Source organism: Allobosea eneae, assembly GCF_042657265.1.
GTDB classification, from domain to species: domain Bacteria; phylum Pseudomonadota; class Alphaproteobacteria; order Rhizobiales; family Beijerinckiaceae; genus Allobosea; species Allobosea eneae.
The window spans coordinates 1-56,934 of record NZ_JBHSLW010000001.1 but is presented as its reverse complement, the minus strand read 5'-3'; the positions used below and the strand labels follow the sequence as shown (position 1 = coordinate 56,934).

The window sequence follows — 56,934 nt, the reverse complement described above, 5'->3', positions numbered from 1 at the left end:
ACGGTCCGCCATTATGCGGAGCGGCACGGCGACAAAACCCCGCAAAACCGCGGCTGCCAGCCAACGACTCCGCATAATCCCGCGCTACGCATAATCGGCGCGGCCGACGAAGACGCGGTGGCTGGGGGCGTTCTCGCCGGTGTTGCGCGGCTCGGGGACGATGCGGACGCCCTTTGCCTGAACGCCGAGGGTGACGATGTCGCCGGTGAACTCGTTGTTGCCGGTCTTCTTGAAGGTGCCGATGGTGGCCATGGTGTTTCTCCTCGATCTTTGCTTCGAGCCGCACCGTTGCGGCCTCGATGGCGATCGGTTGGCCGTAAGGCGAACGCCGGCGCACCCCGCAGGGGCGAAGACAGCCAAGGAGGTGTTTGTTGTCTCGCGAGGAATGGGCGCGTAGCGCCCAGGGGAAGAAACTCCGACGCCGCTGTTGCGCCTGAGGCGATCGAGGCGTCAGCCGTCCTTCGGCCAGATCAGCCCATTGAGGAGGCCGCCTCGGAGCGCTCGACGGCGGGATCGGGGAGATGAGGCCCAAGTCTCGGCATGCGTTGGAGACCCGGCTTCGATGTGCACTGGCCGCGCCGTTCGCGCCCCTGGCTCAGGCAAGAGGAACCCGCCCTCTTCGGACATGCGCCTCGCCACGACAACGCCATGGCAATCGACATTCGCCAGACCGACCGAACGGCCATCCCGCTGTTACTGCGCTACACGGGCCTCGGCCGGGTCGGGCAGCGTTTGATCCAGGGCTCGCTGCCCCCACCCAACCCTTCGGTGAACGATGGATGCGATGGGTGCCCTCTCCTGCCTACCTCGCTGCGGAAACGTGATGAAGCCTCTCTGACAGCCCCGCCCGGACGCTTCGCGCGGGGCATCGCCCCCAATTGCGTGCGCGATGCGAGTTGGCCGGCGCATAGGCCGGCCCGGAGGGAGCTCACGCTCCCTCCTCTTCACGGCGTCGCCGCTCGACTTCGGCGAGGAGATCTTCGAGGCGCCGGAGCGCCTCGGTGAGTTCCTCGCGGGTGAGGAGGCAGTCGGCGATCTCGGCGCGCAACTCGGCGATTTCGGCATGGATGTCGAATGAATCGGTCATGGTTCTCTCCGTCGTCTCGATGACGGAAATGGGCGACCGGCAGCGGAGGGCCGGGTCAGGGATCGCGCAGCGACCGGCGAGGCCGGCGGGCACCAGCCCGTCCTTGACGCGGACCGACTGCCGGTAAGATCGATGTCCAGAGAGAAGGCTCTTGGCTCGACGCCGGGGCCGGGCTCCCATCGGCGAGTGCGAGGTGCGGCAGCGACAGGAGGCCGCGCGGAACACCAGCCTATCGGATGCGTCGGCGAGTGGCGCTGTCCTGCTCAGGCACCGCCGAAGCGCCAGACCGGGATGCCGAGCCTTTTGGCCTTGTCGGTGAGATTGTCCTGGATGCCGGTGCCGGGGAAGGCCATGACGCCCACCGGCAGAATCTCCAGCATCGCGTCGTTGCGCCGAAACGGCGCGGCGCGACCGTGCCGGGTCCAGTCGGGCGCGAAGCCGATCTGCGGCACGTTGCGATGGTCGGCCCAGCAGGCGGCGATCCTCTCGGCGCCCTTCGGCGATTTGCCGTGCAGCAGCACCATGTCGGGATATTTGGCATGGACGCGGTCGAGCGCATCCCAGATCAGCCGGTGATCGTTGCAGTCGAGCCCGCCGGTGAAGGCGATCTTCGGCCCAGGCGGCAGAAGCACCTCCTGCGTCGCGCGCCTGCGGGCCGCCATGAACTCCCGGCTGTCGATCAGCGCCGAGGTCAAGGCCCGATGGTTGAGCATCGAGCCGGTTCGCGGACGCCAGGGCAAGCCGGCGTGGCGCTCGTAGCGGGCGGCGGCCTCGTCGCGCAAGGTCTCGAAGGCATTGCGGCGTTCGATCAGGCTTTGCCCGGCTGCGACGAGACGTTCGAGCAAGCTGGCCTGCACCTCGCTGCCGTCCTGCTCTGTGCCGAGGTGGCGCTGGGCCTGCTCGTTGCGGTCGAGCTCGCGCTCGATCCTGGCAGCGGCGCGGTGGAAGAGCTGGACGGTCGACCAGAGCAGGTCGCCGAGATCCGGTTCGAGGCGGGTGTCGCCGAGCGTGCCGGCGAGCGCATCGAAGATTTCGGTGACGGCCCCGGCGAGGTCGGCCTCGTCCGGCAGCGGGCGCGGGTCGGGCTCATCGGGATGCGGGTGATAGCCGTAGAGCTGAAGCCCGGTCAGGACGTGTTCCGTCGGGGACGAGGCGTGCGGTTCGTGATGATCGTCGGGATCGAGGGGCATCGGATGGTCTCCTTCGTCGGGTTGGCCGCGCCCACGCGGCCTTCGCGGCGACGGACAGCCCATGGGCCGGACGGACTGGCAGCCCTCGCTTCGCGAGGGCCTCGATGGCCAAGGCCGGCGATTTTGTGTCGCGATGGAAAGCGCGGGCTCGCCCGCGCGCCGGAAAATCGCCGGCCGCGGCCATTGCCCGGCCGGCCGGTTCGTGGGCCCGATCGCCCTCCCGAAGGCCGGGCGCGGCCCTCGCCGACGACAGGGGGAGGCTGCCGAGCGCGCCGGGACGGCGACGTGAACGCCTCAGGCTCGATCCCGGCCAGAATCTATGGCCGTCAGGCGAGGAAGCGGACGACATCCTCGGCAGAGAGTTGCGACCGGAGCCGCGCCCAGAGGGCCTCGGCACCGAGACGACGCAGATCGTCGTTGAAGTCCCTGAGCCGCGGGGAAAGGACGATCGTCTCGATGCCGGAACTCGCCGCCCGTTCGCTCAGCCGTTCGCAAGCCGCGCTGCCGGCCGGATCGCGGTCGCGCAATACATAGAGACGGCGCAATCCCGGCGGGACAGCGATGGCGGCGAGATGGCCGGCAGAGCCCGCCGCCAGCATCGGCATGCGCGGCAGAACCGAGCGGAGCGAGAGCACCGTCTCGATGCCTTCGCCGGCGGCGAGCACGTCGGCGACGACGCCGAAGCGGACGCCGTGGCCGAGCAACTCGCCCATGGCGCGTCGCGGCGTATCGACCGGCGCCTTACTGGTGCCGTCGCGCGCGAGCCAGGTGCGTTGCACGCCGGTGATCCGACCGTCGAGATCGGTCACGGCGGCGATCAGCGCCGGCCAGGTCTCAGTCGGTGCCATGCCGTCCGGACAATAATAGCAGCGCGGATGGAAGCGCAGGCTCGACAAGCCGGGCTGATCGGCGATCCCGCGCCGGCGCAGATAAGTCTGCGCCAACGTGCCGGCGATCGGCTTCGAGATCGCGAAGAGCCGCCGGGCGGCTTCGGGCGAGCCCGGCCGGGCGGGACCCTCAGCTTGCCGCTGCGGCTCTGGATGCGGCTGCGAGAGAAAGCGCCGTGCTTCCTCGGCGACGTCGCGGAAGTCGATGAGCCCGAGCGTCTCGCGGATCAGGTCGAGCAGATCTCCGTGTTCACCGGTCGCGGCATCGCTCCATCGGCCGGCCGCACCGCGACCGGTTTCGGGGCCGACGAGGCGGACGAACAGCGAGCGACCGGGAGCATTGCGGACATCGCCGACGAGCCAGTAGCGGCCGGATCGGCGGCCGTTCGAGAGATAGTGGCGGCAGACGGCCTCGGCACGCTGGCCGAGGCCGCGCGCCAGATCATGCGCCATTCCTGCCATGGTGACCTCGACAAGGAAAAGGCCCGCCGTCGCCGGCGGGCCGATCAGGACAGACGGCAGGATCATCCGGCCGCGATGACCGCCGACAGCTCTTCGGAGTCATCGACAGCAGCCTTGCGGCTATCGATAATCGGCGTGCGCAGCGGCTCGGGCAGCCAGCCGGTTCCCGCCAGAAGGGTTTCTGCCTCGCCGGCCATGTCGCCCTTCTTCAGATGGCCGATCCGGTTGGCCGTAGGCTCGCCCCTCGCCTCGGCGACGGCCTGCAGAATGCGGGCCTTGGTGACGCGGCCAAGGAAATTGTCCACGGTCGGCGTCCAGCCGGCCGCGGCCATGTCGAGCGCGACCGCCTGGGCCAACCGGTCTGCATGGGCGAGAGCTCGCGGACGGCGGTTCCACGGCTCATGCACGGCGTTGACCGAGAGGCTGACGATATGGGCGAACAGCCCGGCCCGGCTGTCGCCGTCCCACGCCTGCAAGGCGTCCCAGACTTCGATCGCATCCTTCGGGAGCGCGTTCGTCCAACTCTCATGTCGCGACTGAACGGCCTGGGCCGAGGCGCTGTCGTTCAGCCCCGGTGTCTGCGCGTTGAACGCGACGCTTTTCAAATCGAGCTCCAGGCAGCTCTCCGAAGCGTAGCGGTAGAAAGCCTTCAAGGTCAGTGCGTGCAGGGCTGCGATGAAAGCGACCTCCGGGCGTTCGCAGAGCGCCTGGCGCAAAGCGAGCGTGCGATGCGACGTCAGCTCGGTTATCAGCCGATCGGAGATCGGCGAAAGGCCTTCGTCCTCTTCCGTCTCCGCTTCGTCGACGTCTCCAGCGACCATGGCATCGCCGCCGCGCTGAGCGGCGGCAGCCCGGACGCTGTCTGCCTCGGAGGCGTCGGCCTCGGGCTCGATCGGCATTTCGTCCTCGGGGCGGACGTAGCCGCGCTCGACTGAAAGCCGCCCGTCATGCGCGATGCTGACGAAGACGCCGGCGCGGGCGATCTCGGCCGGATCGAAGACGACCGGGCGTGCTTCAATGGCCTCCAGCGCCGTTTCCAGCTCGCCCAATCGTTCGTCAACCTCGCCGGGCAGTTCGTCAGCGCCCGCATGCGCATCGGATAGCTGGTCATACTCGGTCTGGAAGGCGTCGCGGGCCGCTTCCTCCTCGGGAGTAAGCGCGATGGTCTCGCCGCGCAGCCGGCGCAGGCCGAAAGTGTGCCCGTAAGCGAAGTCGGACGCGACCTCGATCCATTTCCAGCCCTCGGCAGCGACCGCCTGCGCCTCTGCTTCCAGCTTCTCGGAGACCATGCGATCGACCAGCGCGACATCCTGCAGCCAGCCGCCATCGTCGCCCTGGAACAGGTCGCGCAGGATCGTGCCGCCGGCCGCCTCGTAGGCATCGATACCGACGAACTGCGCCCGCTTGTCGGACGCACGGACGGCGCCTTCGGTCAACATGCGACGGATGACATAAGGCTGCTTGTCGTGAGATGTCTTCAGCCGCTCGAACGCCTGCTCCTGGCGCTCATGGTCGCCGGAGACCGTGAAAGCCATGAGCTGGTCGAGCGTCATGCCGTCTTCGGCGTAAGTTTCGAGCAGCCTTGGCGAGACCGAAGCGAGCTTCAGCCGCTGCTTCACGACATTGACCGAGACGAAGAAGGCGGCCGCGATCTCCTCCTCGGACTGGCCCTTCTCGCGCAGCGCCAGGAAGGCCCGGAACTGATCGAGGGGATGCAGGGGGGCACGCTGGATGTTTTCCGCGAGAGAATCCTCTTCGGCGATGCCGCCCTCGCGGACGATGCAGGGTATGGGCGCGGTCTTGGCGAGGCGCTTCTGCTTGACCAGCAGTTCCAACGCCCGGTAGCGCCGACCCCCGGCTGGAATCTCGAACATGCCGGTCTCGAAGCCGGCTGCGTCGACGACGGCACGGACGCTCAGGCCCTGCAGCAGGCCGCGCCGCGCGACGTCCTCGGCCAGTTCCTCGACCGAGACGCCGGCCTTGACGCGCCGGACGTTCGACTGGCTCAATACCAGCTTGTCGAAGGGAATGTCGCGCGAGGGCGACAGGGTGATCTTCTTCGCAGCAGCCATCTGGGTGATCTCCGCGACGGACGACCGGAAACCTCTCTCGGCCTCAAAATCCGTCACGAAGCGCAGCGCCGCCCTCTCACTCCGAAGGGCAGCACCGCAAAGAAAAGACCTACAGTCACGATGTAGGACACTTTGCGAGCCGGGTTCGGATCGCCGGCCACCTCACCTGGCTCGTCGATTGCCGCCCCTAAGCGTGGCCAACCGTTCCGAGGCGTCTCACTCTGCGCTGATCGATTGGCTCAGCCCGGACAGGCGCACGGTCTCGTCCCATGATTGCAGATCGGCGGCGATCAGATCGGCGTATTCCTTGGGAGTCGAGCCGGCGGCATCAAGCTGCAGCTTGGAGAGCGCGGCTTTGACCGCCGGGCTCGACAGCGCGCGGCGGACCGAATTGTTGAGTGCATCGACCGCCGCCCGAGGAACGGCTTGCGGCAGGAGCAGGCCGAAGGTTTCGAGCGCCTCCAGGGCGGCGTAACCTGCTTCTCTCGCGGTCGGGACGTGCGGCAGCAGCCCGCTGCGAAGACGCGCCGTCGTCGCGAGCGCGCGCAGCTTGCCCTCGGCGATATGCGGCAGCGGGTTCGAGATGACGGAGATGTTCGCCGCAATCTGCCCGGCGAGCACATCCTGCAAGGCGGGCGCGGCTCCCTTGTAGGGAACATGCGTGAACTCGAATCCCGCTGCCTGAGCGAGCGCGACGCCGAGAAGATGTTGCCGCGTGCCGACGCCGGACGTGCCGTAGGTCGCCAGCGTGGGGTTGTCGCGGCCCCAGGCGATGAAGGCCTTGAGCGTGGTGACGCTCGCGGGCACCGCCGGTCCGATGGTCAGCAGGAACTGCACGGTGCAGACCGTGCTCACGGCCGTGAAATGCTTGCGCGGATCGTAGGGCAGGTTCCGGTAGAGATGCGGGAACAGGCTGAGCTGGTCTCCGGGGGTCAAAACCATGACCGACCCGTCGGCCGGCGCGTTCACCAGCGATTGCAGCACGATGCGTCCACCGGCACCGGCGATGTTCTCGACGACGATCGTCTCGGCATAGTCCTTGAGATGCTCGGCCAGCAGGCGGGCGACATAGTCGACGGAACCTCCAGCCGCGAAGCCGAGCTGCAGCCTCGCGGTCTTGAACGGCACGGCTGCGCGGGCCTTCCTCGGCGCTGTCGATGCGACTGCGGTCAGACCGGCCATCGCGATCAACTGTCGGCGATCAATCACGGCATCCTCCCTTGCGTCATGGGATACGATGACCAAGCTTTGATCTTGCTTAATCGTAGCATAAAGCTCGAAATCACGACATCCTCGTACCCAAACGTCTACGGGGGGACTTCATGGACTGGTCTGACAGGATCGGCCGCCGCTTGAAGCCGCGCGACCTTCATATTTTCCTCGCCGTCGCCGAGGCCGGCACCATGGCGAAAGCCGCGGACACGCTCGGTTGCTCGCGGCCGGTGGTCTCGAAGACGATCGCCGATCTCGAAGCGACGCTGCGCGTCAAGCTGCTCGATCGCACGGTGCAGGGCGTCGAGCCGACGCGTTACGGACGCGCGCTGCTCTCGCGCAGCCTCGCGATCTTCGATGAGCTGCGCAAAGGCGTTCAGGAGATCGAATTCCTTTCCGCGCCAGGGACCGGGGAGGTTCGCATCGGTTGCCTCGAGCCGCTCATGACCGGCATCGCCTCCGCCGCCATCACGGAGCTGGCCGAGCTTCATCCGCGGCTCGTCTTCCGCACCGAGCTCGGCAACCGTCACATGCAGCCGCAGTTCCTGCGCGGCCGCCAGTGCGAGGTCAGCCTCACCCGCAGAGTCTCGGATCTGTGCGAACCGGATATGGAGGAGCAGCCGCTTTTCCACGAGCGGTTGCTGGTTGTCGCCGGGGCAGACAATCCGCTGGCGCGGCGGCGCAAATCGGTTCTGCGCGACCTCGCGGATGCCTCGTGGGTTCTCGCCCCCCACGAGGCCGAGGCCGGAGGTCCGGTCTTCGAAGGGTTCCGTGATGCCGGGTTCGCCATGCCGCAGGTCAGCATCCTGAGCTACTCGCTCAGCCTGCGCTACAGCCTTCTGCTGAAAGGCCCTTATGTTACCTGCATTCCCGCCTCGGTGATGCGGTTCGGCCCAAAGCTCGGCTTCATCAAGGTGCTTCCAATCGAGCTTCCGCCCTGGCAGCAACCGACCGTCATGATGACGCTGAAGGATCGTTCGCGCAGCCCGGCGGCGGAAGCCTTCATGGATCGGATCCGCAGCCTGAGCGTGCAAATGAACTCGGGCTGAAACGGCACAGCGGCTACCAGGCAAGGGGTCGAGAAGCCATTGCGTTCGGCCGGAACGAGCTGGCCGCTCGGGTTGGTTTCGGCGCAAGGCCCGCTGGCGCTGATCAAAGCCCGATCGCGGCCGCCTTGGCGGAGACCGCCGAGAGTGGCAATGCGATCGAGACGAGGACGCCTTCGCGGCGCCAATCATATGTCAGCGTGCCGCCGAACTGGCGCACGATCGTGCTGTCGAGCAACCGGCTTCCGAAGCCGATCCGCTCCGGCGGAGCCTCGACCGCCGCGCCGCCACGCTCTTCCCAGCGCATCAGAAGCCGGTTCTCGTCAGTTGTCCACGAAATCACGACCGTGCCCTCGTCTGAGGCGAGCGCACCGTATTTGAGGGCGTTGGTGACGAGCTCGTTGACGACCAGTGCCACGCCGCTGATCGATTGCGGCCTGATCGACACGGCCGATCCGTTCAGCGCGAAGCGAAGCCCGCCTTCGGATTGGTGGGCCTCGATCACTGAACCGATGATGTGGGCGAGCTCGGCGGGAGATGCGGTCGCCTCCCCCGACAGGACCAATTGATGCGCGCTGGCGAGGGCCAGCAGCCTGCCGGAAAGGCTTTGCGCGAAGTCGTCCTTGCTGGTTGCGCTCCTGGCTCCAAACCGGATCATCGTATTGACGAGCGCGAAGAGGTTCTTGACGCGGTGGCTCATCTCATGCGCCAGCGTCTCCGACCTTTCGAGCGCGGCCTGCAGTTGCTGCTCGGTCCTCTGCACCCGAAGAGCCGTCGCCACGAAGGAGGCGAGATCGGTCGCGATCCGGGCGTGTCCGCCATGGAAGTGGCCTTTCGTCCGCGCGACGATCCAGAGCGTGCCGATGGGCTCGTTTGCTCCGACGAAGAGCGGAACCAGCAGGACTTCCGGCACCGTGATGCCGGCCTTCGCAACCCAGTCGTAGACGCGCTCGACATGTTGCATCAGCACAGGACGTGCCCGGTCCAGGGTCACGCCGCAGGGGCTGTCGAGCCTGGGTGTCGTCGCGTCGTCGAATCGCGCCAGCTCGCCGATCAGATGACGCCAGCGGAATACGCCCGGCGCCGGATCGGGCTCGAAAATGCTGAGTCCTGCTGAGACACCGCCAGTCCTGCGCATGGCCAGCTCGACGAAACGCGGCAGAACCTCCGCCGGCGCTTCGCCCAGGCGCAGTGCGAGATCCTGAATATCCTGCTTCTCCTTGAGATAGTCGGCTGAAGCTGCGGGTCGACGAAACAGCTCGTCGCTGACGTCTACCTCGAAGCTCGACGTCGTGCACCGCATACGCATGCTTACTCCCACTCGTGAGAACAATCATCGTGAGCGCTGTTGGCGAGCAAAACCATCGCTTTCACGCTGTGCATTAAACCAGACTGTCGTCTTTGCCATCGAGTGGCAAGGCGCCCGACGGCGACGAAGGACGGCTTGCGGAGTGGCGCGCGCGAGGTCGGTCGACATTTACGGGCTGCTTGATGACGTCAATGTTGAGGTGTCAAGCAGATGGTCTGCCGGCGAGCCGACGGGGCTGGGGAACTGGCCGGAGAATTTGAGGTCGGCGCCGCCGGCGCGTGTGGGTCCGGCAGCATCAGTGCCGGCCGCTCCGGGATTGCCGAGGCGCTCGCCGACCGGGCCTCCTGACGGGAACGCAACCCTGGCACCGTGGTTTCCCATAACGGAGGAACCGCATGGACGACGATCTCGATACTCTGTCGCGCGAGGAGTTGATCGCGCTGGCACGCAGGATGCGCGCGGCGATCCGCGACCATCGCGACGCCTCGGGCCATGACCTGTGCTGGCATCACCCGAAGCTCTGGGCCTTGCTGCCCGAGCCGGCCGATCCCGAAATCGCCGTGCCGCCCTGGCCCAGATTTCTTCGCGGCTGCGTACGCTATCGCGAGAGCCTCGATCGCCAGAAGCCCGACGCGCAGGTCCTCGAGGAGGAGTTCGACGGATAGCGGCGAGCTAAAAGGTGATCTTCACCGCATCCGCGCTGCGCGTCGCCTCGCCGTGATGGACGGCCTCCACGTTGTTGCCGTCGGGATCGAGCAGGAACGCGGCGTAACAGCCCGGATGGTAGAATCGCTCCTCGGGCGCGCCACCGTCCTGACCGCCAACTCCATGCTGGCCCGGTAGAATGCCTCGACGGTCGCGGTGGCTTTGGCCTGGAATGCGAGATGATGCCTGCCGGTCTGCTTCCCCAGCGCCGCCTCGCTGTTGGCGGAGGAGACGAGTTCGTCGGCCGAGAAGAAGCCGTCACCCTCGAAGTCAATCGGCACGCCCAGCGCGGCCGCTTAGAAGCGCCGGCTGGCGGCGAAATCCTCCACCACCAGTTGGATGCGATCGATCAGCCGGCCGCGATACAGTTGCTGCATCTCCATGACCTTCCCTCCCTAACTCCATTCGGAAACCATGCGCGGACGCGGGTCGGTCGCCGTGTCGAACGTTCGAGACCTCGTGGAGCCAGGCCGACGCCGGAACGGTGTCGATCGCGCGGTCCGACGCGCCGAGGCTGACCGTCGTGACTTAATCCCAAAGCCCGGCAGCGCCGGTTGCGCCACGATGTCGGCATGGCGATCCATTCTGACGATACCGGAGCAAGCATCGTGGCAACGGCCCAGCCGGCCAGCCTGACGCGGTCCAGCGCGAGCGATCGCGTTTGCGGCGTGACAATGGCAACCGACGGTGCATCGTACGATGCAAACACTGGGAACACCGCTCGGCAGGACCCGACAGTGCTGGCCTATGGACATCTCGTCGTCGCTTATAAATTCTTCAACGAGCGCCTGTTCGGCGGTGCGCTCCCGGGCTGCCTGATCACGATGCAACGCAAGAAGGGCGCACGCGGATTTTTCCACGGCGACCGCTTCGGCACGCGCGATCAGGCCGAGGTCACCGACGAGATTGCGCTCAATCCGGCCTCCTTCGCCGTTCGCGACGACAGGGCAATCTTGTCGACGCTGGTTCATGAGATGGCGCATCTCTGGCAGCATCATTTCGGAAAGCCGTCGGGTACCGGTTATCACAATCGCGAATGGGCGGTGAAGATGCGGGAGATCGGGCTCGTGCCCTCCGACACGGGTGGGCCGGGCGGGCGGCAGACGGGACGGCGCATGACCCACTACATTCAGTCGGGCGGACCTTTCGACCTCGCCTGCGAGGAGTTGCTGCGGTCCGGTATCCTCGTCGCCTATGTCCAGCGCGGTGACGACGAGAAGGCCGAGGCCGTCCGAGCCAAAAAAGCGGCCAGCAAGACCCGCTACACCTGCCCTGGATGCGGACTGAATGCCTGGTCGAAGCCTGCCGCCCGTGTGGGTTGCCTCGATTGCCGCCAGCGGCTGCTTCCTTCCCCCTGAGTTTGAGGTCACCATGGACAACGTCGAAAATCTGATCCGGGATCGGCTCGAACATCTCGGCTCCCAGGGCGAGCCGTTCGCCATCTTCGATCCGGCGCTGATCGACGACGCCGGTCAGGCCGAGGTGCGCGATCTCGCGCGTGTGCTGTCGCCGGAGAAATTCGTCGTGCTGGCGGTGCCGGCAGCGGTGTTGCCGGCCTTGCTGCCGTCTCTCGCGCACGATCACAGCCAGGCCTTCATGCAGGGGCGGCCTCTCGTGATCCATCCGATCGGCCTGGAGATCCGCGACGAAAATCCATCCCATCGCCCCGTCGACACCGACCGGCTGAAGACGGCCAAGACCGCACTGGCTGTGCACACGTTCCGGATCGTGTCCGCTCAAACGGCGCTCGAACTCGCCCGCAGCGTGCAACAGGACCGGGCCGCTGCCGTCGAAGCGGGCAAGTGTGCCAGAGAACGGGTCGAGGATGCCGTCTGGCGAGGCGGGGCCGATCCGGACGGGGCCGGCAAGATGCGCCGCTTCGACGGCTTGATCGATCGTGGGCGCCGGTTGGCACCGACGTTTTTTGGCGTCGACAAGGCGGGCGAGGTCGCAAGGGCCGAGGAGCACCGCATCGCCGGTCGAATCGAAGCCTTCGATCCCGATGCTCCGGGTGCGGAGGATATCACCGCGATGCTCGAACAGGACAATTTCGATCGGCTGCGACATCTCGCCGATCACGAACTCCGCGCAAAGGCGCATGAAGGAGCCATGGCGCGCTGGTCGGCTTCGGTGCGCGAAGGCAAGCCGATCGAAGGCGCGGATGGCCTCGACGTAGCGAACGGCATCGTCAGGCGCCAGTCGGCTCCCGATCTGATGCGGGTCGCGATCGACGGCGATCTCAATCCCGCCGAAGTGCATCGCAATCTCGAGACGATGCGCGAAGCCTTCGAGGTCGGGCGGTTGATCGGGCGCCTGAGCCGTGGATGCTCGATCGAGTTGGCGGTCGGACAGGCCAAGATCCTGATCCTATCCTTGCACATCTTCGCCAGCCAGCTTCACGAAACCGGCAAGCCGGAGACCGAGGCTGACGGCTGCGCATGGTTTCTCGCCGATGCCGCGCTAGCCTGCCACGATCTGGGTTTCTGGAACGCAACGGTCGCGCGCATCCTCGATACCGGCGAAGCCGAAACGGTCGCGCCGCAGGCTCCGTGAGTTAATCCCAAGGCCTGACGCTCTCTCCGGTGCCACGATCCCGCTGTCGACGTCATCAGCGACCCCACAGGAAGGATCGATATGGCCCGGTTGAAGCACAGTCTGATCAGCGGCACGACGTTGTCGCAGCTCGTCATCGTTGCGAACGAAAAAGGAGGCCAGGGCAAGTCGCTCATCGCGCTCGCGGTTGCCGACCATGCGTATCTGCACGGTGCCCGGCTCGGGATCGCGCAGGTGGATGCGCAGTATCGGCTCGCCCATGCGCTCGGACGCAACGTGCTGACGATCGCGCCGGTCGCCAAGGACGCGCGCCGCGATCCCGCCGCCGAGGCGCGGTCGTTCACGCCGCTCTATGGCCTGATCGAAAAGGCGGCCGGACGCGGCGCCAGCGTGTTGATCGACACCGGCGCCAACCAGGCTACACGGCTCGCGCATTGGAGCGGACTGGTCGACCTGGCCGAAGACCTGACGCTCTGGAAGGTCGCGATCACGCTGATTGTTCCTTACGTGGCCGAAGCGGAGGGCATGCGGCAGGCGGCCCAGACGGCTACCCTTCTGCGGGACCGGATCCCGCAGGGCCGGCTCGTGCTCGTCGAAAACGAGCGGGACGGATCGTTCGCCCAGCTCCACCCGGCGTCGGATGCCGCCAGCGTGCATCGTACGATGATCGCGCCCCTGAAAGCGCAGGCGACGACCTTGCGGATGCCGTCGATCGAAGCTGGCTCCTGGCGGCCCTTCGAGGCGGCGCGCTGCCGGTTCGTTCAGGTCGCCCAGATGCCGGTCGAAAAGGTGATGACGGTTACCGGCCTGCCCCGACCCGAAGCGAAGATCGTGCGCGGGGACGTTGCCGGCTGGACCGCGACGGTCTTCGACGAGCTCGATCATGTGCTGCCTTGGAGCAAGCGCGGAGGTGCTCATGGTTGAGCGGCGCGAAGACTTCGAGCGGGCAGCCAAGCTCGCCTCGACCGAAAGGCGCGAAGGGGAGCAGGCTTTGGTGCAGCGTCTCGCCGAGGATTTCCAGCGGGATCCGGAGAGGTTCGATCCGCGCCGGCTGAGCTTTCTCAGCACGCTGGGGTGGGTCGACCTCCTGAACACGTTGGAGATTTCCCCGACCGGGGGGAAGAGGCCCTTCGCGAGCGGATTGGCCGATTCTCCGCAGCCGGACCAGTGGCCGGCTCCCGGATGGACGGGCCTGCGCCGGTCCGAGCGGCCAGCCTGGCTCACCGGTGTCACGTCCGGGGTCGGCTTCGGAGTTCTGGTCGTCCTCTTCGCCTTCCTCGTGAGCTTCGCATTCGGCTGAGAGCCGCCTCGCCAACACGGAAACATGACAATGTCGACTGGAAATCCGTTCGTTGAAGTCCGCTCCTATGCGCCGGCCGTCCTCGGCGCGGCCGCGACGGCCGCGATCGTGCTCATTCTTGGACTGCTGCTGTTCGAGATCCGTCCGCCGCATGTCGCGGGAGAGTTGGGGATCGTCGCAATGGACCTTGCCCGTCTCGCTCAGGTCCTCACCGGCTTGCTCAGCGCCGATGGCTGCATCTTGTACGTATCCGATTGGATGGGTCTCGAATGCCGATCGGGCAGGAGCGCTCAAAGAATTGGCCTGATCTGGCAGTCGCATCACGCGCGGTTTCAGCTGAGCATGCTCGCGGCAGCTGTTCTCTCGGCGGCTGCGATCGCCTTCGTGAGCATCGCTTCGGCCACGCCCAAGCGGGAGCAAACGAAGACCCTGAAGGGTAAGCGACCGGTCTTCGACGCCGATGGCCGCGCATCGTTGCGCGGGGCCATCGCCAAGACCGGCCGGGCGTTGGAGCGTAGCCTCTGGCTGGTGCCGCATGTCCAGCTGACGCCGTCCGTCGAGGGCTACAATATGCTGGCGATCGGGACGCAAGGGGCGGGCAAATCATCGACGCTCCGCGCACTGATCGAGCAGCTCATCGCCCGCGGCGATCAGGTCCTGGTCCACGATATCAAAGGCGATCTGACAGCGGGGCTCCCATCCGATGAGTTCATCCTGGTAGCCCCGCACGACGCCCGATCCTGGGTCTACGACATCGCCGAGGACATCCGGAACGCACAGCATGCGAGGGAGTTTGCCGCCCACGCAGTTCCTACCTCCGCGGGCGAGGCGATGTGGGGCGACGGCTCGCGAGCCGTCTGGGCCGATCTCGTGATGGCATTGCGGGCCGATACGCAAGGCCGGTGGGACTGGATCGCGCTCAGCGACGCGCTGCTCTCGCCGGGGGCTGACATCAAGGCGATGCTCGACCGTCATGGCGCGGTCAGCGCAAGTCGGTTGATCTTCGGCAGCGACGATCCGGAAGAGAATCGCACGACGATGTCGGTCCTGATCACGATGTGGATTGCGGCGCTGACCGTGGTGCATCCGCTAGCGGAGGCCTGGGCCGATGCGCAGGGCGGGCACCGCTTCAGCCTCCGGAACTGGATCGATGGCGACGGTCGTCTGCCGCGTGTGCTCGTTTTGCAGAAATCCAGCGAGTATCCCGAATTGACGCAGGCGCTCAACGCATTCCTGATCGACCGTCTGGTCGGGCTGGCATTGCGTCCGGGACGGGAACGCAACCCGGCGACAAAACTCGCGCTCTGTCTCGACGAGCTTCCCGAATGCGCCCGGCTACGCCGTTTCCCGAATCTCTTGAACGTAGGCAGAGAGTTCGGCGTCGTAACAGTCGCGGCAGTCCAGGACATCGCCCATTTGATAGAGCTCTATGGAGAAAACGTCAGCCGGGTGCTCCTCGCCCGGTTCCGCATCAAGCTGGTGCACCAGCTCGACCCCGGCGACACCGCCGAGCAGGTTGGTCGCTGGCTCAAGGAACGGACCATCGAGTATTTCGGACCGGAGAAATACGATCCGGCGATTAAGCGGAATATTCGCGAGACGGTTCGCGAAATCGTCCCGGTCTTGCCCGTCGATCGTCTCGAAACGGAGCTCGGCGTGCGAATGAAGTACGGGCGCCCCATTGTCCGCGCCATGATCCTGGGCTTGGGCAATCCCGCGATCATCGATATCCCCGCGACCGGCTGGCCCGATCGGCGCCCCGGCCATGAGCCCGCGCCCTGGCTCGACCCGTAGTGGCCGACAAACTTCCAATCGGTGCGCGATAGGAAAATCGACAAGCCGTGTCGGCGTCGATCCGGCGTCCGATGACCACCGTCCTCACCGACTTGTCTCGACAGATTGCCTATAGTCAAGATCAATCGTTGGCGTTGGCAGTCCATGACGATGATGCGAGGTCGCTCCATGGGCATTTTCGACGCACGATTGTTGTGGCGCCATTGTTTGGCACCTTCACCCTGCCGATGGCGATTGGCGTTAGAGATCGACCGATGTGTTGCGCGTTATGACGACCTAGCAGCTGGGCACGCCCGACGAGGCGCCTTTATAGCGTGAAGTCTTGGAGGTTACTGACGGGACGCGGATCGAACGCGTCTTCTACAAGCCTGCTCAGCGATCCGGAGATCAACGTCATCCCGGTTCTTGGGTGAAACCGGATGGAACACGCCTCGAGTGGTCGCCAACGCATTGGAGGCGGCCGGTCGCGAAGACATCTCCACCGAAGTTCTTGCTGGACTGAGCGTGCTTGCTTTGCGCCTCACGACGCGTCACGGGCTCTGCGCCTCAGCAGAACCACCGCAGCTACGGCGCTATCCTTGTGAGCCGAAGCCCGCGACCGCTGATATGAGTTAATCCCAAAGCCCGAACCTGCCCTGCCGGCTAATTCGACGGCCTCCCATCACGGAGGCCGTCTTGGTCGCAACCTGGAATCCTGCTGCAGCCAGCTCCTATTATCTCCGCGGTGCCGAGTACTATCTCGGCGCCGTCGAGCCGGTCGGCCGCTGGTATGCGCCTGGGGCCGATTTCGGGCTCGTGGACGGCGCCGAGGTCGAGCCCCTTACGTTCGAACGTCTCTACGCCGGCCGCGGTGTCGATGGCCAGACCCTGTTGTCTCAGAGCGGCAGGGCCGACCGTGTCCCGGCTTTCGACGTCACGTTCAGCGCGCCGCGCTCGGTCGCGCTGGCCTGGGCCTTCGCTGGGCTGGACCTCAAGGCCGCCATCGAAGCGGCGCAGGAGCGCGCGGTCCGAGCCGTTCTCACCACCATCGAACGCGAGGCGATCTGGGCCCGCCGCGGCAAGGGCGGCCTGACGCTTGAGCCCGTCGCGCTCTCGGCCGCGCAGTTCCAGCATGGCGAAAGCCGCCCGGCCGAACATGAAGACGGGCGCATTTTCGGCGATCCGAATCTGCACACCCATACCGTCGTCCTCAATCTCGCCACGCGCGCGGACGGGTCCGTCGGAGCCATTCATTCCAAGATCCTGCGCGACTGGAAGATGGCGGCAGGTGCGCAGTATCACGCCGCGCTCGCGCATGAGATGGAAACGCTCGGCTTTGCGATCGATCGTGTCGGCTACAACGGAACCTTTGAGCTCGCCGGTGTCTCCGACGTTCTGATCCGGTATTTCAGCGCGCGCCGGAAAGAAATCGAAGACGAGCTCGCCGAGCACCAGACGACCAGCCGCTCGGCGGCGGCGCTCGCCTCCGCGATCACCCGGGCGACGCGCGAGGCGAAGAGCGACTCCGGCACGCGCTCGCGGGAAGAGGTCTGGGCTGAGGCCGCCGCGGCACAGGGCGTAGCCGTCGAGACGTTCGCCGAGAATCTTCGCCAGCATGGCCGCCAGCCCGAGTCCCAGCTCGGGGAGCGACTGCTGGCCGAGCGTCTCGCAGTCCTACCTCGCGAACTCACCGAAACCCGCAGCGTCTTCGAGCGGCGCGATCTCTTCCGCGCGGTGTCGGCCGCGCTCGTCGGCACCGGACTTCCGGCTGAACGCGTCAGCAATGAAGTCGAGCGCCTGCTGCATGACGGCGCAGTCGTCGAGATCGGTCGCGATCCGATCGGACTGCCCCGCTACTCGACCGCCGAGATGGTCGCGGTCGAGCGTCAGATCGTCGAGATCGCGCGCGACCTCGCCGCCGATACGCGAAAAGGCATCAACCGAGACGCGTTGATCGTACGATGCAACGACGCCGGCCTCAGCCTCGAGCAGAGGAGCGCCGCGATCACGGCGACGGGCCCGCAGGCCATCGCGATCATCGAGGGCGCGCCTGGCAGCGGGAAGACCACGACGCTCGCACCTGTGGTGGCCGCTTATCGGGAAGCGGGCTGTCGCGTTCTCGGCGCGGCTACCGCCTGGCGCATCGCGCGCATGCTGCAGAACGATCTCGGCATCGAAGCCCGCGCAACCGCGAGTTGGCTAGAGAAAGCCCGTCGGGGACACGAAATCCTTGACCGGAACACCGTGCTGATCGTCGACGAGGCCGGCCTGCTGTCGTCTCGCGACATGCATGCCATCCTGTCGGAGGTTCAGCGAGCGGGTGCGAAGCTCATTCTCATCGGCGACCGGGGCCAGTTGCAGGCGATCGGCGCCGGTCCCGGGCTTGATCTCGTCAGTCGTGCGGTCGAGGCCGCCCGCGTCGAGACGATCGTGCGCCAGCACGACGCCTGGGCCAGGGAAGCGGTACGGGATTTCGGCGCCGGCGAGACCGGCCGCGCGCTTGAGGCCTTCGCCGAGCGCGGATTGCTCGTCGAGGTGCGGGGCGCCCGGGCAGCGATCACGGCGATCGCAGATCGCTGGGAGGCGGCCCAGGATGCCGATCCGACCGCCTCCAACCTGCTTCTGGCCAAGACCAATGCCCAGGTCGCGGCGATTTCGCGCGAGGTCCGCGGCCGTCTCAAGGACAGGGGACTGATCCACGGACCCGAGATCGAGTTCGCCACCGTCACCCCGTCCGGGCATGGGAGCCAGATCACACTGGCGCGCGGCGATCACATCCGGTTCCTCGTTCGCAGCGACGAACTCGGTGTCGTCAACGGATCGGTCGGCATCGTCACCAGGGTGATGGAGCAGGTCGACCCGGATGCGCCCGGCGAACGCAGGATAAAGGTTGAGGCTGTTACGGGCGGCCGCCTCGTCACCTTCGATCCGACCGCGCTGGCCGACGACAAGGGCCGCGCCCGCCTCGGTTGGGCCTATTCAAGTTCGATCTACGGCAGTCAGGGCCTGACCGTCGATCGGGCGCTGGTGCTCGTCGATCCCGCGCTCGATCGCCATGACATCTACGTCGCCGCCAGCCGGGCGCGAGACAAGACGACGCTGGTCGTCGACACCAGCGCGATCGACCGCCACATCCTTGCGGAACGCCCGCTCGATCGACAGGTGACGGGCATCGAGCTCTCCGCGTCGGAGCGCCGTGACTGGCTCGCCGGTCGGCTGTCGCGGTCCAACATCAAGCTCTCGACCGTCGCGGTGATCGAAGCCGGCGGCGAACAGGCAAAAGGCCGAATCCGTCTCGCCTCCCGATCCCGTGAGCTCGACCATGGGCTCTGAGCGCGAGAAAGGCCCGATCGTCGTTGACGACTGGCCCGAACAGGTTCCGGTCACGCCGGCCGAGCTCAAGGTGATCGAAACGTATCTCGGTCGCCTTCTCGACGAAATCCTGTCTCCGACGGGAAAGCCAGAGCCGCCGAGAGCCATTCCCCAACACCCACCCGATCCTTGCCCCAGCCCCAGCGAAAGGACATCGCCATGAATGACCAGCAGCACCTGAATCGGCTCGTCGAGATGGCGAACGCGAACCGCGACCAGATCCTGCGCAGCAAAAGCCATTCCGCCGCTCTGGCCAAAATCATCGGCGGGAGCGACATCGTCTGGGGCATCTGGCAGGACGAGAGCTGCCCGAACGGCGTCGACAGCATGATCATCAAGGGCCGGGGCCGGCTGATGCTGATCGGGCAGTCCGCGCGTGGCATGGCCGTCAAGATGACCGCCGTTGCCTGCCGGGAGTTCGCGGAAGCCGAAGCCATGCGTCAGGTGTTCGGCGATGGCCGTGCGGAGCACGAATGATCGCACCACGCGGAAATGCCTGCTCCGGATCCGTTCCGGGACGGCCGGGAGAGCGGTCACGGGCCCGAGTTCAGGACCCGGCACCCTATTGATGATCTCGAACAAATCATTGATTTGTTTGGCGTATTATGCTCTGATGAGGGCGTGTCCCGAGTGGAAATCCGCGATGAATATGGATCTGCGCAAGATGAAGTCCAGCCCAATCTCAGATGAGCGGCCGTCCCGGGCGTGCGGATACTTTCGGGTCTCGACCGGCCGGCAAGCGGAATCCGATCTGTCGATCCCCGATCAGCGCAAACAGATCCTCGCCTTCTGTGCCGGCAAGGGCTGGAACCTCGTCGCCGAATATGTCGAGCCAGGCGCAACGGCGACCGACGATGCCCGCCCGGAATTCCAGAAGATGATCGAGCGCGCCACCGACGACGATAGGCCGTTCGACGTGATCCTGGTCCATTCGTTCAGCCGCTTCTTCCGCGACGCGTTCGGCCTGGAGATGTATATCCGCAAGCTCGCGAAAGCGGGCGTGCGCCTCGTTTCCATCACCCAGGAACTTGGCGACGATCCGGCCCAGGTCATGATGCGCCAAGTGATCGCGCTGTTCGACGAATATCAGAGTCGGGAGAACGCTAAGCACGTTTTACGTGCAATGAAGGAGAATGCACGTCAAGGTTTTTACAATGGCTCGCCGGTTCCGCTCGGCTACACCACCGTCGAAGTCGAGATGCGCGGCAACCGGGCCAAGAAGAAGCTCGTCGAGGATCCGGTCGAAGCGGAGACTGTGCGGCTGATCTTCAGGCTCTACCGCGCGGGTGACGGAACGAGCGGACCGCTCGGCATCAAGCAGGTCACCTGCTGGCTGAACGAGCGCGGCTATCGGACCCGCAAGGGCGCCCGCTTCGGCGTTGCGACCGTGCATGGCATCCTGACCAACACCGTCTACATCGGCGAATGGATCTTCAACAAGCGCGATTCCAAAGCCCTGGCCCAGAAGCCGGCGAGCGAGCAGATCGTTGTGGAGGTGCCGGCGATCATCCCCCGCGACGAGTTCGACGCCGTGCAGGCGCGGATGAAGGTCAACGCGCCGATGACCACGCCGCCGCGCGTCGTGACCGGCCCCATCCTGCTGACCGGCCTTGCGACCTGTGCCACCTGCTCGGGCGCGATGACGCTGCGGACCGGCACCTCGAAATCCGGACAGGTCCACCGCTATTACGCCTGCTCCGTCCACGGACGAATGGGCAAGACCGCGTGCAAGGGACGATCCATCCGGATGGACCGGCTCGACACGCTCGTCACCGACAATCTCGTCGACCACCTGTTCGAGCCCGCCCGGCTCACGGTCATGCTCGCCGGATTGGCGGCGGGGCGCGCCGAGCGCGCGCTGGAGGTCGACACCCGGATCACGACCCTCCAGACCGAGGCAACCCAGGCCGAGGACAGGTTGAAACGCCTCTACAAGATGGTCGAGGACGGGGTGACCAATCTCGACGACCTGCTGAAAGAGCGCATCGCCGATCTCAAGCTGCAGCGCGATCGCGCCAACGCCGCGCTCGAGCGGATCAAGGCGCAGGCCGCCCCGGCGACCACCCTGGAGCCGGAAGCCATCGAGCGGTTCGGGCGCCTCATGCGCGAGAACGTCACCGCCGGCGACATCCCGTTCCGAAAGGCCTACATCCAGTCAGTCGTCGATCGCGTCGAGGTCGACGACGATATCGTCCGAATCATCGGGGACAAGGCCACCCTGGAGCAGGCCATCGCGGGCAACGCTGCGCGCAATCTGGGTGTTCGCAGTTTTGAACGGAAGTGGCGCGCCCGACACGATTCGAACGTGTGACCTTTGCCTTCGGAGCAAGGATAGTGTGTTTCGCCGAAGCTATCCGATCTTATCCGAATGCACGCTATGATACTGAAATACAAAAAGAAATTTGATATCCGCCCGCACCGGCCGTACGATAGAACGGTCGAAACCCCTCCTTGCCGTGCTTCCGCCCTGCTTACGCGAGAAGCCTTCCGAAAAGAGAGCGAAGCGTGGCGAAACTGACCAAACGAACCGTCGACAACGCCGCGATCGGTGAGTCGGACTACATCACCTGGGACGAGGATTTGCCCGGATTCGGGCTTCGCGTCTTTGCGTCCGGCAAGCGGAGCTATCTGGTGCAGTATCGCTCGGCCGGGCGCTCGCGACGCTACACGATCGGTCTGCATGGGGTCTGGACGCCCGAGGCGGCAAGGCGCGAAGCGAAAGTCCTGCTCGGTCAGGTCGCAAGGGGCGGAAACCCCGCCGAGGATCGCAAGCTCGATCGCGAAGCGATCACGGTCAAGGAGCTTTGTGCCCGCTACCTCGCCGACCTCGAGCGAGGTCTTATTCTCGGCAAGCGAGGCCGCCCGAAGAAGGCTACCACGATCGTCACGGATACGGGACGCATCCAGCGTCATCTCATTCCATTGCTCGGCAGCCGGCGGGTTCGTGATCTGACAAGGGCCGACATCACCCAGGCCATGAAAGACATCATGGCAGGTAAGACGCGGGCTGATGTGAAGACTGAAAAGTTGCGCGGCCGGGCGATCGTGCGCGGAGGCGCCGGCGCGGCAACGCGCACGATCGGCCTCCTAGGCGGCATTCTGAGCCATGCGGTCGAACTCGGCATCATCGAGGGCAATCCCGCACACGGTGTCCGCAAGCCGAAGGACAACGTCAACGGCCGCCGGCTGAGCGAGCAGGAATATCGCGCGCTCGGCGAAATTCTCAGGAAGGCAACCGAGGACGGGCAATATACGACTGCGGCGGAGATGATCTGGGTCCTTGCCCTCACCGGCTGCCGGCGCAGCGAGATCATCAAGCTGCGTTGGAGCGAGATCGACTTCGAGGGCAGTTGCCTGCGCCTCACCGACAGCAAGGAAGGCGCGTCGGTACGGCCGGTCGGCCTGCCGGTGCTTGAGTATTTCGAGGGGCGGCTCGAGGAAGGCACGGAGGGTTATGCGTTTGCCGGCTGGACCGACGATACGCCCTTCGGAAGCTTTCCGAACCATTGGACGAAGATATTAGGCAAGACCGAGTTCGCCGACATCACGCCGCATGTCCTGCGGCACAGCTTCGCCAGCATCGCCAACGATCTCGGTTTCACCGAAGCGACCATTGCTGCCCTGGTAGGCCATTCGCGCGGGACTGTGACGAGCCGCTACATCCATACGGTAGACACCGCGCTCGTCATGGCCGCGGACAATATCGCCGGCTACATTCAAGGTCTGCTGGATGGCGTCGCCTTCAGCCACACCTCGTATGCGCTCGACCGGGCCTCGCGAAAGGCGTCGCTCGCGCATTTCCTCGGGAACACGGATACTGGAGCGGATGAGAGTGATCGTGATGCGGCGTAGCCGCATCGAATTAGAATTTGAGATCGATGTGCTGTGCGATCCGACCCTTCCGGCGGACGAGGCTCGCGCCGAAGGCATCTTCGATCGCGATTCTAGCGAGGGCTCAGTTAGGCGGCTCTGCACGGGATAGGCTGCAGGCATCGTGCTGCCCGCACCGACGCGGTCGGCGACACGCCTGCCGATTGCATCGCTGTCCGAAAGCAGATTATAGAAGACATTGACGATGGGCGCGCCGATATAATAGCGGTCTGCTGAGCGCCCCATTTGCGGACATTGGCACTTTGCCTGAAAGCGGACATTCATAACGCCATGACGTTTAAAGCCAGGCGTTCTATCGATGATGGCAACTTGCCAGTTATGCATCTGACAAAACTGTCGAAACGACAGCACGAGCATTGACAGAGGTTCGCTATCGGCCGGCACTTTGCCATTCTGCTCTAGTGAGCCATAAGCAGCGGGACGGGAGAGCTGGCCAGAAAATCCGCGGTGACGCCGCCCAGGACCCATTCTCTGAAGCGCGAATGGCCGTAAGCTCCTGCGACGATCAGGTCTGCAGAAGTCCGTCTTGCCTCATTGAGAAGGGCGTCGCCTGGGGTGGTCTCGGTTTGCAGGGCATTCGCCGTCACCTTGGCGCCGCAGCGGGTGAGATGGGCCGTGATGTCGGTTAGGGCTTCGGCCCCGCCCATCCGCCCATGGGCCTCTTCGCTGACCGTCACGACCTGCACCTGCGAAGCCTGGGCGATCAGAGGCATGGCTTCTGCAACTGCCCGAGCGCTTTGGCGGGAATCGACCCAAGCAACGAGAACCGTTCGGATCGCAGACCGCAGTTCGGCCTTCGGCGGCAGCAGGCAGAGGCCTCGTCCGCCGTCGAACATCACACTCTCGATCATCGCACGCCAGCGCGCCTGTTCGCCGTCACGTGGGCTGCTCGCCACGAAGAGATCATTCCAGCGCGCCTCGGTCGCAACCGCTTGTTCAAGCATGCCTGGGACGGCGTCAAGGCGGCGCAACTCATTGGTTGGTCTAAGCTTGTCGAAGCGCTGGTTCAGGCGAGTCTCGATGGCGCTTCCCTCCACGACGACGGCATCCGTCAACTGTCCGATCGCCGCGATGCCAAACTCGTCGAAGAAAAGTGCGGGATCAGGCAGCATGTTGGTGAAGATGCCGGTGAGCCGCGCCCCATGGCTTGCCGCCAATGCTTCGGCCCAGGCCAGACGGAACTCGTCTTCCGGCGAACCATCGAGATGGACGGCGATGTCGCGATAGGCGGCGAAGCCAACAGCCGGCGCCGACCGCACTGTCTCGGACGGTGATGAGACGTCGTTCATGGCAACCTCCGCTTCCACTGTGCATGGCGTGCGATCATCGAGCGACGGACGGAGCGGCTGCGCATTGATCTTCATCAAGGCGGTTGGAATTGGCGAAATCGCCGCGTTTTTGCGTTGCATCAATGCGGTGGCTGGGATCTGCGGCAGTCTCCGGTCGTAACAGTTCGACGAGATTTCGGAGAGCGATCATGACGCGGGCGATCCAGCCTCAAAGCCTTTTCGCAACGCAGTCTGAATGGGGACGCCGGCGGCGCCGGCCCAAAATGATGTGCGCCGCCGTATTCGTGGAGCCCGGCCGGATCGAGCTCCAGGACAAGCCGCTTCCCGAGCCGGGGCCGCTCGATGCGTTGCTGCGGATCACGACCACGACGATCTGCGGCACCGATATCCATATCCTCAAGGGCGAGTATCCGGTGGCTCGCGGGCTGACGATTGGCCACGAGCCGGTCGGCATGATCGAGAAGCTCGGGTCGGAAGCGAAGGGCTTTCGGGAGGGACAACGCGTGATCGCCGGCGCGATCACACCATCGGGACACAGCGCCGCCTGCCTCTGCGGCTGCCTCTCGCAAGATGGGCCCGGCGAGCGGCATGGCTTCAAGGCCATGGGCGGCTGGCGCTTCGGCAATACGATCGACGGAGCGCAGGCCCAATACCTGCTCGTGCCTGACGCGATGGCCAATCTTGCGCACGTCCCGTCCGGTTTGACCGACGAACAGGTTCTGATGTGCCCAGACATCATGTCGACCGGTTTCTCCGGCGCCGAGAGCGGTGGAGTGAAGATCGGCGATTGCGTCGCCGTCTTCGCGCAGGGACCGATCGGCTTGTGCGCCACGGCAGGCGCCCTGCTGATGGGAGCGACTCGCATCATCGCCGTGGAAAGCATTCCGGCGCGACAGCAGATGGCGCGGCGGCTCGGGGCGGACGAGATCGTCGATTTCAGCAAGGGCGATCCCGTCGCCGAGATCATGCGGCTGACGGATGGACGCGGCGTCGACGTCGCGATCGAGGCGCTCGGCAGGCAAGAGACGTTCTCCGCCGCCCTGGCGGTTCTGCGCCCCGGCGGAACGCTGTCTTCGCTCGGCGTCTATTCAGGTGACCTGACGATACCGCTCGGCGCCTTCGCAGCGGGGCTGGGCGACCATCGCATCGTGACCACGCTTTGCCCCGGCGGGAAGGAGCGGATGCGCCGCCTGATCGACGTGGTCGACGCCGGGCGTATCGATCTCAGCGCGCTAGTCACGCATCGCTTCCCGCTGGAACGCATCAAGGAGGCGTACGAACTCTTCGGCGCGCAGCGCGACGGCGTCCTCAAGGTCGCGATCAAGCCTTAGCCGGCCGGGGAGAGCAGGTAATCCCGGCCGCTCGTCGCGGCGAAAATTCCGCAGCAGCAATCGCAGCCGAACGTTTTTTGCCAGATTGAATGAAAGCCGCGACGCTCTGTTAAAGCGCCGCATGTCGACCGGTGGCTGCGGCGCGGGTCCGCGGCAAATTTCGATCGTTTCCAACTCACGGAACACGTGCTGTATTGATCCGGCGGCATGATCCGGGCGGGCGTGATTCCGGTCGAGGTCATGGCTTAGCGTCAAGCCTCGGTCTCTTTTTGGAGCCCGGATGCAGAGATCAACGGAAGCAGACGAGATGCTGGCCGAGACGGTTCCGGCTGACATCCCATCCTCGGACACGGTCGAGCGGTTCGTTCTTCTGGTGCTCGACGCCAGCGGACGGATCTGCAGCGTCAGCGCAGGCTGCGAGCAGGTGATCGGATGGAGCGCTGGCGAGCTCTGCGGGCAGTCGCATCATCTATTGTATGGCGAACAGGATCAGGGGACGGGACGCCCAGCGTCCGACCTGCGCGCTGCCGAGCTGAAGGAACTCAGGCTCGAGGCGCCGCGCCGCACCAAGAGTGGCGCCGATTTCCAGGCTCGGATCACCATCTCGGCGTTGCACGGGCATCGGAAGCAGGTCCTCGGCTTCGGTATCGTGCTGCGCGATACCGGTGGGCAGCGTAGCGCCGAAGGAGCCTTGCGCGCCAGCGAAGCGCATTTGCGCTCGATCCTGGAGACGGTGCCGGACGCGATGATCGTTATCGACGAGCGGGGCCATGTCCAATCGTTCAGCGTCGCGGCGGTTCGGCAGTTCGGTTATCAGCCGAGCGAGGTCATCGGCGAGAACGTCAAGATGCTGATGCCGGACCCGTATCGCTCGCAGCATGACGGTTATATCGGGCGCTATCTCTCGACTGGCGAGAAGCGGATCATTGGGATCGGCCGCGTCGTGGTCGGCCAGCGCAAGGATGGTTCGACCTTCCCGATGGAGCTCTCGGTCGGCGAGATGCGCTCCGGCGGCCAACGTTACTTCACTGGCTTCATCCGCGACCTGACCGAGCGCCAGCAGACCGAAACCCGCCTGCAGGAGCTTCAATCAGAGCTTGTGCACGTGTCCCGCTTCACCGCCCTCGGCGACATGGCGTCGACGCTCGCTCATGAACTGAACCAGCCGCTGACGGCGATCACGAACTACCTCAAGGGCTGCCACCGCATCCTGCAGAGGTTCGAGGGCGACGAGTTCCAGCTGCTGCGCGACGGGGTCAACCAAGCGGCCGAGCAGGCCTTGCGGGCCGGCCAGGTAATCCGGCACCTGCGCGAGTTCGTCGCGCGCGGCGAGAGCGAGCGGCATGTGGAAGCCCTGCCGAAACTCATCGAGGAGGCGAGCGCGCTCGCCCTCGTCGGTGCCAAGGAAAAGGGCGTGCGCATAACCTTCGCGCTCGATCCGACGGCCGCCTACGTGTTGGCGGATCGGATCCAGGTTCAGCAGGTCCTGCTGAACCTGATCCGCAACGCCCTCGAAGCCATGTCCGGCTCGCAACGACGCGAACTTTCGATCTCGACGAGGGCGGTTGCCGACGAACTGATTGAGATCAGCATCGCCGATACGGGGCCCGGCATCAGCCCAGCCGTCGCCGAGCAATTGTTCCAACCCTTCATGACGACCAAGAAGCAGGGCATGGGCGTCGGCTTGTCGATCTGCAGAACGATCGTCGAGGCGCATGGCGGTAAGATCTGGGCCGATAGTCGTCCTGGCGAAGGGACCACGTTCAGCTTTACGTTGCGCGCGGTCGATCCCGGAGAGTTCCAGAATGGCTGAAGAGGCGGTCGTTCATATCGTCGACGACGATGCGGCGGTGCGCCAGTCACTGTCGTTCCTCCTCGCTTCTGACGGCCTGCCGGTCAGGCTCCACGAGTCGGCGGTCGCATTCCTCGACAAGGTCGGCGCCGGTGGCAGGGGCTGTGTGGTGACCGATGTCCGGATGCCGGAGATCGATGGCATCGAATTCCTGCGCCGTCTCAGGCAGAGCGGCTACGCCATGCCGGTGATCGTGATGACCGGCCATGCCGACGTGCCGCTGGCCGTCGAGGCGATGAAGGAGGGAGCGCTCGATTTTGTCGAGAAGCCCTTCGACGACGAGACGATTCTCGGCGCGGTCCGCTCGGCATTGAGCCGCCATCGCGAGCGTTTCCGCATCGACAACGAGACGCAGGAGATCAGGCAGCGACTTCAATCGCTGTCCGAACGCGAACGTCAGGTGCTGGATGGGTTGGTCGCCGGCAAGGCAAACAAGGTCATCGCCTTCGACCTCGATATCAGTCCTCGGACTGTCGAGATCTACCGCGCCAATGCCATGACGAAGATGCAGGCGCGCAGCCTGTCCGAGCTCGTCCGCTTCGTGCTTCTGGCCGGGGCCAAGGACGACAAGCCCTAAGGGGTTTCCCGGAATTTCCGAAGAGCTTGGCGAGCGCGATAACGGCTCGCATGTCTGTCAAGAACCCTCCGACGTTGGAATCCACCGGGCCGGTGATCATCGTCGACGATGATCCCGCCGTCCTGCGTTCGCTGAAGTTCGCCCTCGAGATCGAGGGGCTCGACGTCCGCATCTATGGCGATGCGCAGAGCCTTCTTCTCGACGACGATCTTCCTGCCCGTGGCTGCCTCGTCATCGACTATGCGATGGCCGGGATGGATGGCTTTGAGCTGATCGACCGGCTGAGGCGCCGCGATGTCCGGCTTCCGGCAATTCTCATGACAGGTCTTCCCAGCCGGGAGGTGCGGGAGCGCGCGAGACGGGCAGGCTTCTGCAAAGTGCTCGAGAAACCCCTGCATGACAGCGCGCTGCTCGACGGAATCCGGAGCGCCCTGACGCGATCGCAGGAAGGGCCTCAGTAAAATCCCTTAGGAGTGTATCGGATTTTGGCAGGGTTCCGCGGGAGGTAGAACGTCATCACAGATCGCAAGCGGAGACATGCCGATGCAGACCGCTCTTCAGTACCCCCACGCCGGGCATGCGGTACCAGGTGCCATCGTCCAGAAGCGCGCCATTGCGTTCATCGATGTTCCGACACGCTTCAAGAAGGGGCAGACCGTCTTTTCCGAAGGCTCAGCTGCGCTGCACTTCTACGAGGTGGTCTCCGGAACGGTTCGGACGTCGCAACTCCTCAAGGACGGGCGGCGCCAGATCGACGCCTTTCACCTGAAGGGTGATCTTTTCGGATTTGAGGCGTCCGCCCTGCACCGGGTCGGCGCCGAGGTCGTCGAAGACGCGACGCTGCGGATCTATCAGCGCTCGCAGCTCGAGCGGATGCTGGCGGAAGATGCTGAATTCGCCCAGCGCGTGGTCGCGGCGATGATGCATGCGATCGAGCGCGCGCAGAGCCACATGCTCCTGCTCGGCCGCAAGAGCGCCCTGGAACGCATCGCGACCTTCCTGCTGGACATGTCGGGACGTCTCTCCGAGATGAGCCATCTGGATCTGCCCATGTCGCGCAGCGACATCGCCGATCATCTCGGTCTCACGATCGAGACCGTCTCCCGCACGTTGACTCAGCTCGAGCGTAAAGGCGTCATCGAGCTGCCGTCCCATCGCCGCTCGATCGTCCTGCGCGACCGGATCGCCTTACGCCGTCTCGACGCCTGAGGCCTGCGCCGCGGCGATCAAGGGACTCTCGGCCTGCTTGTGGAGCAAATGTCTCAAAGCAGCGGCACTCTGTCGCCGTAAGCAAGCATGGAGCCGAGAATGAGCACATACCGCTTCGATGCGCTGATGCAGCCGCGCTCGGTCGCGATTGTCGGAGCCAGCGAACGCGCCGGATCGGTCGGGCAGGCCGTCCTCGCCAATCTTCGCGAGGGTGGATTCGCCGGGTCCCTGTGGCCGGTCAATCCCCGCCATCGAACGATCAGCGGCGAAGCCTGCCATCCCGATCTCGCGGCCCTCCCGGAGCCGCCAGACCTCGCCATCGTCTGTACGCCACCGGATGCGGTGCGGAGCGTCGTCGAGGCCGCCGCCAAGCAAGGGATCGGGGCCTGCCTGATCCTGACGGCAGGGCTGGGGCGCGGGCCGGGTTCCGCGGCCTGGGCGATCCGGGAGCTCGGCCGCGCGGTCGGAATGCGCATCGTCGGGCCCAATTGCCTGGGGCTGATGTCGCCCTATGCGCGCCTCAATGCGAGCTTCGCTTCCGGACAGCTCCAGCAGGGCGATCTCGCCCTGATCTCCCAATCCGGCGCTGTCGCTGCCGGCCTGATCGACTGGGCGGCGGCGCATCGCCTCGGCTTTTCCGGAGTCCTCACGCTGGGCGACCAGATCGACGTCGATTTCGGCGACTGCCTCGATCATTTCGCACTCGATCCCGGGACGCGGGCGATCCTGCTCTATGTCGAGGCCATCGCCGATCCACGCAAGTTCATGTCGGCGGCGCGCGCGGCCGCGCGAGTCAAGCCGGTCGTCGTCATCAAGGCCGGCCGCCATGCGCCCGCAGCCGCGGCGGCCGCGACCCATACCGGCGCGCTTGCCGGCTCCGATGCGGTCTACGATGCGGCCTTCAGGCGAGCCGGGCTGGTCAGGGCCTATGATGTCGCCGATCTGTTCGCCGCCGCCGAGACGCTCGGACGCCAGTCGCCGTTCGATGGCGATCGGGTCGCGATCCTGACCAATGGCGGCGGTATCGGCGTGCTTGCGGTCGACCGTCTGCTCGATCTCGGCATCAGCATGGCGACCCTGACTGAGGCGACGAGAGCCCGGCTCGATGCCGTCCTGCCGCCATCATGGTCCCAGGCCAACCCGGTCGACATCATTGGCGACGCCGATGCCGATCGTTTCGCCAAGGCGCTCGATATCCTGCTCGAGGACGAGAACAGCGATGCCCTTCTGGTTCTCGACGTCGCGACCCGCCTGACCAGCCAGCGCGAGGCCGCCGAAGCGATCGCGCATGTCGTCGAGCAGCGCCGGGCGCGCCGAGAGCTCCGCAAGCCTGTGTTCACGGCCTGGATCGGAGCCGACAAGGAGGAGGGGCCCGATCGTTTCGTGGCTGCCGGGATCCCAAGCTTTCCGACCGAAGCGGATGCCGTGAGGGGCATGGCTCATCTGATTGCCTATCGCCGGGCTCAAACCGAGCTGATGCGCATGCCGGACGGCATGCCGCAGGATTTCGTCCCAGATACGCCGGCCGCAAAAGCGGCCATCGGCGAGGCGCTTCGGAAGGGTGAAAACTGGCTCGATCCGATCGAGACGGCGCGGGTGCTCGAAGCCTATGCGATCCCGGTCGCGGCGCCGCGCCTTGCATCCGATCCGCAGGAGGCGGCCAGGTTTGGCGCCGAGGTGCTCGCGGCCGGCAACACGGTGGTGCTCAAGCTGCATTCGGCCGACATCATCCACAAGTCCGATGTGGATGGTGTCGCACTCGACCTGACCACGGCCGAAGCCGTCCGCGTCGCCGCTGAGAACATGCTGGCGCGCATTCGAAAGATCAGGCCGGAGGCACGGATATCGGGCTTTCTGGTTCAACCGATGATCCGGCGGCGCAATGCCCGCGAGCTGATCGCCGGCATCGCCGACGACCCGACGTTCGGTCCGGTCATCGTCTTCGGCCGAGGCGGGACGGCGGTCGAGGCGATCGCCGACAAGGCACTGGCGCTGCCGCCTCTCGATCTCGATCGGGCTCGCGACCTCATTGCCCGCACCAGGGTGTCCCGTGTCCTGGCGGCTTACCGGAACGTTCCTGCCGCCAATCTCGACGCTGTGGCGACAACGCTCGTCAAGCTTGCCCAACTGGCGGCGGATTGTCCCGAAATCCGCGAGCTCGACCTCAACCCTCTGCTCGCCGACCCGGACGGCGTCATCGTGGTCGATGCCCGGATCAGGGTGATGCCGGTTGGCGCCTGCCGCGAGAATGATCATCCGCGCATGGTGATCCGGCCTTATCCCCGCCATCTGGAGCGGCGGACGGTGCTGAAGGACGGCCGCAAGATCCTGATCAGGCCGTTGCGCCCGGAGGATGAGAAGCTCTATCCGGATTTCCTGGCGGGCATCACCGAGGACGATCTGCGCCTGCGCTTCTTCGCCCTTCCGCGCAAGCCCAGCCACGATTTCATCGCGCGGCTGACCCAGCTGGACTATGCGCGCGCGATCGCGTTCGCCGCCATCTCCGAGGAGGATGGGCGCCTCCTCGGCGTCTCACGCCTGCATGCCGACGCCAATCATGAGCGCGCTGAATACGCCGTGCTCGTCCGCTCCGATCTGAAGGGCCAGGGCCTGGGCTGGACGCTGATGGAAATGGTGATCGCCTGGGCTCGGCAGGAGGGGTTGTCGGTCATTCACGGCCAGGTGATGCGCGGAAACTCCACCATGCTGAGGATGTGCCGCGAGCTCGGCTTCGGCACGCGGCCCGAGCCGAACGACACCGATCTGGTCAATGCCGAGCTGATTCTTCGGCCTGCTCCCGGCGTTTGAGGAACATCAAGGCGCTCAAGGGCGCCGCGTGCTCCTGCTTGTCGATCACAAGGCGCACTCGGGGTCTCTATCGCGGGAACGGGCTGACCATAAGGAGGAGGTTACAATGACAGGCTTGAGCAAGATTTCGCTGCAGCTCGCGCGTTGTCCCGAGTTTCCCGAAGGCAATCCGCGCGACGGCTACGAGATCGTCGCACCGCTCGACGAAGCGGGGCGGCTCGACACGGAGGCCTGGCACGCCCAGCGCGATCACTGCCGCGTGAGGCGGTTGGCACCTGACGGAGCAACGCGCCACGGCAGGCTGCTCCACCGCGCGGGCGGAGCAGGTGGAGCGAGCTGGGTCTTCGACTATGATGACCGGTCTGACGCGGACGATGAAGGCGGCTTTCGCCTCGACAGCCACCGGATGGCGCCTGGCGAATATGTGTCGATCAAGGACGCCGGCGGGCGTTTGCGGACCTATGCCGTCATGGCGGTCCGGAAGGCCTGATCTACCGGCTGCCGGAGCACCTGAACCTCACGCCGCGGCGGCCGGTCAGCCCTTGGGATGCATCTGCTTGGTGTGTTCGAAGAACGTGGCGTTAGGGCAGAAGCTAGGGCCGTTCTCGGCGCTATGGTCCTGCTCGATCCATTTGCCGCACGCTTCATGAGCGGCGCACCAGAGACAGCGGCGATTGGCGGCGTCATAGAGCCGCCCGCGACTTGCCGCCAGTTCGGGCTCAATGCCAATTCGCTCCATCATGGCGCCCATCAACCGGGCCTGCCGTTCGAAACGGCGCCTGAGCCAGATGCGCATGGTGGTGCTCCGTCGGTTGCAAGTCGAGCACGCATTATCGGGATCGAGCGACATGCTCGCCTTGATCTCGGACAAGTCCGCGCATGGCGACCCGGTTGAGGGGGCTTTGACGCGCATCAAGGCGGAGCCCAACCCGCGATCTAAGATCGTCTCCGATAGCCATCAGTGGGAGGCTCCGATGTCCTACGCCGAGATATTGGTTGCCCTGGGCGAAGACGATGCCGCCTATCAGCGAGGCAGCTATGCGGGAATGCTCGCTGGCCAGCTCGGCGCGAGCCTTCTGGGTGTTCTGTCGCGATGGCCGCACCCGCCGGAGGTCGAGCCAAACGCCACAATCGGGATGGTGGGCGAGCTGCTCGCGGAAGCGCGCGCCAGCTGCCATGTCGATCTCGCCACAGTGGAGGCAGGGTTCCGCGCCACGGTCGAAGCGAGCGTCGACCAAGTCTTCTTTGCTGGCGGAATCGGATCGATGACCGAAGCGGTGCTGCGCGAAGCGCGGCGCGCCGACCTCATCGTGATCGGACAGTCGACATCATCGGGCAATGATGATGGTCCCTGCGATGCGCAGGTGTTGCTCGTCCGCGGCGGGCGGCCCGTCCTGGTCGCGCCGCCTGCCTACGAGGCTCGCGCGCTGCCGCGACATATTGCGATAGCCTGGCGCGACTGTCGGGCCTCGCGACGCGTTGTACGTGAGGCTCTGCCGCTGTTGCGCCGGGCGCAGCAGGTCAGCGTGGTCACCTTGAACGAGGTACTGTCGGCCGCACCGGCAAGCAGCGCCGCCGATGTCGCCGATTTCCTGCAGAGCCACGGCGTCCCCGCGAGGGCCCGCGGTCGAAGCGGGGCAGCACCGCTGCGAGAGCTCCTGCATATCCTCGACGAAGACGATGCCGATCTGCTCGTCGCGCCCGCCTATTGCAGCAATCAGCTCGTGTGTTCCGAGCTGGTGCGGCAGACGACGCGGATGTTGTCGCGCTGCCGCATTCCCTGCCTTCTCTCGACCTGACTGCGAGCAGCGCCGCTCCGAAATGGGCTGTTGACACACTCATGATTGACCCGATCAGGCCAACAAGGCGCGATCGGGCCGGTTTTTTTAGTGAGACATCAGACAGCAAACCGGCGTCGATTCCAGTAGATCTGCAGTCATCCCGCCGAGCAGCCACTCGCGCATTCGGCTGTGGCCATATGCGCCGGATACAATCAGGTCCGAGTTCTGGCGGCGCGCACAGTCGATCAACTCTTGCGCTGCGAAATTGGTGATCTTGGGCCGCACATCGAGGTCAGCCGCAACACCGTGCAGAGCGAGATAGTCGCGTACGTCATGGGTGCCCTGCTCGGGAGCCCCCTCTCCAACGGAGACGATGGTCACAGTCTTGGCACGCTTGAGGAAGGGCAGAGCATCCCAGACGGCGCGTCGCGCCTCCCGCGTATCGCGCCAGGCGATTACGATGTTCTCGGCCAAAAGCTCGGCGACGTCCGGCGGCGCGACGAGAAGCGGACGCCCGAGATCCATGACAAGATCAGCAGGGGCGAGTGCCATCCTGCCTTGCGGCGCGTCGAGTGAGGACTGCCGGCCCACCACCACGATATCGGCAGCGCGAGCGTTGCGCGTGATGTAGGGAAGCGGCGTGTCGATGGCGCTGCGCCAGACGATGTCGTTGTAATGTCCGGCGACGCGCCGAAAGATGGCCTCCGCCCTTGCAAGGTCCTCCTGCGCAGCCTTCGTGGCCTCCTCGACAAGCATCGCATCGACGCTGACTGTACCGTCTCCGAGATAAAGGACAGCACGTTCCTGAGCGGCAATGCCGATCAGACGGCTGCCGAAGCGCTCTGCGAGCGACAACGCGAGCCTGACACGATCGGCTGCGCCAGCACCGAGATTGATCGGGACCATGACGCTCGCGAGGCCAAAATCCTGTGATGAGGCCGTGTTCAGTTCCATGACGATCTCCCTGGTTGGAGTGACAAGGAAGCTTCGACCTGAGTGGAGAGAACGGCATTGATTTGCCGCAAGCAGCGGCAAGCTTGTCATGCGCGCGCATCGGTGGCGCCAGCGTAGCCGAGCAAGACGCGCTTCACTGCCGCGGCTACGCTCGCCGCTTCGACGTTTGCGCGGATCGTGGTCCAGTCGGTCGGCGCTCCGTGCCTTGCGATCTGCTGCACCACCACATCCGGCGTGGCGTCGGACGGATCGTCCCGTCGGTGCGTGACGCGGTCGACCAGGGTCTTTTCTGGCGCATCCAGCCAGACGCCACGAAACGTGGCACCGACGCTGGCCGCGATCCCGACATAACGATCGCGATCGGCCTGCCGGTCGAACACCGCGTCGGCGATAACGGATCGGCCACCTCGTAGGACGCGCTCTGCGGTTTCGGCGAGCTCGGTATAGACGCGGAGGGAGATCTCCGTCCGATACGCATCTGCAGGCAGGCGGGCGCGCGCCGCGACGCCGAAGAGGCGTTTCCGGAAGCGATCGCTGGAAAGGACGCGCGCGCCGGGCGCGGCTCCCAGGCACGGCGCGACTGCGGCAGCGACCGTCGATTTCCCAGAGCCGGAATAACCGCCGATGGCCGTTAGCGTCGGCGGGCTCTCGCGCAGGAGTTCGCAGCAGAGGTCGAGATAGCCCTGAGCTTCGAGGGCGTTTTGGCAGATCGTCGCGGTTCGCGCCGTAACATGGGCCCGGACCGCGGCGCGCACCGCCATGAACAGCAGAAGCAGGGCGATGCCGGCATCGTCTCCGGTCGCGTCAAGATAGCGGTTGAACAGGATGTTGGCCAAATCCTTCGCGCCGCCATGCCACAGATCCATCAGCGCGAAGGCGACATCGTAAAGCACGTCGGTGGTGGCGAGGTCTTCGTCGAATTCGAGGCAGTCGAACAACGTCGGCCTGCCGTCGATGAGGCAAATATTGCGCAGGTGTAGATCGCCATGCACGCGCCGCACGAAGCCGTCTCGTGCGCGCTGATCGAGCAGGGCGGCATGACGCGTCAATGCCGCACGGCAGGCGGAATCCGCGGCGGCCACGGCATCCGGCTGCAGATGCGGCGCGCTTGCGAAGGCGCGCGTGTTGACGTCGAGCACGCGGCGCAGGCGCTCGGCGCCGCCGGCATCGTCGGCGACAGGGGCGGATCGATGAAATTCGGCGATGACGTCCGCGAGATCCTCGATCTGCACTCCGGTCAAGCTCCCTGCGCCGGCCAGCTTGTCGAACAGCATGGCACCGTCGAAGCGCCGCATCTCGAGGACGGCATCGACGAGTTGACCAGTGCCGTTCAAGACGAGGCGTCCGTCAGACTCGAGGGTAACGCGGTGCACCTGACGATAGAGATCGGGCGCCGTCCGGCGGTTCAACTCCAGCTCGCGCTCGCAAAGCTGCAGCCGGCGCTCCGGGCTGGAAAGATCGACATAGGGAAGGCGCACTGGCCGCTTCAGTTTGAAGGCGCGTTCGCCAAGCAGCAGCACCGTTGAGATATGCGTCGAGACCGACTCGTCCGGCGGCTCGCCCGAGCCGAACGCCCGCCGCGAGCACAAGAAGGCGATGACATCGTTCTGCCTGTCGACATCCATCCCGAGGGCTCCGGCTGCGCGCCAAAAGACTAGCTGCGGGCAGGCCTCTATGGCCTTGATGTCCCTCAACGCCGGCGCGCATTGGCATTATGTGGCGATGCCGACCGAACTCGACAGCTGTGAGGCGAGTTCCAACGGAGCCAGCCCTTGCGACCGCATGAGCGATAGCGACGCTCGTCAGTCGCTCAGCGCCCGCAGCGCGTTGAGCACCACCGCGACATCGATTCCCTCTTGCAACAGAGCCCCCTGCACGGGGGTCAGCCATCCCATGGCCGCCGCCGCCATGCCCAAGAGCGACAGCCCGATACCGGCGGAGACGCTCTGGAGCGCGACCTCGCGGGCGCGGCGTGCAATCTGCAATGCGAGCGGAAGACGATCCAGGCTGTCGACCAGCAAGACCATGTCGGCCGTCTCGGCGGAAGCGGCCGAGCCGTGCGTGCCGAGCGCGGCCCCAATCGTCGCGGCGGCGAGCGCCGGAGCATCGTTGACGCCGTCGCCAACCATCATGACCGGCCCGTATCGCTGCTCCGCCTTGACGATAGCGACCTTGTCGGCTGCGGATTGGTCGGCGTGGACGGCATCGAGCGGCAATCCCGCAGTCATTGCCGCTGCGATCTTCGGCAGGTCTCCGGTGGCCAGGACCACTCGCTCGACTCCGAGGGAACGTAATTCGCCAAGCACGTCTTCCGCGCCATGGCGCAAGCGGTCGGAAAGCAGGATCCTGCCCGCGAACTTGCCATCGATCGCGACGGCGACGATTGGCCTCCCATCCGGAACATATGCCAGGCTCTCCGTGTCGCACGTCGCGATCAAGCCTGTCACGAAATTCCAGCCACCCAAGGCGAGATGCAGTCCCTCGACGGAGCCGGAGATGCCTTCGCCGGCCGTTTCGCTCACCGCCTCGGGAACGGCGAGAGAAAGGCCACGGTCCTGTGCTTCGTCGACGAGGGCACGGGCCGCAACATGTGGTGAGGCCTGGTCGAGGGACGCTGCGAGCCGCAGCAGCGTGGTTTCGTCGCAGACGGGTGGCTCGGCCAGCTCGATGCCAGCCAGCCGAAGGCGTCCCTCCGTCAGCGTGCCGGTCTTGTCGAGCACGATCGTGCGAATGCCGGCGAGACCTTCGATGACCTGGGCGCCCTTGACGAGGATGCCGTGCCGGGCTGCACGCGACATGCCGGCCACGAGCGCGACAGGGACCGCAAGCAGAAGAGGGCACGGCGTGGCGATCACCAGGACAGCGACGGCCCGGACGGCATCGCCGCTCGCGGACCAGGCCAGGCCCGCCAGTGCAACAGTGATTGCGAGAAAGCCCAGCGCATAATGATCGGCTAGCCGCGACATCGGCGCCTTGGAACGCTGCGCGGCTTCGACCATTCGTACAATTCCGGCGTAGACGCTGTCCTTCGCCGCGCGGGAAGCGACGAGCTCGAAAGCCTCGCCGATATTGCTTGCCCCGCTAGGGACCTCGGCGCCGATCTCGCGACGAACCGGCAGCGATTCACCGGTCAGTGCCGACAGGTCCAGCCGGGCAATCCCCTTCCTGATCAGCCCGTCGACCGGCGTGACGTCGCCCTGCCGGATCAGCAGTCGATCGCCGGGTGCGATACTTTCCGCCGGCACCTCGTGCAGCCCGTCACCATCGAAGCGCAGCGCCCGCACCGGCCGGCGCGAGAGCAGCGCGGTCATGTCACGTTGTGCGCGTCCCTCGGCGAAGGCTTCCAGATACTGTCCGCCGGCATACATCAGCGCAACGATCGCAGCGGCCAGGCTCTCGCCGACGAAGAGCGCGGCGCTCATCGACAGGGCCGCCGCGATGTCGAGCCCGAACTCGCTGCGACGCAGGCTAACGAGGATGTCGAACGCGAGCTTGGCCAGGACCGGTAGCGTCGCGACCATCCAGGCCAAGTTCGCCGCAGCTTCGGTGCCGTACAGCTTCAAGGCGAGGCCTAGCGGCAGCCCGACCAGAGGCGATGCCACGATCCCGCGCTTCATCCAGCCGTGGAACAGGGCTGCACCCCCCCGCCTGTCCCTGCTTTCCGACTGAGCGCGTAGGACTTGAGGTGGCGAGCCGATCATGTCTGCAACTGGCTCTTGCCGGCTGCAACTACCACCGGCAGAATCTCGCCGGTCGAAAGCGAGACGACGTTGCGGCGGCCGATCTCTTCGGCCTTGGAGGGATTGTTCGGCATCGCAATCCTCCCGTTCGCCGATGGCATATTCACGGTTGGCCGTCCGACGGCGGACCGGTCAACCCGGCTGGTCCATGAATTCCACGCCCAGCTCCTTCTGTCGCCGCCAGCGTACTTTCACCTGCCGCCTCTGGGCTTGATGGGGCAGCATTAGCTCGAACTCCTCCGATGCGACCAGGCTGCTGTTGATCCGCAGACGTGCGCCGTTCAATGAAACATCGAGGACCGCGCAATCGATCGTCGCGTTGAGGTGCGGGAGGACAATCTTGCCACGCTTATTGACGCGGGATCGTTCGCCGAGGCGACGGTTCACTTTGCGACCGCGCCCGCGAGCAAATGAATGCTGCAGGGGGACGCCGTAGGCATTTGCATCGGCGATATGGTAGCGGACCCCTCGGGCCATCGCGTTTTCCAGGGATCGGTCGGCGCATTCGATTGCCAGAAGCGCTTCCTGTGCAATGCCGGCATCGCAGGCACCGATGACGCTTTCGATACGGAAATCCAGATCACTCAGCCGCACTGCGAAGCTCAGCTGGTTCGAGATCTGGCCAATCGCCATCTCCAAGGCAGCGGCTCCTGAAATCGGGATTAGCAACGCTACAAAGCTCGCATCTGGCCGTCGGCAAAAATAACCAGTCCCCTGGAGCGCCAAATTCAAGCGCTTCGCGAACTCGCGTGAGATCTCTTCGGCTGTCTGGCGCCCGAATTTAGCGGCGAAGTAGCCTAGCTCCGGGATTTGAATTGCCAGGATACCAATCCCATTGCCGGCATTTGCCCGCACCTCGTCGAGCTTGCGCACCAGCTTTTCGGGAGACAGCAAGTTCATGGGGAGCTGCCCGGCCGCGGCGGGATCGTCATATGCGTGCGAGCTGGAAAGCGAACCGCGATCAAACGCGGTTCTCAGTCTCTGGATCGCGTTGACGAGGTCATCGGCGCAGGCTTCCGTCATCGTCACGCAGTCGCGTGCTCCAAGGCGGAAGGCCTGGATGACCGCATCCTGACGCTTTTCCGGCGCCACGAATATGACCGGAGCGCGCCCCGAAACGCGGTCGACGACGCTGCCAAGCAAGGGCAACCCTTCATCGAGACCGGCGTCCGAGCAGAGCACGCACGCGACTCGATCGCGACCGACCAATTGCTCAAGTTCGTCAAGATTGCCGGCGGCGGACACCATGCAGGCGCTTCGCGCTCTCAGATGGGCGGCGAGTTCCTCGCCTTCCGCGTCATCGCCCCAAAGAGCGGCGATGACGCCACTTTCCGCTGTCGCCTGCCCCTCCATCCCAACCCCACGAGATAGGTGTCGTTGGTTCAGCCAGCGTGAAATCGCTGAGCGTGTCGTTGACGTAGATCAAATCGTCCGCAATGGCCGACGCGATTTCCTGTCGAAGGCCCGCGTCGGCAGTCCTACCAGAGGCGTTGTCAGTATCTCGCTCTTCACCGCGCCACGGAACCACGGCGACCTCCGCCTATCCCTGCCCCCAGATGAGCGGGCAAGGCCCCGGGGCGGCGCGCCACTCACGCCGCCAGCTTGCCCTTGTCGCCAGTCTCCGCGACCAGTTCGGCTCCGACCGCCGACAGCGAGGCGATGTTGCGGCGCATGACCTCGGACATTTGGTTCACCTCGTCCGAGTAATCCTTGGTGACGCGCTCGGTGAACTGACGCTGGAGGTCGACGGCCTCGCCGAGTTCCTGACAACGGCCGAGGCTACGGCACAGATCCGCCTGGGCCTGCAGGCGCCGACTGGCAAAGCTCAGGAACTCGGACGCGATCGCCCAGTTCGCCTCGATGATCGCCTGGGGGATCGCGGCCGCCGCCTTGAGCTGCGACTGTGCGGTCCGTGCAATTCCATCCAGCCCGGCGATCGCGTCCTTGGCCGCCTGCTGGTTCGACTTCACATTGGTCATATCCGCCTCCGTTTCTGGGATCGTGCGGTATCCAGGCTGCACGCGAGACAAATGCCGCGTCCGGTATGTTGTTGCCTTGATGCAGGTCAAAGCGACGACCGTCGCCCGCAAGCATGCTTTCGGGAGTTGCCCGGATCCGCATGGAGCCGCCATGACCGCCGCTACTTCACAGCGTTCCGCCCATGCCTGCGCAACACCAATCGCGGTGACCGCGAACCGGGAAACGCCAGCGGCAGCTCCGGCTGGCGGCGAGCCACGCGTGGACAGGCTGCTCCATGCTGCGATCGGCCGCTCGTTCGCCGGGTTTTCCCCGATGGGGCTTGCGGAAGCCTGGTTCGATTGGTCGCTTCATCTCGCCGCCTCGCCGGGACGGCTCGCCGAGCTCGCACGGCAGGGATTGGCGGAAACGATGCGCCTGATCGAGCTGGCGTCGAGCGCGAATACCAGCAACGTCTGCACGCCTTGTGAGCGCTCCCTGCCGCATGACAAGCGCTTTCGCCATCCATCCTGGCAACGCTGGCCCTATGCGCTCTATGCGGAAGGCCTGCTCGCTGGCGAGCGCCTGTGGGACTTGGCGACCCGCGACGTCCACGGCGCAACGCCGCATCACCTTGCCCAGCTCAACTTCGTCGGCCGGCAGACGCTCGATCTGCTCGCGCCATCGAACTGGCCCTGGAGCAATCCCGAGGTGGTCGACACGACCGTTCGGGAACGCGGATCGAACCTGCTTCGCGGCACCCTGTTCGCGCTCGAGGACGTGGCTCGGCTGGCCAGGCGCGAAGGTCCGCGCGAAGCGTTGCAGTTTCAGCCCGGCAGAGACCTCGCATTGACGGAAGGCAAAGTCGTTCACCGCACCCCGCTGGCGGAGATCATTCAATACGCACCTTCCACCGGCGAGGTTCGGGTCGAGCCGATCGTGATCGTGCCAGCCTGGATCATGAAGTACTATATTCTCGACCTGCGTCCGGAGAACTCGCTGATCCGGCATCTGGACGAGCAGGGCTTTACGGTCTTCGTCATCTCCTGGAAGAATCCCGAGCTGTCCGATCGTGATCTCGGCCTGGATGATTATCGCGTGTCCGGGGTGCAACCGGCCTTTGCGGCGGCGCTCGCCGCGACCGGCGCCAGCCGGCTTCACGCCGTCGGCTATTGCATCGGCGGCACCCTGCTTGCCCTCACGGCCGCCGCCATGGCGCGCGACCTCGACCACCGTCTGGCGACCCTGACCCTTCTCGCCGCGCAGGTCGATTTTCGCGAGGCGGGCGAGCTCAGCCTCTTCGTCGACGAAAGCCAGCTTGCGATCCTCGACGACGTGATGGCGGAGGACGGCGTGCTCGAGGCCGCGCGTATGGCGGGGACCTTCCACCTGCTGCGCTCGAACGACCTGATCTGGTCGCGCATCGTCCGGACCTATCTCCTGGGACAACGCGAGGCGGCGACCGATATCGCGACCTGGTCAACCGATGCGACCCGCATGCCGGCGCGCATGCACTCAGAATACCTGCGCGCCTTCTATCTGAACAACGACCTGGCCGAGGGTCGCTTTCAGGTCGAGGGACAGGCGGTGTCGCTGCGCGACATCCATAGCCCGATCTTCGCTGTCGGTACCGAGCACGACCATGTGGCGCCGTGGCGGTCCGTCTACAAAATTCACCGGCTAGCCGACGCGGATGTAACTTTCGTGCTGGCCGATGCCGGACATAATCGCGGCATCGTCGCCCCGCCATCGCAGACTGGCCGCCGCTTCCGTATCGGCTCAGCGCTGGCGCACGACCATCATGCGACGCCGGAGCAGTGGCTGGCTGGGGCGTCTCTTCGGCAGGGGTCATGGTGGCCTGCCTGGGTCAACTGGCTCAGCGAGCATTCCAGCGGGCTCGTTCCCGCCCGGACCATCGATGATCACGGCCTTGGCTCGGCGCCCGGCAGCTACGTCCACGGGTAAACGAAGGCCGGTTCTTGATCTGACGCAATGAACGCCCGCCGTTATCGCTCATCATGTAGGCAGCAACAGGAGGATGACATGCTGACCGGCATCAAGAGCGTTTTCGTCGCGATCACCGAGGAGGGTCGAGAAGAGCCGAGCGCGGCGCTGGGCTATGCGTTGTCGCTCGCGAAAGCGGCCAATGCGCATCTTGTCGTCGAAGCAGCGGCGATGCGCTACACGATTCCCTATTCGATGATCGACGATTTTGGCCAGGCGCTGATCTCGTCCGAGAACCGCCGGATCGCCGCGTTGGCCGAAGCAGTGGCCGGGACGGCGAAGTCGGAAGCTGACTTCGCCGGCGTGGTGGCTACAATTGAATCGGAGCAGCTCCATTTCAGAGACATGCGAGACCGTTTGATCTGCCGCGCCCGCGTCGCGGACATTACGGTGCTCGACGCTGAACCCTCCGCCGCGGAGATCGATCGCGGTTTGATCGAGGCTGTTATCTTCGAGAGCGGCCGGCCGGTGATCATCGTGCCGCCTGATCGTCCAAAGTTTGACGCCCGGCAGGTCCTCGTCGCCTGGGATGGCGGGGCGAGAGCCGCTCGGGCTGTGGCCGACGCCATGCCTATTCTGAAGGCGGCGGAGGCCGTCGAAATCCTATCAGTCACCGAGGAGAAAGAGCTTGAGAGAATGCTCCCCGGAACAGATCTCGCATCTCATCTGTCCCGACACGGGATCAAAGTCACGGTCAATCTCGCCGATACCCGTTCCGGCGACGTCGCCGACATCATCCGGTCGCATGCGGTCGGTAGCGGGGCGGGGCTGATCGTGGCTGGCGCCTATCGCCATTCCCGACTGCGCGAATTCCTGCTCGGCGGAGTGACGCAGTCATTGCTCAAGCAATGCACCGTGCCGCTCCATCTCTCCCATTGAGAGCCCTCGACGCTGAGCAGGGAGGCCAAGCTTGCGGGCGATGGTCTTGCATGAGATCGGGCAGCCGCTCGTCGCAGAAGAGCGTCCGGACCCGCTCCCCGCGCCTGGCGAGGTGCGGTTGCGGGTCGAAGCATGCGCGGTGTGTCGGACCGATCTTCATGTCGTCGATGGCGATCTGAGCGACCCAAGGCTGCCGCTCATACCGGGACATGAGATCGTCGGCATCGTCGATCGGGTTGGTGCGGGCGTCACTGTGCTACAGGTCGGTACCCGCGTTGGAGCGGCATGGCTCGGGCATAGCTGCGGCAAGTGCCCATACTGCGCCAGCGCCGCCGAAAACCTCTGCGACGCGCCGGTCTTCACCGGCTACACGCGTGATGGGGGTTTTGCGACCCATGCGCTGGTCGATGCCGCCTTTGCCTACCCCCTCGCGCACTTCGAGAACCCGGTCGAGGCCGCGCCGCTGATGTGCGCCGGCCTGATCGGCTGGCGAGCGCTGCGTTTGGCCGGCGACGGCCGACGGATCGGCCTCTACGGCTTTGGCGCCGCTGCCCACATTCTGACGCAGGTCTGCTGCTGGCAGAGCCGCGAAGTCTATGCCTTCACGGCGACTGGCGACGATGCGGCGCAGCGCCATGCCTTGTCGCTCGGCGCTTGCTGGGCTGGCTCTTCGGAAGAAGCGCCGCCCGCGGAGCTCGACGCCGCCATCATCTTCGCGCCGGTTGGAGACCTCGTACCGAAAGCGCTCGCTGCCATCCGCAAGGGCGGCTGCGTCGTCTGTGGCGGCATTCATATGAGCGATATCCCGCAGCTCCGATACGCTCTGCTCTGGGGCGAGCGCAGGATCGTCTCGGTGGCGAACCTGACCCGGGCCGACGCGACGGAGTTCCTTGCCATCGCACCTCGCGCCGGCATCAGGACGACGAACCATATCTATCGACTCGATCAGGCCAACGAGGCCCTTGCCGACCTGCGAGCCGGGCGCTTCCAGGGCGCCGCGGTGCTGGTGCCGTGATGACTGGCGGTAGCGGTCATTGGCGCGCTCAGCGCCGACCTCTCCAGGGTGAAGCGATGGCTCCGAGGATGGACCCGTGGCACTGTCTTCCGATCGCTGCGGTACTCGACGCCACAGGCTCGTCCTCGGCGGGGCTGAGCCGCGCCGAAGCAGCCAGCCGCCTTGCCCGGTTCGGCCCGAACCGTCTGCCCGAAGCGCGCGGCAAGACGATCGCCGGCGTCTTCCTTGCGCAGTTCCGCAGCCCGTTCATCTATCTGCTACTCGCCGCGGCCGGCGTCTCGCTCGGCCTAGGCCACTTCAGCGACGCCGGCTTCATCCTTGTCGTCCTGGCCCTCAATGCCGCCATCGGAGCGTTTCAGGAATGGCGGGCCGAGACACGGGCGCGCGCCTTGAAAAGCCTCATCACCGGCACGGTAGCCGTCAGGCGCGACGGTAGCCTGGTCAGGCTCCCGATCGAGGAACTTGTCATCGGCGACGTGGTGCAGATGACGAGCGGCGAGCGGGTAGCAGCCGACCTGCGCCTGATCGAAGCGCAAGGACTGGCCGCCGATGAAAGTCTTCTGACCGGCGAGTCCCAGCCCGTCGACAAGATCGCCTCGGCGATCGTAGCCGCCGAGGCGCCGCTCGGAGACAGGTTGACCATGCTGCATGCCGGAACGACAGTCGCCAAGGGCCGCAGTCTGGCGCTCGTCGTCGCGACCGGGCGTGACACCGAGGTCGGGCGGTTGGCCATGGCTCTGGAGCGGCCAGAACCGCCGCCGCCGCTGGTGCGGCGGATGGCGCGCTTCACGAACCATGTGGCGCTCGCGATGCTCGGTACGGTGGCCGTCGTCGGCGCACTCGAGGCGCTACGCGGTGCGGCCGCCGCAGACATCCTGCTGCTCGCCATCGCGCTCGCAGTGGCGGCGATCCCCGAAGGCTTGCCGATCGCCATGACGGTGACGCTTTCTATCGCAGCCGAGCGCATGGGTCTGCGCCATGTCGTCGTCCGTCGTCTCGCCGCCGTCGAAGGGCTCGGCGCTTGCACCTTGGTCGCGACCGACAAGACGGGGACGTTGACCCTCAACCAGCTGACCGTGGCGCGCTTATGGGTGCCCTCCCATGGCGACGTCGGACCGGAGAGTCCGGCTGGCCGGGAACTTCTGGCCTCGGCGGCTTGCACGAGCGAAACCGTGTCCGACAGTGCCGATGGGCTGCAGGGTGACTCGGTCGATCTCGCCTTCATCCGCGCCGCCGCGGCGCAGGGGGTCGGGGCCGATGGCGGCGCGCCGACGCATCGGCATCTCTACGAGCCGGAGCGGCGCTATGCCGCCTCGCTTTATCACGATGGCGAAAGCCTGATCGTTCATGCCAAAGGCGCGCCCGAAACCGTCGCAGGGTTCTGCACGGATGCCGGCGACGAGGCGATCGCCGCCGCTCGCCGGCTCTCGGCCGCGGGATATCGGGTGATCGCGGTCGCAGCCGGCCGCACCACGTTTTCAGCGGTGGGCAAGCTTGAAGGGTTACGCCTCCTCGGTCTGGCGGCGCTCGCCGATCCGCTTCGCCCGGAGGCGAAGGGCGCGGTCTCCCGCGCGCAGCAGGCCGGCTTGCAGATTGTGCTGATCACCGGAGATCATCCGCTGACCGCGCTGGCGATCGCGCGCGAGCTCGGTCTGGCTCAGCACCAGGACGAAGTCGTAACCGGCCCAATGCTTGCTGCCTCAGAAGGGGCCGCCTTCGACAGGCTTGTCGCCGGCGCCCGTGTCTTCGCCCGCACGGAGCCGATGCAGAAGCTCGCCATCGTCGAGAGCTTGCGCCGCCAAGGACATGTAGTTGCGGTCACGGGCGACGGCATCAACGACGCTGCCGCATTGCAGGCCGCCGATATCGGGGTGGCGATGGGCAAGGGCGGCACGGATGTGGCGAGGGACGCCGCCGATCTGATCCTGGCCGACGACAATTTTGCTTCGATCGTCGCCGGCATCGAGGCCGGCAGGGTAGCCTACGATAATCTCCGGAAGGTGATCCTGCTCACTTTGTCGACCGGCGCAGCCGAAATCCTGCTGATGCTGCTCGCGACACTGTTCCAGCTCCCGCCGCCGCTCACCGCCGTACAGCTTCTATGGCTGAACCTGATCACCAACGGCATCCAGGACGTGGCGCTGGCCTTCGAGGGCGGCGACCCCGATGTCCTTCAGCGGCCCGTCCGCCCCGCTACCGAGCCGATCTTCGATCGCCGGATGATCGAGCAGGTGCTCCTCGGCGGCACCGTCATCGGCCTGACGGCGTTTGGCTACTACTATTACGCGCTTGCAGGCATCGGCATGCAGCATGTCGCGGCGCAAGGCGCGGTCCTCTGGCTGCTGGTCTGGTGCGAGAATGCGCATTGCTTCAACTGCCGCTCGGAGGAGCGTTCGGCATTCTCTATCCCGCTGGCATCCAATCCGCTCCTGATAGCTGCTGTGCTCGGCACTCAGGCACTACAGAGCGCGGTGCTCTGGCTGCCGCCGCTACGCGATCTGCTCTCCCTTGACGCGCTCTCGCTTGCGGACGGCATGGCCCTGGCGAGCGCCGGGCTGATCGTCCTGGCGATCATGGAACTCTATAAGCGCGCGCTCATCATTTGCGGTTGCGGTCCCGTCCTGCCGAAGGCCTAGCCCGGTCGATGGGAGCTCCATCTGAGGTCTTGTCTCTCCGCTCTGCCCGGACGGACGCACTGCGCTTGGCGAGCACGATCTCCCTGAGCAGGCTCAGATATCCCCTAACGTGCATCCATGTCGTGATCGGAGGTTTGTTATCAAGAGCCTCCGTCAACTGCTCTGGTTGATCAGACGCTCTGCTGCGCCAGCGCTTACGGATCTTCGCAAGCCAGCTTGGAATGGCTATTGGAGACATGGCGGTACGCCAAGATTGAGACTCTATGACGTAGCTTGAAGCAGCGACGCATCATGTCGTTGATCTCAGTCAAACCGCTTTGTTACGGCTCGGCAATTCGTTGTTATGGAGGATCAAGCGCTGCGCTCGTGCCCCCGCAGCTTATCAGTCGACCCTTTCGTCCGCGAAGATCGTTCGGCCACGCTCGCCGGCGAAATAGGCCTGGAGCCAGGCATCGTCATGCGCCAGCAGGTCGCTGAGCGTTCCGGTCGCGATGACCTTGCCATGCGCGATAGCCGCGATCCTGTCGCAGGTCGCGTGGAGGCTGCTGAGATCGTGGGTGATCATCATCACCGTCAAGTCCAGGCTAGCTTTGAGCGTCAGCAGCAGCTCGTCGAAAGCGTCGGCGGCGATCGGGTCGAGGCCCGATGTTGGCTCGTCGAGAAATAGGATTTCGGGATCGAGCGCGAGCGCGCGCGCCAATGCAGCCCGCTTGGTCATACCGCCCGAGAGCTCCCAGGGGTATTTGCCTGCGGCATCGTGAGGAAGGCCGACCAGCTCGATCTTCAGCATGGCCATTTCCGCCATGAGGCGCGGCGACAGCTGGAGACTTTCCCGCATTGGAAACTGAATATTGTCGGCGACGGTGAGGGAGGAGAACAGGGCGCCGTGCTGGAACATGACGCCGAAGCGCTGCTCCATCGTCCGGCGTTCTCTGGCTGAGAGCGTATCGACATCCTGGCCGAAGATTTCGATCACGCCGCCGCGCTTTGGCACGAGTCCGAGAATCGTCCGAGCCAGGACCGACTTGCCCGAGCCTGATGCACCGATCACGCCGAGGATCTCGCCGCGCGCGATCTCGATATCGAGGCGATCCAGGATGGTCTTATCGCCAAAACCGACATCGAGCCCGCGCACGCTGACGACGATCTCGCACTGCCGCTGTCCGCCCTGGATGGTCAACGTCATATGCCCGTCAGCAGGCGCTCGATCTCCTGGATAGGGTGCTTGGTCAGATCCTTGTCGACCTCGGCGATGACGGTAGCCTGCACACCATTGCTCAAGTTCTCGCGGAGCGCAGCGAGCATCCGCGGTGGGGCCACCAGCACGACCCCGTGTGGACGGCTGCGATGGAGTGCTGCGAACGCGTCCACCGTCTCACGTGCGAAGTCCAGCTCGGCCATCTCGTGCCAATCGGTCGCTTCGGCTGCACTGATGGGACCGAAGGCGTTCTGGATGCGCCCGGGACGGTCCGTACCCTGCTTCGCGGTCGATGGGTTTGCGGGCGCTTGGGTCGCTCGTTCGAGCCGCAGGTTCGGAAAGGCCGCATCGCCTTCATTGCACAGGAACAGCGCCTTGCGGGCATCGCAGACGAGAACCCAGGCCTTGGGTGGAATGCGCAGTTCCATGGCGTCGATCTCCATCGGATGCGGCAGCGCTACTCGATGTGATGATTTCCGATCGTTCGGCGCCATTCATTGATCGAGCGCAAAGCCCGGTCGAATGGTCGATGACCTCATGCAGCAGCGGGCGTTGCCATGGCTTGCGGGCATGGGGAGGACTGCGATGCTTAACGGAGAAGGAGTGCCGCGCGCCGGCGCACGCCTATCGTTTCATGGCGCGGCCCAGGCCGTAACCGGATCGTGCTACGCGCTTGAGACCAGCGAAGCGCGCATCCTGATCGATTGCGGCATGTTCCAGGGCTCGAAGACGGAGAAGGAACTGAACTACAGGCCGTTCCCGTTCAACCCCGCATCGCTCGATGCAGTGCTGTTAACACACGCCCATATCGATCACAGCGGGCTGCTGCCCAAGCTCGCAAAGGACGGTTTCGGCGGGCCGATCTTCGCGACATCGGCGACGATCGACCTCTGCTCGGTTATGCTACCGGATGCCGGGCACATCCAGGAGATGGAGGTTGCTCAACTCAATCGCCGCAACGCCCACCGCGGTCTGCCGGCCGTCCAGCCGATCTATGATGCGGCGCAAGCAGGCGTGACCATGACCCAGTTTCGGCCGGTGTCCTTCGGCGTCTCGACGCCGGTCGCCAAGGGTGTGAAGGCGCGATACTGGAATGCCGGTCATCTGCTCGGTTCCTCCTCGATCGAAATCGAGGTCGACACGCGCGCAGGCAAGCCGCTCCGGCTGCTCTTCTCCGGCGATATCGGCCCGACATACAAGCTGCTGCAGTCGGAACCCACCGCGCCAAAAGACCTCGATTATGTCGTCTGCGAATCGACCTATGGCGACGTCGATCGCCAGGAAGCGTCCCCCGAGCGGCGGCTGCAGATTCTGGAGGCCGAGGTCAGCAGCGCGGCGAAGCGGGCGGGTGCGCTCTTGATTCCTTCCTTCGCCGTCGAGCGGACCCAGGAATTGCTGGTCGATCTTGTCCAGCTCATGGATTCAGGCCGCGTTCCGAGCGCTCCCATCTTCGTCGATTCCCCGCTCGCGACCAAAGCGAGCGCGGTCTTCGAGAAGCACGCTAACGATATGGGGAATGGCGAGGCGCTCCGGCAGGCTTTGCGGGCGCCGCAGGTCCGATTCACGGAATCGGTCGAGCAGAGCAAGGCGATCGCCCGTATTCGTGGCTTCTATATCGTGATCGCAGCAAGCGGCATGTGCGAGGCGGGGCGTATCCGCCATCACCTCAAGGAATGGCTCTGGCGTGAGGCCGGGACGATCTTGTTCGTCGGTTTCCAGGCACAAGGAACACTCGGCCGGATCTTGCTCGATGGCGCTTCCCGGGTCAGGCTAATGGGTGAGGAGGTCCAAGTCAGGGCGCGCATCCGCTCGGTCGATCTCTATTCCGGACATGCCGACGGCCCTGAACTCGCAACCTGGCTTGCCGGGCGGGGAGCCGTCTCTGGCGCTGTTTTCCTGACCCATGGCGAGACGCATGCGATCGACGGGCTCGAGGAGAGGCTGCTGCATACCAAGAGCAGCTTGCGCATCGTGACACCGACGCTCGACAGCATCTTTACACTGGAAGGCGACACACTTCATCGACTGGAAGGTCCAGTACGCCTGGCTCCCGATAGCGCCGGACGGCGCGACTGGCACAATGAACTGTCGAATCTCATCCTCGATATCGATGACGCGGTAGCGCAGGCCGCAGACGAACGTGCGCGCAAGCAGATCATCCGGCGGCTACGCAAGGCGCTGGTGGAGGAGCAGGAAGGCCCCCGCTGACCGCATCACCGAGCCGCGAGTGCAACAGCGCCAGCGCCTGCAGCGATCGCCAATGCTGTCGCTATTGCCAGCCATCCGGAGTAGGTGCGCGGGCCTATGGCCGCGGCATAGAAGATGCGCGCGACCGCGTTTATCGCGAGCGCGAGCAGAATGGCCGACACGGCCGTGCCGGCGTCGACTGCGCTGCCGCCGAGCCTGGCTGCCGTCATGGCTGCGACATCGACATCGGCAAGGCTGACCAAGCCCGATGTCACGAGCAGGCCGCGGGAGCCAATTCGGGACATCATCCATCCGCTGAAGACGACGATCGCGGCAAACATGCTCGCAAAGACCAACAGTGGTGCCAGATCGAACGGATTGCTGATCGGGGCCGGTGGAGCGTCCTCGAGGCCTTGCCGCAGCAGGAGCCAAGCCAGGCAACCAAAGGTGGCCGCCCCCGCCAACGCACCAGGAGCCAGCTGAATGAGCAGTGACGGCGCGATCACACCGACAATCGCGAGCACCCGCAGGATGGACACCATGCTGGCGAGTGCGGCGCCGCCGGCCAATGCCTTCGTCGACTCACCATTGGCGGCGCGCCTCGCAAAGGCGATCGTAACGGCAGTCGATGAAATCAACGCTCCGCCGATGCTTGCGACGAGGATGCCCTTGGTCGGGCCGGCTAGCTTGATGGCGATATAGCCCGCGTAGGAAATGGCGGCGCTCAGCACCGTGAACATCCAGATTTCGCGGGGATTGAGACTCGCGAATGGATCGATCGGACGATCGGGCAGAAGCGGCAGGATCACGACCGTCATCGCGAGCAGAAGCAAGGCCGAGCGCAGCTCGATCCAGGTAAGCCGGGCAAGCGCCTGGTGGAGGAATTGGCGACTTGCAAGCAGAGCAACCGTTGCAACCCCCGCAGCTCCCGCAGCGCGAGGGTCGCCAAGCACGCAAAGCGCGCCCAAAGCGAAGACGACCAGTGCAGCAATCACGCCCGTAACGCTGAAATCCTGATCATGTTGAGCTTCGCGCGCCTTGAACCAGGTGAATGCGAAGGCGAAGGTCGCGAAGCCAACGCCGAGCAGCATCGGCGTACCGGTCTCCTCGGCGATCACGGCCAGCACCGCTCCGAGAAGGGCGCTCAGGCCATAGGTGCGAATGCCGGCCGTCCGGCTGCCAGGCGGTCCCTTGCGGTCACGCCAACCGCGCTCGGCGCCGACAACGAGGCCGATTGCCAGCGCCGTGGCGAAGCGTATGACGAGATCTTCGAATGTCATCGTCATGGCGACTACCCACGTCGGCTTGGCATGTGAGCCTAGAGGCCACAGCCATTCGGTCGCTTTCAGCCTGGTCGGTGTTCAGTCTACTCGATCGATGAAGCGGCGGGCACACTCGTCAGGTCCGGACCAGTTCAATCGAATTGCCCCGGCCCGCCCTTGATCCACGTCAATGCGGTTTTCAATGGAGATTCCATCGTGAAGGGGCGTTGAGAACGCCAACCAGATGGAGGTGGCTATGGATGACCTGTCGCTTCGCGATCATGTCCTCAGCGAGCTCGAATTCGAGCCCAGCGTCAATGCCTCGCATATCGGCGTCGCCGTCGACGACGGCGTCGTCACTCTCTCCGGTCATGTCGGCAGCTACGCCGAGAAGCTGGCGGCCGAGAAGATCGTGCAACGACTGAAGGGCGTGCGCGCCATCGCCCAGGAGATCGAGGTCCGCTTTTCCTCGGACAAGAAGACCGGCGACGACCAGATCGCGCAGCGCGCGCTCGACATCATCGCCTGGGACACGACGATCCCGGAGGAAAAGGTCAAGGTGAAGGTCCAGAAGGGCTGGATCACGCTCAGCGGCGAGGTGGACTGGTATTTCCAGCGCAATGCCGCCGAAGCCGCGGTCCGCAAGCTCTCGGGCGTGACCGGCATCACCAATGCGATCACGATCAAGCCACGGGTACAGGCCGGCGACATCAAGCAACGGATCGAGAAGGCGTTGAAGCGCAATGCCGAACTCGAGGCAGAGAATATCCGCGTGGTCGTTTCGGGCGGGCGCGTGACGTTGGAAGGCCAGGTCAACGCCTGGCACGAGCGCGCCGTCGCCGAGCGTGCCGCCTGGGCCGCACCTGGCGTCGTTTCGGTTGTCGATCATCTGGCTCTCGCCTGATCGCATTTCCGATCCACGCGCGTGTCGGAGACCGCAATGAACCAAGCCATCAATCAGACGGATCGATCGCCAGAGCAGTATCGCGACGGAGACGTTCGAAAGGAGGTGGCGTGGCCCACATCCGACGCGGAGGCTGCGCTGTTGCAGATGGCGGTCATGCTGGCCGAGATCCGCAACGGCCAGCGGCGACAGGAAGAAAAATTGGCCGAACTCGAACAGGCCTTGCGTGTGATGAAGCGAAGAATCCGGGCCGAACGACCTTCGCGCGCGCGAGCAAGCGCGCGCGACCGCGTCACTACCGCCTTGGGCTGAGCAGCCTGTCGGCGACGTCCGAAGCTGCCCGGTCGGCATTCCACTATGAACAAGGAGCGTGTCATGTCCGACGTCCCCACCAAACTGCCGATCAAGACTGAAAAGTCCGCGACGCCCGCGCAGGCAGGCTGGTCGCCGTTCGAAAGCCTGAGGCGGGAGATCGACCGCCTGTTCGACGATTTTCATCCGTTCGGCTGGCGCCAGCCGGCCGCGCGTTCGCCCTTCAAACTCGAACTGCCTGGCCTGTCAGGGGCGAGCTGGACGATCGCGCCGGCGGTCGATCTCGTCGAGAAGGAAACCGAGTACGAGATCACGGCGGAACTCCCCGGCATGGAGCAGAAGAATGTGGAGGTCAGGCTCTCGAACCATACCCTGACGATCACTGGGCAAAAGAACGAAGAGAAGGAAGAGAAGCGGAAGGACTACTATCTGTCGGAGCGGCGCTTCGGCTCCTTCCACCGCTCCTTCCACCTGCCCGAGGGGGTCGATCCGGCAAAGGTCGATGCTGCCTTTTCCAAGGGCGTCCTGACGATCAAACTACCAAAGACCGCCGAGGCGCAGAAGGCAGAGAAGACCATCGCGATCAAGGCTGCATAAGAATCGGCCGGTTCTGTCGTCGTAATCCTTTTGGATCGAGGTCGCTTGATTGCGGGGCGACCTCGTTTCGTTCTTACCGGAATGTCTGACATGCGTGTGGACGATGCCGCAGGGATTTCAGCGGCCGAATTCGGCGACCAGATGGCGTCATTTGCTGAACGAGTATCCGTCCGCAAGCTTGGCGCGCCACCGAATTCAAAATAGGGCCGTGGCACCGCGCGTTGCGTGCGGCGCCACAGGGTAACTCCTACGAGACAGCCAAACGGTCCTCGACCGAGGTGACGCCCGGAACAGCCCAGGCAGCCTGTTCGGCGAGATCGCGTTCGTGCCAGGCCTTGACGTTTCCCTGGAGCTTAACGTGACTGCCGGAGACATCCACCTGGATTTGTCCGGCTTCCAGCTGCGCGTTGCGCATCAGCGCGTTCTCGATCCGATGTTTGATGTCACGAACCTCGACGCGCGGCTTGACGGTGATCCAGTTGTAGACACCCAGGACGCCTGTAAGCCGGCGCACGGCAAGCTCCGCGCCTTGCCTCTGGAACTGCCAGTCGACCTCGCCGGTCAATATGATCCAGCCCTTTTGAACATGGACCTTGATCTCGTCGGCCAGGAGCGTCGTGTCCCAGCTGATTACGTTGAGCGCGCCCAGGGCGATGTCTTCATCATCGGTCTTCCTGTCGGAGGGCAGTCGCACGTCGAGATTCTGCACGATCGCCCGGACGCCTTTGAACCGCTCGACAACACGCTCGGCTGCCAGCTTCTCCGCATAGCTGCCGACATGGCCTGTGAGCGTCACCATGCCGCTCTCAGCCGTAATCCCGATATGGGCCGCGTTTACGCTGGGCTCGAACTCGAGCTCGCTGATCACGTTCTCATGAAGCGTCAGATCATTCATGGTCGCCTCCTGGCTGGTTGATTTCGCGTCCGAGGACGCTCAGCCAGCCTAGTCCCGGCGCGAGGTCGCATGCTTTGAGCCAGCTCAAGCAGGATATTGGCGCGCAACCGGATGGTAGCCAACAAAGTATAGATAAAAATGACGCTGGCCAATTTTGATCTGAATCAAGGTGCAGACCAATTGATAGTGTCATAATTTGATGGAGAAGCGCTAGCAAAGGCCGTCCCATGGCTCAAAAAATGGGTTGAAGGCTATTTCTAAAGGATGGTATGCTTCGATAAAGAAAATTATACATCATAAAACCTATAATCCATTCGGATTAGTCTGTCATTTGATCTGTCGCACAATCCAGATCCGGGCATGCAAAATGGTGTAAAATAAGGGGTGTAACGATGATCGAGAGTCTCATAGGGCAGTATTTCGCCAGGGCCTGGGCTGTCGCCCAGAATATCGGCATCGATGCATATTTCATCGACGAAAGTAACGGCCGCGTCGTCCGCCTCCAGCCCAATGGAAGCTCCTCATTTCTACGCTCTTTAGACGACGGACCAGTCGGCCGAATATCCGCCAGCCTCATTGCCACAGGCAAAGCGGGCCCTCCCGCAATGCCGACGCCCCCGGGGGCGAAAAGCATGAACGGACAACGCAAGCCTTTCGTCGTCGAGGTCAAGCGCGCGAAGCAATTGGCATGGAAGGAGCGCAAGCTACTTTCCGGCCCCGGCTCGATCAGGCGGTTGCCATGGCAATCGGCTGAAGCTCGGCAACGCAACGCGACATACAAGCCGACGCATTCCCAGACGAATCCGGCGGGGAAGGCGGACGGCGATCGTTGACACGCCGAGCGGCTTTTGATCAGCCGGCTGCCGGCTGCAACCATTCCACGTCCATCTGTGCCATGCGCCCTGGCCGATCTGATTAGAATTGTGGCGCAGCGTCTATGCCGATCAGTCCAGCCCATTGCATTGCGAGTGATCAGCTATGAGTACAGCGTCTTGCAGCAGCACAAATTATGATCAGTGCAGCACTCTGCTTATGAGTGCATTCTTCTGCGTGACAGGTCGGACCGCCCTCGACGATCGTCTTCGGAAAGCCATTGAAGATGTTCTGATCGAGCTGATCAGGCGGCAGGAACCTGCAATCACTTCGAACGTGATTCCATTCTGTCCCAGGCGGCAAAGGCCGACAGTAAACGCCAGCCGCTGAGGCCGTCCCATAGCTCGACGCCGAGAGGGGCTCGCTACGGTGACGTGCCGCCTGGCCGGAACTGCCGCGGCAAGCCTAGGTCGATCCGGCTAACCCTTCGATTGCAACCGGAGGTTGTGGCGCATGGGTTATTCTGTTGAAACCGATGGGAGTATCGTCCCGCCTCACCTGCGAGCCTTGGGGGAGGTTCGGATGTGGCAGTTTGTCCTCAGTCAGAATATTCGCATTTTCAGGCTCATGCTCCAGGCGGAAAGTTCACCTGTTAAGCGTGCGATCCTGCAGCAGCAGCTCGCGGACGCGGAGGCCGAGCTATCCGCGCTCAACGAGGCCAGCACGCCCGAGATCGCCCAGCGCAATGCTGCCCTGGCGATGTTCGCGCAACACGCCATCGAGCAGGCACTGACGATGAGCGACGCCCAGTTTGGATGTCTTCAGGTGCACGACGAAACCTCGGGAGGCCTTGAAATAATCGCGCAAAAGAACCTCCGGCTTCGGTTCCTGCGCAATTTTGCCCTTGTGCGGCCAGGCGATGGCACAGCTTGCGCTAGGTGCATAGAAGACGGCGAGCAGATCGCGATCGAAGACATCAGTCATGACCTCGAATTTGCGCCTCATCGGGAATTCGCGCTCAGCGAAGGCTTCCAGGCGGTGGTGTCCTCGCCGCTGTTGGATTCGGGCAAGGCGGTAGGCATCCTCTCGGTGCATTTTTCGGCGCCAACAAAGTTCGCCAGCGGCATGCTCATCCGACATGCAGACCACGCTCGTTCGATCGGCTCTGTCCTCGGCAACCACATCCAGTTCGGCAATGACGCTACATCCAGCCTGCATCTCCAGCGAAAGGTCCGGCATGACCGATCATGACATAATCGAGTTGCCTGTCATTCGGGTCGTAAGCGTTGCTCTTGGCGTCGATGGCAGAGACGACGCGCGCATCACGTTTTCCACGGACTCCGGCGCAAAGGTGGTCCTGCGGGCTCTGCCCTCAGTTCTCGTCGAGTTGGAGGCGATTATTGCGAAGATTAGTGAAGTGCAAGCGGGAATAGCCACAAGGCAGTGACTTGATGTTGACTCCGCTGCCAGCCGCGCGGCCCCTGGGTGATGAACGATGAACACGTTCGGGCAACGCCTTGTAACTCTCATCTTGCCTCATCTGCTATACCAGCGGTTGCGGTGGCAGGCGGAAGACCGACAGCCCTGAGGGACATCAAGCCCGTGGGTGAGCTTGGGTCTTCGCCTGCCGATCCATCGACCCCGAACAGTCGCTTGGGCCGCTCGAAGCGAAGCCCGCTTGCGCAAGGATGGGACAGGATGGACGCCATCGTCATCGTTGGGATCGATGTGTCGAAGGATCGTCTGGACGTGGCCGTCCGGCCGGGAAGAGAGGCCTTCTTCGTCAGGCGCGACGGGGACGGGATCGCGGCTCTGATCGAGCGGCTCGGCCCCCTGGGCCCGGCCGCCATCGCGGTCGAGGCCACGGGCGGGTTCG

46 protein-coding genes and 4 pseudogenes are annotated in these 56,934 nt (G+C 64.7%); 31 read left to right on the top strand and 19 right to left on the bottom strand.

Translation table 11 applies throughout. The annotated features are described in order from the left end of the window. Window positions 1-93: 93 nt before the first annotated feature. The 6 genes and pseudogenes from ACFPOB_RS00245 to ACFPOB_RS00220 form a co-directional block, all read right to left on the bottom strand. Window positions 94-252 (bottom strand): annotated as a pseudogene (locus ACFPOB_RS00245) (DUF736 family protein); the annotation flags it as partial. A 676-nt stretch (window positions 253-928) separates the two neighbouring features. Continuing rightward, window positions 929-1,087 carry a hypothetical protein gene (locus ACFPOB_RS00240; RefSeq protein WP_377794950.1) on the bottom strand — a complete coding sequence of 53 codons (159 nt, stop codon included), beginning with the start codon at window positions 1,085-1,087 and terminating at the stop codon, window positions 929-931. A 263-nt stretch (window positions 1,088-1,350) separates the two neighbouring features. Beyond that, the gene (locus ACFPOB_RS00235) at window positions 1,351-2,277 is read right to left on the bottom strand and encodes a DUF2493 domain-containing protein (protein WP_377794949.1); all 927 of its coding nucleotides are present in this window, start codon (window positions 2,275-2,277) and stop codon (window positions 1,351-1,353) included. Between the two features lie 326 nt (window positions 2,278-2,603). Continuing rightward, window positions 2,604-3,626 carry a DUF7146 domain-containing protein gene (locus ACFPOB_RS00230; RefSeq protein ID WP_377794953.1) on the bottom strand — a complete coding sequence of 341 codons (1,023 nt, stop codon included), beginning with the start codon at window positions 3,624-3,626 and terminating at the stop codon, window positions 2,604-2,606. A gap of 62 nt (window positions 3,627-3,688) precedes the next feature. Continuing rightward, entirely contained in the window at window positions 3,689-5,698 is a 2,010-nt protein-coding gene (locus tag ACFPOB_RS00225; protein ID WP_377794948.1) for a ParB/RepB/Spo0J family partition protein, read from the bottom strand. 216 nt (window positions 5,699-5,914) lie between these two features. After that, window positions 5,915-6,907 (bottom strand): Bug family tripartite tricarboxylate transporter substrate binding protein, encoded by a 993-nt coding sequence (locus tag ACFPOB_RS00220; RefSeq protein ID WP_377794946.1) that lies wholly within the window; start codon window positions 6,905-6,907, stop codon window positions 5,915-5,917. Between the two features lie 113 nt (window positions 6,908-7,020). On the opposite strand from ACFPOB_RS00220, the pseudogene ACFPOB_RS00215 reads away from it, so the two are divergent. After that, window positions 7,021-7,176, top strand: a pseudogene (locus ACFPOB_RS00215) (helix-turn-helix domain-containing protein); the annotation flags it as partial. A gap of 177 nt (window positions 7,177-7,353) precedes the next feature. Continuing rightward, window positions 7,354-7,959: a substrate-binding domain-containing protein gene (locus tag ACFPOB_RS00210; protein ID WP_377794952.1), complete on the top strand. Its 606-nt coding sequence runs from the start codon at window positions 7,354-7,356 to the stop codon at window positions 7,957-7,959. A 103-nt stretch (window positions 7,960-8,062) separates the two neighbouring features. On the opposite strand, the gene ACFPOB_RS00205 is transcribed toward ACFPOB_RS00210, so the two are convergent. Next, window positions 8,063-9,265, bottom strand: a complete 1,203-nt coding sequence (locus tag ACFPOB_RS00205; protein WP_377794945.1) for a sensor histidine kinase — start codon at window positions 9,263-9,265, stop codon at window positions 8,063-8,065. A 395-nt stretch (window positions 9,266-9,660) separates the two neighbouring features. On the opposite strand from ACFPOB_RS00205, the gene ACFPOB_RS00200 reads away from it, so the two are divergent. Further along, entirely contained in the window at window positions 9,661-9,930 is a 270-nt protein-coding gene (locus ACFPOB_RS00200) for a hypothetical protein (protein WP_377794944.1), read from the top strand. Window positions 9,931-9,937: 7 nt separating this feature from the next. Here ACFPOB_RS00200 and ACFPOB_RS00195 read toward each other — a convergent pair. Beyond that, window positions 9,938-10,353: pseudogene (locus ACFPOB_RS00195) on the bottom strand (VOC family protein). A 189-nt stretch (window positions 10,354-10,542) separates the two neighbouring features. Between ACFPOB_RS00195 and ACFPOB_RS00190 the strand changes: the two are divergent. The 9 genes from ACFPOB_RS00190 to ACFPOB_RS00150 all read left to right on the top strand — a co-directional run bounded on the left by ACFPOB_RS00190 (window position 10,543) and on the right by ACFPOB_RS00150 (window position 22,820). After that, a complete protein-coding gene (locus tag ACFPOB_RS00190) occupies window positions 10,543-11,328 on the top strand; it encodes a SprT-like domain-containing protein (protein WP_377794943.1) in 786 nt (261 codons plus the stop codon). 13 nt (window positions 11,329-11,341) lie between these two features. Next, complete coding sequence (locus ACFPOB_RS00185) at window positions 11,342-12,523, top strand: hypothetical protein (protein WP_377794941.1); 1,182 nt, start codon at window positions 11,342-11,344, stop codon at window positions 12,521-12,523. 81 nt (window positions 12,524-12,604) lie between these two features. After that, window positions 12,605-13,447, top strand: coding sequence for a division plane positioning ATPase MipZ (locus ACFPOB_RS00180; protein WP_377794940.1), 843 nt, complete (start codon window positions 12,605-12,607; stop codon window positions 13,445-13,447). Further along, a complete protein-coding gene (locus ACFPOB_RS00175) occupies window positions 13,440-13,823 on the top strand; it encodes a hypothetical protein (protein WP_377794938.1) in 384 nt (127 codons plus the stop codon). Before ACFPOB_RS00180 ends, ACFPOB_RS00175 begins: the two co-directional genes overlap by 8 nt. A 30-nt stretch (window positions 13,824-13,853) precedes the next feature. Further along, window positions 13,854-15,617, top strand: a complete 1,764-nt coding sequence (locus ACFPOB_RS00170; protein ID WP_377794936.1) for a type IV secretion system DNA-binding domain-containing protein — start codon at window positions 13,854-13,856, stop codon at window positions 15,615-15,617. Between the two features lie 675 nt (window positions 15,618-16,292). After that, window positions 16,293-18,929, top strand: a complete 2,637-nt coding sequence (gene mobF / locus ACFPOB_RS00165; protein ID WP_377794934.1) for a MobF family relaxase — start codon at window positions 16,293-16,295, stop codon at window positions 18,927-18,929. Window positions 18,930-19,127: 198 nt separating this feature from the next. Then, the gene (locus tag ACFPOB_RS00160) at window positions 19,128-19,445 is read left to right on the top strand and encodes a hypothetical protein (RefSeq protein WP_377794932.1); all 318 of its coding nucleotides are present in this window, start codon (window positions 19,128-19,130) and stop codon (window positions 19,443-19,445) included. Next, window positions 19,423-21,279 carry a recombinase family protein gene (locus ACFPOB_RS00155; RefSeq protein ID WP_377794930.1) on the top strand — a complete coding sequence of 619 codons (1,857 nt, stop codon included), beginning with the start codon at window positions 19,423-19,425 and terminating at the stop codon, window positions 21,277-21,279. The genes ACFPOB_RS00160 and ACFPOB_RS00155 overlap by 23 nt, the downstream gene beginning before the upstream one ends. Window positions 21,280-21,473: 194 nt before the next feature. Next, on the top strand, window positions 21,474-22,820 hold the full coding sequence (locus tag ACFPOB_RS00150) for a tyrosine-type recombinase/integrase (RefSeq protein WP_377794928.1): 1,347 nt from the start codon (window positions 21,474-21,476) through the stop codon (window positions 22,818-22,820). A gap of 437 nt (window positions 22,821-23,257) precedes the next feature. Here the strand turns inward: ACFPOB_RS00150 and ACFPOB_RS00145 are convergent, their stop codons facing one another. After that, entirely contained in the window at window positions 23,258-24,268 is a 1,011-nt protein-coding gene (locus ACFPOB_RS00145) for a universal stress protein (protein ID WP_377794926.1), read from the bottom strand. A 146-nt stretch (window positions 24,269-24,414) separates the two neighbouring features. Here ACFPOB_RS00145 and ACFPOB_RS00140 point away from each other — a divergent pair, with 146 nt between their 5' ends. The 7 genes from ACFPOB_RS00140 (at window position 24,415) to ACFPOB_RS00110 (ending at window position 32,415) form a co-directional block, all read left to right on the top strand. Continuing rightward, window positions 24,415-25,479: an NAD(P)-dependent alcohol dehydrogenase gene (locus tag ACFPOB_RS00140; protein ID WP_377794925.1), complete on the top strand. Its 1,065-nt coding sequence runs from the start codon at window positions 24,415-24,417 to the stop codon at window positions 25,477-25,479. Window positions 25,480-25,759: 280 nt separating this feature from the next. Further along, the gene (locus tag ACFPOB_RS00135; RefSeq protein ID WP_377794923.1) at window positions 25,760-27,292 is read left to right on the top strand and encodes a PAS domain S-box protein; all 1,533 of its coding nucleotides are present in this window, start codon (window positions 25,760-25,762) and stop codon (window positions 27,290-27,292) included. After that, window positions 27,285-27,908, top strand: a complete 624-nt coding sequence (fixJ, locus tag ACFPOB_RS00130; RefSeq protein WP_377794921.1) for a response regulator FixJ — start codon at window positions 27,285-27,287, stop codon at window positions 27,906-27,908. The genes ACFPOB_RS00135 and fixJ overlap by 8 nt, the downstream gene beginning before the upstream one ends. A 92-nt stretch (window positions 27,909-28,000) precedes the next feature. After that, window positions 28,001-28,369 carry a response regulator gene (locus ACFPOB_RS00125; RefSeq protein WP_377794919.1) on the top strand — a complete coding sequence of 123 codons (369 nt, stop codon included), beginning with the start codon at window positions 28,001-28,003 and terminating at the stop codon, window positions 28,367-28,369. 76 nt (window positions 28,370-28,445) lie between these two features. Next, window positions 28,446-29,117 carry a helix-turn-helix domain-containing protein gene (locus ACFPOB_RS00120; protein WP_244543173.1) on the top strand — a complete coding sequence of 224 codons (672 nt, stop codon included), beginning with the start codon at window positions 28,446-28,448 and terminating at the stop codon, window positions 29,115-29,117. Between the two features lie 99 nt (window positions 29,118-29,216). Next, window positions 29,217-31,925: a bifunctional acetate--CoA ligase family protein/GNAT family N-acetyltransferase gene (locus tag ACFPOB_RS00115; RefSeq protein ID WP_377794917.1), complete on the top strand. Its 2,709-nt coding sequence runs from the start codon at window positions 29,217-29,219 to the stop codon at window positions 31,923-31,925. Window positions 31,926-32,031: 106 nt separating this feature from the next. After that, window positions 32,032-32,415 (top strand): hypothetical protein, encoded by a 384-nt coding sequence (locus tag ACFPOB_RS00110; protein WP_377794915.1) that lies wholly within the window; start codon window positions 32,032-32,034, stop codon window positions 32,413-32,415. Window positions 32,416-32,460: 45 nt separating this feature from the next. Here the strand turns inward: ACFPOB_RS00110 and ACFPOB_RS00105 are convergent, their stop codons facing one another. Next, window positions 32,461-32,721, bottom strand: a complete 261-nt coding sequence (locus ACFPOB_RS00105; RefSeq protein ID WP_377794913.1) for a DUF6455 family protein — start codon at window positions 32,719-32,721, stop codon at window positions 32,461-32,463. 52 nt (window positions 32,722-32,773) lie between these two features. Here ACFPOB_RS00105 and ACFPOB_RS00100 point away from each other — a divergent pair, with 52 nt between their 5' ends. Then, window positions 32,774-33,724, top strand: coding sequence for a hypothetical protein (locus ACFPOB_RS00100; protein ID WP_377794912.1), 951 nt, complete (start codon window positions 32,774-32,776; stop codon window positions 33,722-33,724). Window positions 33,725-33,811: 87 nt separating this feature from the next. Here the strand turns inward: ACFPOB_RS00100 and ACFPOB_RS00095 are convergent, their stop codons facing one another. The 5 genes from ACFPOB_RS00095 to ACFPOB_RS00075 form a co-directional block, all read right to left on the bottom strand. Further along, the gene (locus ACFPOB_RS00095; protein ID WP_377794910.1) at window positions 33,812-34,660 is read right to left on the bottom strand and encodes a universal stress protein; all 849 of its coding nucleotides are present in this window, start codon (window positions 34,658-34,660) and stop codon (window positions 33,812-33,814) included. Window positions 34,661-34,746: 86 nt separating this feature from the next. Continuing rightward, window positions 34,747-36,180, bottom strand: a complete 1,434-nt coding sequence (locus ACFPOB_RS00090; RefSeq protein WP_377794908.1) for a bifunctional aminoglycoside phosphotransferase/ATP-binding protein — start codon at window positions 36,178-36,180, stop codon at window positions 34,747-34,749. Between the two features lie 282 nt (window positions 36,181-36,462). After that, window positions 36,463-38,277: a heavy metal translocating P-type ATPase gene (locus tag ACFPOB_RS00085; protein ID WP_377794906.1), complete on the bottom strand. Its 1,815-nt coding sequence runs from the start codon at window positions 38,275-38,277 to the stop codon at window positions 36,463-36,465. Between the two features lie 255 nt (window positions 38,278-38,532). Further along, on the bottom strand, window positions 38,533-39,753 hold the full coding sequence (locus tag ACFPOB_RS00080) for a PilZ domain-containing protein (RefSeq protein ID WP_377794904.1): 1,221 nt from the start codon (window positions 39,751-39,753) through the stop codon (window positions 38,533-38,535). A 236-nt stretch (window positions 39,754-39,989) separates the two neighbouring features. Further along, window positions 39,990-40,370, bottom strand: a complete 381-nt coding sequence (locus tag ACFPOB_RS00075; protein ID WP_377794903.1) for a phasin family protein — start codon at window positions 40,368-40,370, stop codon at window positions 39,990-39,992. On the opposite strand from ACFPOB_RS00075, the gene ACFPOB_RS00070 reads away from it, so the two are divergent. The 4 genes from ACFPOB_RS00070 (at window position 40,345) to ACFPOB_RS00055 (ending at window position 46,890) form a co-directional block, all read left to right on the top strand. Beyond that, complete coding sequence (locus ACFPOB_RS00070) at window positions 40,345-42,321, top strand: PHA/PHB synthase family protein (RefSeq protein ID WP_377794901.1); 1,977 nt, start codon at window positions 40,345-40,347, stop codon at window positions 42,319-42,321. The genes ACFPOB_RS00075 and ACFPOB_RS00070 overlap by 26 nt on opposite strands. A 78-nt stretch (window positions 42,322-42,399) precedes the next feature. Next, the gene (locus tag ACFPOB_RS00065) at window positions 42,400-43,239 is read left to right on the top strand and encodes a universal stress protein (protein ID WP_377794899.1); all 840 of its coding nucleotides are present in this window, start codon (window positions 42,400-42,402) and stop codon (window positions 43,237-43,239) included. 31 nt (window positions 43,240-43,270) lie between these two features. Then, window positions 43,271-44,254 (top strand): zinc-dependent alcohol dehydrogenase family protein, encoded by a 984-nt coding sequence (locus tag ACFPOB_RS00060; protein ID WP_377794897.1) that lies wholly within the window; start codon window positions 43,271-43,273, stop codon window positions 44,252-44,254. Window positions 44,255-44,310: 56 nt separating this feature from the next. After that, window positions 44,311-46,890 (top strand): cation-translocating P-type ATPase, encoded by a 2,580-nt coding sequence (locus ACFPOB_RS00055; RefSeq protein ID WP_377794895.1) that lies wholly within the window; start codon window positions 44,311-44,313, stop codon window positions 46,888-46,890. A 382-nt stretch (window positions 46,891-47,272) separates the two neighbouring features. Here ACFPOB_RS00055 and ACFPOB_RS00050 read toward each other — a convergent pair whose 3' ends face one another. Together ACFPOB_RS00050 and ACFPOB_RS00045 are read right to left on the bottom strand one after the other, a co-directional pair. After that, window positions 47,273-48,076 carry an ABC transporter ATP-binding protein gene (locus ACFPOB_RS00050; protein WP_377794893.1) on the bottom strand — a complete coding sequence of 268 codons (804 nt, stop codon included), beginning with the start codon at window positions 48,074-48,076 and terminating at the stop codon, window positions 47,273-47,275. Continuing rightward, window positions 48,073-48,582 (bottom strand): baeRF12 domain-containing protein, encoded by a 510-nt coding sequence (locus tag ACFPOB_RS00045; protein WP_377794891.1) that lies wholly within the window; start codon window positions 48,580-48,582, stop codon window positions 48,073-48,075. The genes ACFPOB_RS00050 and ACFPOB_RS00045 overlap by 4 nt, the downstream gene beginning before the upstream one ends. Before the next feature lie 91 nt (window positions 48,583-48,673). On the opposite strand from ACFPOB_RS00045, the gene ACFPOB_RS00040 reads away from it, so the two are divergent. Further along, entirely contained in the window at window positions 48,674-50,296 is a 1,623-nt protein-coding gene (locus ACFPOB_RS00040; RefSeq protein ID WP_377794889.1) for an MBL fold metallo-hydrolase, read from the top strand. A gap of 5 nt (window positions 50,297-50,301) precedes the next feature. Here ACFPOB_RS00040 and ACFPOB_RS00035 read toward each other — a convergent pair whose 3' ends face one another. Further along, entirely contained in the window at window positions 50,302-51,561 is a 1,260-nt protein-coding gene (locus ACFPOB_RS00035; protein ID WP_377794887.1) for an MgtC/SapB family protein, read from the bottom strand. Window positions 51,562-51,793: 232 nt separating this feature from the next. Between ACFPOB_RS00035 and ACFPOB_RS00030 the strand changes: the two genes are divergently transcribed. The 3 genes from ACFPOB_RS00030 (at window position 51,794) to ACFPOB_RS00020 (ending at window position 53,350) form a co-directional block, all read left to right on the top strand. Next, on the top strand, window positions 51,794-52,441 hold the full coding sequence (locus ACFPOB_RS00030; RefSeq protein WP_377794885.1) for a BON domain-containing protein: 648 nt from the start codon (window positions 51,794-51,796) through the stop codon (window positions 52,439-52,441). A 36-nt stretch (window positions 52,442-52,477) separates the two neighbouring features. Then, a complete protein-coding gene (locus ACFPOB_RS00025; protein WP_377794884.1) occupies window positions 52,478-52,753 on the top strand; it encodes a hypothetical protein in 276 nt (91 codons plus the stop codon). A gap of 63 nt (window positions 52,754-52,816) precedes the next feature. Continuing rightward, on the top strand, window positions 52,817-53,350 hold the full coding sequence (locus tag ACFPOB_RS00020; RefSeq protein WP_377794882.1) for an Hsp20/alpha crystallin family protein: 534 nt from the start codon (window positions 52,817-52,819) through the stop codon (window positions 53,348-53,350). Between the two features lie 247 nt (window positions 53,351-53,597). Here ACFPOB_RS00020 and ACFPOB_RS00015 read toward each other — a convergent pair whose 3' ends face one another. Next, entirely contained in the window at window positions 53,598-54,245 is a 648-nt protein-coding gene (locus ACFPOB_RS00015; RefSeq protein ID WP_377794880.1) for a BON domain-containing protein, read from the bottom strand. A 392-nt stretch (window positions 54,246-54,637) separates the two neighbouring features. On the opposite strand from ACFPOB_RS00015, the gene ACFPOB_RS00010 reads away from it, so the two are divergent. From ACFPOB_RS00010 to ACFPOB_RS31115, 3 genes and pseudogenes are all read left to right on the top strand, one after another. Beyond that, window positions 54,638-55,078 carry a hypothetical protein gene (locus ACFPOB_RS00010; protein WP_377794878.1) on the top strand — a complete coding sequence of 147 codons (441 nt, stop codon included), beginning with the start codon at window positions 54,638-54,640 and terminating at the stop codon, window positions 55,076-55,078. Between the two features lie 562 nt (window positions 55,079-55,640). Next, window positions 55,641-56,309 (top strand): GAF domain-containing protein, encoded by a 669-nt coding sequence (locus ACFPOB_RS00005; RefSeq protein WP_377794877.1) that lies wholly within the window; start codon window positions 55,641-55,643, stop codon window positions 56,307-56,309. A 447-nt stretch (window positions 56,310-56,756) separates the two neighbouring features. Further along, window positions 56,757-56,934: pseudogene (locus ACFPOB_RS31115) on the top strand (IS110 family transposase); the annotation flags it as partial.

What these genes read in the sequence shown, in the direction of transcription:
- ACFPOB_RS00095 (WP_377794910.1), bottom strand. Translation starts at nt 34,660, where the DNA reads ATGGAACTGAACACGGCCTCATCACAGGATTTTGGCCTCGCGAGCGTC.
- ACFPOB_RS00010 (WP_377794878.1), top strand. Translation starts at nt 54,638, where the DNA reads ATGATCGAGAGTCTCATAGGGCAGTATTTCGCCAGGGCCTGGGCTGTC.
- ACFPOB_RS00020 (WP_377794882.1), top strand. Translation starts at nt 52,817, where the DNA reads ATGTCCGACGTCCCCACCAAACTGCCGATCAAGACTGAAAAGTCCGCG.
- ACFPOB_RS00145 (WP_377794926.1), bottom strand. Translation starts at nt 24,268, where the DNA reads ATGCAACGCAAAAACGCGGCGATTTCGCCAATTCCAACCGCCTTGATG.
- ACFPOB_RS00160 (WP_377794932.1), top strand. Translation starts at nt 19,128, where the DNA reads ATGAATGACCAGCAGCACCTGAATCGGCTCGTCGAGATGGCGAACGCG.
- ACFPOB_RS00205 (WP_377794945.1), bottom strand. Translation starts at nt 9,265, where the DNA reads ATGCGTATGCGGTGCACGACGTCGAGCTTCGAGGTAGACGTCAGCGAC.
- fixJ (WP_377794921.1), top strand. Translation starts at nt 27,285, where the DNA reads ATGGCTGAAGAGGCGGTCGTTCATATCGTCGACGACGATGCGGCGGTG.
- ACFPOB_RS00185 (WP_377794941.1), top strand. Translation starts at nt 11,342, where the DNA reads ATGGACAACGTCGAAAATCTGATCCGGGATCGGCTCGAACATCTCGGC.
- ACFPOB_RS00015 (WP_377794880.1), bottom strand. Translation starts at nt 54,245, where the DNA reads ATGAATGATCTGACGCTTCATGAGAACGTGATCAGCGAGCTCGAGTTC.
- ACFPOB_RS00170 (WP_377794936.1), top strand. Translation starts at nt 13,854, where the DNA reads ATGTCGACTGGAAATCCGTTCGTTGAAGTCCGCTCCTATGCGCCGGCC.
- ACFPOB_RS00175 (WP_377794938.1), top strand. Translation starts at nt 13,440, where the DNA reads ATGGTTGAGCGGCGCGAAGACTTCGAGCGGGCAGCCAAGCTCGCCTCG.
- ACFPOB_RS00065 (WP_377794899.1), top strand. Translation starts at nt 42,400, where the DNA reads ATGCTGACCGGCATCAAGAGCGTTTTCGTCGCGATCACCGAGGAGGGT.
- ACFPOB_RS00030 (WP_377794885.1), top strand. Translation starts at nt 51,794, where the DNA reads ATGGATGACCTGTCGCTTCGCGATCATGTCCTCAGCGAGCTCGAATTC.
- ACFPOB_RS00200 (WP_377794944.1), top strand. Translation starts at nt 9,661, where the DNA reads ATGGACGACGATCTCGATACTCTGTCGCGCGAGGAGTTGATCGCGCTG.
- ACFPOB_RS00040 (WP_377794889.1), top strand. Translation starts at nt 48,674, where the DNA reads ATGCTTAACGGAGAAGGAGTGCCGCGCGCCGGCGCACGCCTATCGTTT.
- ACFPOB_RS00025 (WP_377794884.1), top strand. Translation starts at nt 52,478, where the DNA reads ATGAACCAAGCCATCAATCAGACGGATCGATCGCCAGAGCAGTATCGC.
- ACFPOB_RS00115 (WP_377794917.1), top strand. Translation starts at nt 29,217, where the DNA reads ATGAGCACATACCGCTTCGATGCGCTGATGCAGCCGCGCTCGGTCGCG.
- ACFPOB_RS00225 (WP_377794948.1), bottom strand. Translation starts at nt 5,698, where the DNA reads ATGGCTGCTGCGAAGAAGATCACCCTGTCGCCCTCGCGCGACATTCCC.
- ACFPOB_RS00155 (WP_377794930.1), top strand. Translation starts at nt 19,423, where the DNA reads ATGGCCGTGCGGAGCACGAATGATCGCACCACGCGGAAATGCCTGCTC.
- ACFPOB_RS00230 (WP_377794953.1), bottom strand. Translation starts at nt 3,626, where the DNA reads ATGGCAGGAATGGCGCATGATCTGGCGCGCGGCCTCGGCCAGCGTGCC.
- ACFPOB_RS00085 (WP_377794906.1), bottom strand. Translation starts at nt 38,277, where the DNA reads ATGAAGCGCGGGATCGTGGCATCGCCTCTGGTCGGGCTGCCGCTAGGC.
- ACFPOB_RS00045 (WP_377794891.1), bottom strand. Translation starts at nt 48,582, where the DNA reads ATGGCGCCGAACGATCGGAAATCATCACATCGAGTAGCGCTGCCGCAT.
- ACFPOB_RS00100 (WP_377794912.1), top strand. Translation starts at nt 32,774, where the DNA reads ATGCTCGCCTTGATCTCGGACAAGTCCGCGCATGGCGACCCGGTTGAG.
- ACFPOB_RS00050 (WP_377794893.1), bottom strand. Translation starts at nt 48,076, where the DNA reads ATGACGTTGACCATCCAGGGCGGACAGCGGCAGTGCGAGATCGTCGTC.
- ACFPOB_RS00240 (WP_377794950.1), bottom strand. Translation starts at nt 1,087, where the DNA reads ATGACCGATTCATTCGACATCCATGCCGAAATCGCCGAGTTGCGCGCC.
- ACFPOB_RS00005 (WP_377794877.1), top strand. Translation starts at nt 55,641, where the DNA reads ATGTGGCAGTTTGTCCTCAGTCAGAATATTCGCATTTTCAGGCTCATG.
- ACFPOB_RS00080 (WP_377794904.1), bottom strand. Translation starts at nt 39,753, where the DNA reads ATGGAGGGGCAGGCGACAGCGGAAAGTGGCGTCATCGCCGCTCTTTGG.
- ACFPOB_RS00135 (WP_377794923.1), top strand. Translation starts at nt 25,760, where the DNA reads ATGCAGAGATCAACGGAAGCAGACGAGATGCTGGCCGAGACGGTTCCG.
- ACFPOB_RS00120 (WP_244543173.1), top strand. Translation starts at nt 28,446, where the DNA reads ATGCCGATGCAGACCGCTCTTCAGTACCCCCACGCCGGGCATGCGGTA.
- ACFPOB_RS00140 (WP_377794925.1), top strand. Translation starts at nt 24,415, where the DNA reads ATGTGCGCCGCCGTATTCGTGGAGCCCGGCCGGATCGAGCTCCAGGAC.
- ACFPOB_RS00055 (WP_377794895.1), top strand. Translation starts at nt 44,311, where the DNA reads ATGGCTCCGAGGATGGACCCGTGGCACTGTCTTCCGATCGCTGCGGTA.
- ACFPOB_RS00035 (WP_377794887.1), bottom strand. Translation starts at nt 51,561, where the DNA reads ATGACGATGACATTCGAAGATCTCGTCATACGCTTCGCCACGGCGCTG.
- ACFPOB_RS00105 (WP_377794913.1), bottom strand. Translation starts at nt 32,721, where the DNA reads ATGCGCATCTGGCTCAGGCGCCGTTTCGAACGGCAGGCCCGGTTGATG.
- ACFPOB_RS00235 (WP_377794949.1), bottom strand. Translation starts at nt 2,277, where the DNA reads ATGCCCCTCGATCCCGACGATCATCACGAACCGCACGCCTCGTCCCCG.
- ACFPOB_RS00210 (WP_377794952.1), top strand. Translation starts at nt 7,354, where the DNA reads ATGACCGGCATCGCCTCCGCCGCCATCACGGAGCTGGCCGAGCTTCAT.
- ACFPOB_RS00180 (WP_377794940.1), top strand. Translation starts at nt 12,605, where the DNA reads ATGGCCCGGTTGAAGCACAGTCTGATCAGCGGCACGACGTTGTCGCAG.
- ACFPOB_RS00190 (WP_377794943.1), top strand. Translation starts at nt 10,543, where the DNA reads ATGGCGATCCATTCTGACGATACCGGAGCAAGCATCGTGGCAACGGCC.
- ACFPOB_RS00110 (WP_377794915.1), top strand. Translation starts at nt 32,032, where the DNA reads ATGACAGGCTTGAGCAAGATTTCGCTGCAGCTCGCGCGTTGTCCCGAG.